This is a genomic window from Bacillus sp. SB49 (assembly GCF_000469135.2).
Lineage (GTDB): Bacteria > Bacillota > Bacilli > Bacillales > Halobacillaceae > Halobacillus.
Map to the genome: position 1 here is coordinate 425,001 of NZ_CP048117.1, position 57,671 is coordinate 482,671.

Annotated in this window: 51 protein-coding genes, 2 tRNA genes and 2 rRNA genes (2 of these 55 cut by a window edge); 42 read left to right on the top strand and 13 right to left on the bottom strand. The window is 49.0% G+C overall.

Annotated elements, in window-relative coordinates:
- From M662_RS02300 to tsaD, 9 genes are all read left to right on the top strand, one after another.
- Positions 1 to 1,595: ribosomal RNA gene (locus tag M662_RS02300) — 23S ribosomal RNA — on the top strand (it extends 1,324 nt beyond the left edge of the window).
- Positions 1,596 to 1,681: 86 nt separating this feature from the next.
- A 5S ribosomal RNA gene (rrf, locus tag M662_RS02305) occupies positions 1,682 to 1,795 on the top strand.
- A 41-nt stretch (positions 1,796 to 1,836) separates the two neighbouring features.
- Positions 1,837 to 1,913, top strand: a tRNA-Met gene (locus M662_RS02310).
- A gap of 47 nt (positions 1,914 to 1,960) precedes the next feature.
- Positions 1,961 to 2,037, top strand: a tRNA-Asp gene (locus M662_RS02315).
- A 126-nt stretch (positions 2,038 to 2,163) separates the two neighbouring features.
- Complete coding sequence (gene thiL, locus M662_RS02320) at positions 2,164 to 3,144, top strand: thiamine-phosphate kinase (RefSeq protein WP_026578840.1); 981 nt, start codon at positions 2,164 to 2,166, stop codon at positions 3,142 to 3,144.
- 4 nt (positions 3,145 to 3,148) lie between these two features.
- On the top strand, positions 3,149 to 3,604 hold the full coding sequence (gene tsaE / locus M662_RS02325) for a tRNA (adenosine(37)-N6)-threonylcarbamoyltransferase complex ATPase subunit type 1 TsaE (protein ID WP_026578839.1): 456 nt from the start codon (positions 3,149 to 3,151) through the stop codon (positions 3,602 to 3,604).
- Positions 3,601 to 4,287 (top strand): tRNA (adenosine(37)-N6)-threonylcarbamoyltransferase complex dimerization subunit type 1 TsaB, encoded by a 687-nt coding sequence (tsaB, locus tag M662_RS02330; RefSeq protein WP_026578838.1) that lies wholly within the window; start codon positions 3,601 to 3,603, stop codon positions 4,285 to 4,287. Before tsaE ends, tsaB begins: the two co-directional genes overlap by 4 nt.
- Before the next feature lies 1 nt (position 4,288).
- Positions 4,289 to 4,732 carry a ribosomal protein S18-alanine N-acetyltransferase gene (gene rimI / locus M662_RS02335; RefSeq protein WP_008637819.1) on the top strand — a complete coding sequence of 148 codons (444 nt, stop codon included), beginning with the start codon at positions 4,289 to 4,291 and terminating at the stop codon, positions 4,730 to 4,732.
- Positions 4,729 to 5,760: a tRNA (adenosine(37)-N6)-threonylcarbamoyltransferase complex transferase subunit TsaD gene (gene tsaD / locus M662_RS02340; protein WP_008637818.1), complete on the top strand. Its 1,032-nt coding sequence runs from the start codon at positions 4,729 to 4,731 to the stop codon at positions 5,758 to 5,760. Before rimI ends, tsaD begins: the two co-directional genes overlap by 4 nt.
- Before the next feature lie 270 nt (positions 5,761 to 6,030).
- Here the strand turns inward: tsaD and M662_RS02345 are convergent, their stop codons facing one another.
- The gene (locus M662_RS02345; protein ID WP_026578836.1) at positions 6,031 to 7,968 is read right to left on the bottom strand and encodes an ABC-F family ATP-binding cassette domain-containing protein; all 1,938 of its coding nucleotides are present in this window, start codon (positions 7,966 to 7,968) and stop codon (positions 6,031 to 6,033) included.
- A gap of 167 nt (positions 7,969 to 8,135) precedes the next feature.
- Here M662_RS02345 and moaC point away from each other — a divergent pair, with 167 nt between their 5' ends.
- Together moaC and M662_RS02355 are read left to right on the top strand one after the other, a co-directional pair.
- On the top strand, positions 8,136 to 8,621 hold the full coding sequence (gene moaC, locus M662_RS02350) for a cyclic pyranopterin monophosphate synthase MoaC (RefSeq protein ID WP_026578835.1): 486 nt from the start codon (positions 8,136 to 8,138) through the stop codon (positions 8,619 to 8,621).
- Between the two features lie 18 nt (positions 8,622 to 8,639).
- The gene (locus M662_RS02355; protein ID WP_008637814.1) at positions 8,640 to 9,290 is read left to right on the top strand and encodes a redox-sensing transcriptional repressor Rex; all 651 of its coding nucleotides are present in this window, start codon (positions 8,640 to 8,642) and stop codon (positions 9,288 to 9,290) included.
- Positions 9,291 to 9,329: 39 nt separating this feature from the next.
- Here M662_RS02355 and M662_RS02360 read toward each other — a convergent pair whose 3' ends face one another.
- Positions 9,330 to 10,151 (bottom strand): SDR family oxidoreductase, encoded by an 822-nt coding sequence (locus M662_RS02360; RefSeq protein ID WP_008637812.1) that lies wholly within the window; start codon positions 10,149 to 10,151, stop codon positions 9,330 to 9,332.
- 184 nt (positions 10,152 to 10,335) lie between these two features.
- Between M662_RS02360 and M662_RS02365 the strand changes: the two genes are divergently transcribed.
- The gene (locus M662_RS02365; RefSeq protein ID WP_026578834.1) at positions 10,336 to 11,739 is read left to right on the top strand and encodes an MDR family MFS transporter; all 1,404 of its coding nucleotides are present in this window, start codon (positions 10,336 to 10,338) and stop codon (positions 11,737 to 11,739) included.
- A 303-nt stretch (positions 11,740 to 12,042) separates the two neighbouring features.
- Here the strand turns inward: M662_RS02365 and M662_RS02370 are convergent, their stop codons facing one another.
- Positions 12,043 to 12,249 carry a YdiK family protein gene (locus M662_RS02370; protein WP_026578833.1) on the bottom strand — a complete coding sequence of 69 codons (207 nt, stop codon included), beginning with the start codon at positions 12,247 to 12,249 and terminating at the stop codon, positions 12,043 to 12,045.
- A 2-nt stretch (positions 12,250 to 12,251) separates the two neighbouring features.
- Positions 12,252 to 12,962: a CPBP family intramembrane glutamic endopeptidase gene (locus M662_RS02375; protein ID WP_008637807.1), complete on the bottom strand. Its 711-nt coding sequence runs from the start codon at positions 12,960 to 12,962 to the stop codon at positions 12,252 to 12,254.
- Positions 12,963 to 13,247: 285 nt separating this feature from the next.
- Between M662_RS02375 and groES the strand changes: the two genes are divergently transcribed.
- The 6 genes from groES (at position 13,248) to M662_RS02405 (ending at position 18,212) form a co-directional block, all read left to right on the top strand.
- Entirely contained in the window at positions 13,248 to 13,532 is a 285-nt protein-coding gene (gene groES / locus M662_RS02380; RefSeq protein WP_008637806.1) for a co-chaperone GroES, read from the top strand.
- 57 nt (positions 13,533 to 13,589) lie between these two features.
- A complete protein-coding gene (gene groL / locus M662_RS02385) occupies positions 13,590 to 15,221 on the top strand; it encodes a chaperonin GroEL (RefSeq protein WP_026578832.1) in 1,632 nt (543 codons plus the stop codon).
- Positions 15,222 to 15,432: 211 nt separating this feature from the next.
- Positions 15,433 to 16,137, top strand: coding sequence for an Ltp family lipoprotein (locus M662_RS02390; protein ID WP_026578831.1), 705 nt, complete (start codon positions 15,433 to 15,435; stop codon positions 16,135 to 16,137).
- A 547-nt stretch (positions 16,138 to 16,684) separates the two neighbouring features.
- Positions 16,685 to 17,356 (top strand): regulator of G-protein signaling domain-containing protein, encoded by a 672-nt coding sequence (locus M662_RS02395; protein WP_008638468.1) that lies wholly within the window; start codon positions 16,685 to 16,687, stop codon positions 17,354 to 17,356.
- Between the two features lie 21 nt (positions 17,357 to 17,377).
- Positions 17,378 to 17,668 carry a hypothetical protein gene (locus tag M662_RS02400; RefSeq protein ID WP_008638466.1) on the top strand — a complete coding sequence of 97 codons (291 nt, stop codon included), beginning with the start codon at positions 17,378 to 17,380 and terminating at the stop codon, positions 17,666 to 17,668.
- 247 nt (positions 17,669 to 17,915) lie between these two features.
- A complete protein-coding gene (locus M662_RS02405) occupies positions 17,916 to 18,212 on the top strand; it encodes a hypothetical protein (RefSeq protein ID WP_008638464.1) in 297 nt (98 codons plus the stop codon).
- 245 nt (positions 18,213 to 18,457) lie between these two features.
- Here M662_RS02405 and M662_RS02410 read toward each other — a convergent pair whose 3' ends face one another.
- The 3 genes from M662_RS02410 to M662_RS02420 are packed head-to-tail and all read right to left on the bottom strand — an operon-like array spanning position 18,458 to position 22,197.
- The gene (locus tag M662_RS02410) at positions 18,458 to 19,732 is read right to left on the bottom strand and encodes a metal-dependent hydrolase family protein (RefSeq protein ID WP_051348998.1); all 1,275 of its coding nucleotides are present in this window, start codon (positions 19,730 to 19,732) and stop codon (positions 18,458 to 18,460) included.
- A gap of 16 nt (positions 19,733 to 19,748) precedes the next feature.
- Positions 19,749 to 20,948: a hypothetical protein gene (locus M662_RS02415; protein WP_026578830.1), complete on the bottom strand. Its 1,200-nt coding sequence runs from the start codon at positions 20,946 to 20,948 to the stop codon at positions 19,749 to 19,751.
- Positions 20,949 to 20,988: 40 nt separating this feature from the next.
- Positions 20,989 to 22,197 (bottom strand): M20 metallopeptidase family protein, encoded by a 1,209-nt coding sequence (locus M662_RS02420; RefSeq protein WP_026578829.1) that lies wholly within the window; start codon positions 22,195 to 22,197, stop codon positions 20,989 to 20,991.
- A gap of 258 nt (positions 22,198 to 22,455) precedes the next feature.
- Between M662_RS02420 and M662_RS02425 the strand changes: the two genes are divergently transcribed.
- The 3 genes from M662_RS02425 to M662_RS02435 all read left to right on the top strand — a co-directional run bounded on the left by M662_RS02425 (position 22,456) and on the right by M662_RS02435 (position 25,280).
- Positions 22,456 to 23,403 (top strand): LysR family transcriptional regulator, encoded by a 948-nt coding sequence (locus tag M662_RS02425; RefSeq protein WP_026578828.1) that lies wholly within the window; start codon positions 22,456 to 22,458, stop codon positions 23,401 to 23,403.
- A 194-nt stretch (positions 23,404 to 23,597) separates the two neighbouring features.
- Positions 23,598 to 24,425, top strand: coding sequence for a phytanoyl-CoA dioxygenase family protein (locus M662_RS02430; protein ID WP_026578827.1), 828 nt, complete (start codon positions 23,598 to 23,600; stop codon positions 24,423 to 24,425).
- Between the two features lie 69 nt (positions 24,426 to 24,494).
- Entirely contained in the window at positions 24,495 to 25,280 is a 786-nt protein-coding gene (locus M662_RS02435) for a sugar phosphate isomerase/epimerase family protein (RefSeq protein ID WP_026578826.1), read from the top strand.
- A gap of 1 nt (position 25,281) precedes the next feature.
- Here the strand turns inward: M662_RS02435 and M662_RS02440 are convergent, their stop codons facing one another.
- The 3 genes from M662_RS02440 to cudC form a co-directional block, all read right to left on the bottom strand.
- A complete protein-coding gene (locus M662_RS02440; RefSeq protein WP_026578825.1) occupies positions 25,282 to 26,313 on the bottom strand; it encodes an AraC family transcriptional regulator in 1,032 nt (343 codons plus the stop codon).
- A 24-nt stretch (positions 26,314 to 26,337) separates the two neighbouring features.
- Entirely contained in the window at positions 26,338 to 27,666 is a 1,329-nt protein-coding gene (locus M662_RS02445; protein WP_026578824.1) for an Nramp family divalent metal transporter, read from the bottom strand.
- Between the two features lie 257 nt (positions 27,667 to 27,923).
- On the bottom strand, positions 27,924 to 28,475 hold the full coding sequence (gene cudC, locus M662_RS02450) for a choline uptake/conversion transcriptional regulator CudC (RefSeq protein ID WP_008639647.1): 552 nt from the start codon (positions 28,473 to 28,475) through the stop codon (positions 27,924 to 27,926).
- 286 nt (positions 28,476 to 28,761) lie between these two features.
- Between cudC and betB the strand changes: the two genes are divergently transcribed.
- The 3 genes from betB (at position 28,762) to M662_RS02465 (ending at position 32,977) form a co-directional block, all read left to right on the top strand.
- Positions 28,762 to 30,240 carry a betaine-aldehyde dehydrogenase gene (betB, locus tag M662_RS02455; RefSeq protein WP_026578823.1) on the top strand — a complete coding sequence of 493 codons (1,479 nt, stop codon included), beginning with the start codon at positions 28,762 to 28,764 and terminating at the stop codon, positions 30,238 to 30,240.
- Positions 30,241 to 30,360: 120 nt separating this feature from the next.
- Entirely contained in the window at positions 30,361 to 32,040 is a 1,680-nt protein-coding gene (gene betA / locus M662_RS02460) for a choline dehydrogenase (RefSeq protein WP_008638953.1), read from the top strand.
- 136 nt (positions 32,041 to 32,176) lie between these two features.
- Positions 32,177 to 32,977 carry a metallophosphoesterase family protein gene (locus M662_RS02465; RefSeq protein WP_051348997.1) on the top strand — a complete coding sequence of 267 codons (801 nt, stop codon included), beginning with the start codon at positions 32,177 to 32,179 and terminating at the stop codon, positions 32,975 to 32,977.
- Positions 32,978 to 33,026: 49 nt separating this feature from the next.
- Here M662_RS02465 and M662_RS02470 read toward each other — a convergent pair whose 3' ends face one another.
- Positions 33,027 to 35,561 carry a BMQ_0737 family morphogenetic spore coat protein gene (locus M662_RS02470; protein WP_051348996.1) on the bottom strand — a complete coding sequence of 845 codons (2,535 nt, stop codon included), beginning with the start codon at positions 35,559 to 35,561 and terminating at the stop codon, positions 33,027 to 33,029.
- A 239-nt stretch (positions 35,562 to 35,800) separates the two neighbouring features.
- Between M662_RS02470 and M662_RS02475 the strand changes: the two genes are divergently transcribed.
- The 5 genes from M662_RS02475 (at position 35,801) to M662_RS02495 (ending at position 42,414) form a co-directional block, all read left to right on the top strand.
- Positions 35,801 to 37,846 carry a BglG family transcription antiterminator gene (locus M662_RS02475; RefSeq protein WP_026578822.1) on the top strand — a complete coding sequence of 682 codons (2,046 nt, stop codon included), beginning with the start codon at positions 35,801 to 35,803 and terminating at the stop codon, positions 37,844 to 37,846.
- A complete protein-coding gene (locus tag M662_RS02480; RefSeq protein WP_008634373.1) occupies positions 37,846 to 38,127 on the top strand; it encodes a PTS sugar transporter subunit IIB in 282 nt (93 codons plus the stop codon). Before M662_RS02475 ends, M662_RS02480 begins: the two co-directional genes overlap by 1 nt.
- Before the next feature lie 35 nt (positions 38,128 to 38,162).
- Positions 38,163 to 39,506 carry a PTS ascorbate transporter subunit IIC gene (locus M662_RS02485; RefSeq protein WP_008634374.1) on the top strand — a complete coding sequence of 448 codons (1,344 nt, stop codon included), beginning with the start codon at positions 38,163 to 38,165 and terminating at the stop codon, positions 39,504 to 39,506.
- A gap of 33 nt (positions 39,507 to 39,539) precedes the next feature.
- Positions 39,540 to 41,543, top strand: a complete 2,004-nt coding sequence (tkt, locus tag M662_RS02490; RefSeq protein ID WP_026578821.1) for a transketolase — start codon at positions 39,540 to 39,542, stop codon at positions 41,541 to 41,543.
- A 76-nt stretch (positions 41,544 to 41,619) separates the two neighbouring features.
- On the top strand, positions 41,620 to 42,414 hold the full coding sequence (locus tag M662_RS02495) for a histidinol-phosphatase HisJ family protein (RefSeq protein ID WP_026578820.1): 795 nt from the start codon (positions 41,620 to 41,622) through the stop codon (positions 42,412 to 42,414).
- 440 nt (positions 42,415 to 42,854) lie between these two features.
- Here the strand turns inward: M662_RS02495 and M662_RS02500 are convergent, their stop codons facing one another.
- Complete coding sequence (locus tag M662_RS02500) at positions 42,855 to 43,010, bottom strand: DUF1540 domain-containing protein (RefSeq protein ID WP_008634378.1); 156 nt, start codon at positions 43,008 to 43,010, stop codon at positions 42,855 to 42,857.
- Positions 43,011 to 43,220: 210 nt separating this feature from the next.
- Between M662_RS02500 and nhaC (M662_RS02505) the strand changes: the two genes are divergently transcribed.
- The 4 genes from nhaC (M662_RS02505) to aspA all read left to right on the top strand — a co-directional run bounded on the left by nhaC (M662_RS02505) (position 43,221) and on the right by aspA (position 48,767).
- Complete coding sequence (nhaC, locus tag M662_RS02505) at positions 43,221 to 44,636, top strand: Na+/H+ antiporter NhaC (RefSeq protein WP_008634379.1); 1,416 nt, start codon at positions 43,221 to 43,223, stop codon at positions 44,634 to 44,636.
- Between the two features lie 199 nt (positions 44,637 to 44,835).
- On the top strand, positions 44,836 to 46,269 hold the full coding sequence (gene nhaC / locus M662_RS02510; protein ID WP_008634380.1) for a Na+/H+ antiporter NhaC: 1,434 nt from the start codon (positions 44,836 to 44,838) through the stop codon (positions 46,267 to 46,269).
- Positions 46,270 to 46,307: 38 nt separating this feature from the next.
- Complete coding sequence (locus tag M662_RS02515; protein ID WP_026578819.1) at positions 46,308 to 47,324, top strand: asparaginase; 1,017 nt, start codon at positions 46,308 to 46,310, stop codon at positions 47,322 to 47,324.
- 30 nt (positions 47,325 to 47,354) lie between these two features.
- Positions 47,355 to 48,767: an aspartate ammonia-lyase gene (gene aspA / locus M662_RS02520; RefSeq protein ID WP_026578818.1), complete on the top strand. Its 1,413-nt coding sequence runs from the start codon at positions 47,355 to 47,357 to the stop codon at positions 48,765 to 48,767.
- Here aspA and M662_RS02525 read toward each other — a convergent pair whose 3' ends face one another.
- The gene (locus tag M662_RS02525) at positions 48,768 to 49,118 is read right to left on the bottom strand and encodes a helix-turn-helix domain-containing protein (RefSeq protein WP_026578817.1); all 351 of its coding nucleotides are present in this window, start codon (positions 49,116 to 49,118) and stop codon (positions 48,768 to 48,770) included.
- A gap of 111 nt (positions 49,119 to 49,229) precedes the next feature.
- Between M662_RS02525 and M662_RS02530 the strand changes: the two genes are divergently transcribed.
- From M662_RS02530 to M662_RS02570, 9 genes are all read left to right on the top strand, one after another.
- On the top strand, positions 49,230 to 50,207 hold the full coding sequence (locus M662_RS02530; RefSeq protein ID WP_026578816.1) for an asparaginase: 978 nt from the start codon (positions 49,230 to 49,232) through the stop codon (positions 50,205 to 50,207).
- A gap of 170 nt (positions 50,208 to 50,377) precedes the next feature.
- Positions 50,378 to 51,013, top strand: a complete 636-nt coding sequence (locus tag M662_RS02535; protein ID WP_008634390.1) for a 2OG-Fe(II) oxygenase — start codon at positions 50,378 to 50,380, stop codon at positions 51,011 to 51,013.
- A gap of 206 nt (positions 51,014 to 51,219) precedes the next feature.
- On the top strand, positions 51,220 to 52,200 hold the full coding sequence (locus M662_RS02540) for a YncE family protein (RefSeq protein WP_026578815.1): 981 nt from the start codon (positions 51,220 to 51,222) through the stop codon (positions 52,198 to 52,200).
- Entirely contained in the window at positions 52,197 to 52,862 is a 666-nt protein-coding gene (locus M662_RS02545; RefSeq protein WP_026578814.1) for a response regulator transcription factor, read from the top strand. The genes M662_RS02540 and M662_RS02545 overlap by 4 nt, the downstream gene beginning before the upstream one ends.
- Positions 52,840 to 54,276, top strand: a complete 1,437-nt coding sequence (locus tag M662_RS02550) for a sensor histidine kinase (RefSeq protein ID WP_236096533.1) — start codon at positions 52,840 to 52,842, stop codon at positions 54,274 to 54,276. Before M662_RS02545 ends, M662_RS02550 begins: the two co-directional genes overlap by 23 nt.
- Positions 54,277 to 54,293: 17 nt before the next feature.
- Positions 54,294 to 54,857 carry an SCO family protein gene (locus tag M662_RS02555; RefSeq protein WP_026578812.1) on the top strand — a complete coding sequence of 188 codons (564 nt, stop codon included), beginning with the start codon at positions 54,294 to 54,296 and terminating at the stop codon, positions 54,855 to 54,857.
- 19 nt (positions 54,858 to 54,876) lie between these two features.
- Positions 54,877 to 55,614: a FixH family protein gene (locus tag M662_RS02560; protein ID WP_051348995.1), complete on the top strand. Its 738-nt coding sequence runs from the start codon at positions 54,877 to 54,879 to the stop codon at positions 55,612 to 55,614.
- A 176-nt stretch (positions 55,615 to 55,790) separates the two neighbouring features.
- Positions 55,791 to 56,177 (top strand): YbaN family protein, encoded by a 387-nt coding sequence (locus tag M662_RS02565; protein ID WP_008634393.1) that lies wholly within the window; start codon positions 55,791 to 55,793, stop codon positions 56,175 to 56,177.
- A 117-nt stretch (positions 56,178 to 56,294) separates the two neighbouring features.
- Positions 56,295 to 57,671, top strand: partial view of an acyl-CoA carboxylase subunit beta gene (locus tag M662_RS02570; RefSeq protein WP_051348994.1) — the 5' portion only. Its footprint extends 99 nt past the window's final position; the window shows 1,377 of its 1,476 coding nt (coding positions 1-1,377); it begins with the start codon at positions 56,295 to 56,297; the stop codon falls past the right edge of the window.

Here is a 57,671-nt window from a genome sequence, read left to right on the forward strand (position 1 = left end):
AATCTCTTTCACCGAATGCCTAAGGTTTCCTGAGGAAGGCTCGTCCTCTCAGGGTTAGTCGGGACCTAAGCCGAGGCCGAAAGGCGTAGGCGATGGACAACAGGTTGATATTCCTGTACCACCTCCTTTCCGTTTGAACGACGGGGGGACGCAGGAGGATAAGGAGAGCGTGCCATTGGATGTGCACGTCCAAGCAGTGAGACGGTCGGATAGGCAAATCCGTCCGGCATAACGTCAAGCTGTGATGGGGAGGGAACTATAGTACCGAAGCTCCTGAGTTCACACTGCCAAGAAAATCCTCTAGTGAGGAAAGAGGTGCCCGTACCGCAAACCGACACAGGTAGGCGAGGAGAGGATCCTAAGGTGAGCGGGAGAACTCTCGTTAAGGAACTCGGCAAAATGACCCCGTAACTTCGGGAGAAGGGGTGCTCCTCTGCCGAGGAGCCGCAGTGAAAAGGCCCAAGCGACTGTTTACCAAAAACACAGGTCTCTGCGAAGCCGTAAGGCGAAGTATAGGGGCTGACACCTGCCCGGTGCTGGAAGGTTAAGGGGATGCGTTAGCGTAAGCGAAGCGTTGAACCGAAGCCCCAGTAAACGGCGGCCGTAACTATAACGGTCCTAAGGTAGCGAAATTCCTTGTCGGGTAAGTTCCGACCCGCACGAAAGGTGCAACGACTTGGGCACTGTCTCAACGAGAGACCCGGTGAAATTATACTATGTGTGAAGATGCACATTACCCGCGACAGGACGGAAAGACCCCGTGGAGCTTTACTGTAGCCTGATATTGAATGTTGGTACAGCTTGTACAGGATAGGTAGGAGCCTTAGAAGCCGGAGCGCTAGCTTCGGTGGAGGCGCTGGTGGGATACTACCCTGGCTGTACGGACATTCTAACCCAGGACCGTGATCCGGTCCGGAGACAGTGTCAGGTGGGCAGTTTGACTGGGGCGGTCGCCTCCCAAAGAGTAACGGAGGCGCCCAAAGGTTCCCTCAGAATGGTTGGAAATCATTCGCAGAGTGTAAAGGCACAAGGGAGCTTGACTGCGAGACCTACAAGTCGAGCAGGGACGAAAGTCGGGCTTAGTGATCCGGCGGTACCGCATGGAAGGGCCGTCGCTCAACGGATAAAAGCTACCCCGGGGATAACAGGCTTATCTCCCCCAAGAGTCCACATCGACGGGGAGGTTTGGCACCTCGATGTCGGCTCATCGCATCCTGGGGCTGTAGTCGGTCCCAAGGGTTGGGCTGTTCGCCCATTAAAGCGGTACGCGAGCTGGGTTCAGAACGTCGTGAGACAGTTCGGTCCCTATCCGTCGTGGGCGTTGGAAATTTGAAAGGAGCTGTCCTTAGTACGAGAGGACCGGGATGGACACACCGCTGGTGTACCAGTTGTTCCGCCAGGAGCATAGCTGGGTAGCTACGTGTGGTCGGGATAAGTGCTGAAAGCATCTAAGCATGAAGCCCCCCTTGAGATGAGATTTCCCTTTGCCTTCGAGCAAATAAGATCCCTCAGAGACGATGAGGTTGATAGGTCCGAGGTGGAAGCGTGGTGACACGTGGAGCTGACGGATACTAATGGATCGATGACTTATCTATCTGATCATAGATCGCGTGAAAAACGTTTCTTTCGATAAAGATGTTTCCTTATCCAGTTTTGAGGGTTCACCTCAAATGTATATTGATGTGGTGATGAAGGCGAAGAGGTCACACCTGTTCCCATGCCGAACACAGCAGTTAAGCTCTTCAGCGCCGATGGTAGTCGGGTAGATCCCCGTGAGAGTAGGACGTCGCCACATTGATTACAACCATTATAATGGGATATATATTCCCACAATATCGCGGGGTAGAGCAGTCTGGTAGCTCGTCGGGCTCATAACCCGGAGGCCGCAGGTTCAAATCCTGCCCCCGCAACCAATTTAAATCGATCACTGTGTCGATTTTACTTTAGTCTTTAAATGTTTGGTCCGGTAGTTCAGTTGGTTAGAATGCCTGCCTGTCACGCAGGAGGTCGCGGGTTCGAGTCCCGTCCGGACCGCCACTATTTAAAATTAAACTTCCAGCCTTAGGATGCTTTCCTAAGGCTTTTATTATGGAATTTTTTATATTAAGCGTCCTGTTGGTATAATAGAAGAAGAAAGACTTTTTTATTGAAAGGGACGTATGTATGGATGAGTTTTCGTTTATTCAATCAATTCAACCGAAGTTTTATCGGCAGTCTTCTCTGATTAAAGGAATTCAGGATGATGCGGCTGTTTTTCGCGCTCCCGCAAGTGATATCGTCACAGCGGTGGATACGATGGTGGAGGGGGTCCATTTCACGAAAGATACAATGGCTCCTTATCATGTCGGTCACCGGGTGTTGGCAGCCAATATAAGTGATTTGGCTGCGATGGGGAGTACGCCTGCTTATTATCTCGTTTCCATCACGATCCCTTCCCATTGGGAAGAGCAGGAGCTTCATGACCTGTATGCAGGCATGGATGCTCTTGCTGCTGGTTATCATATGGATTTGATCGGCGGGGACACCGTTTCCGGACAGGAGCTTTCTGTGACGGTTACGGTGATCGGGATGGTCGATAAAAATAAAGCAAGGTATCGTTCTGTGGCTCAGCCTGCTGATGTTGTCTTCGTCACAGGTACGCTCGGAGATTCGCGCGGAGGACTCGAATGGCTCCTTAAAGAAGGGGAGAACCCGGACAAGGAGACGGCTTTTCTTGTGGAAAGACACCGGATGCCGTTACCCAGGGTTTCTTTCGCAGCAGGACTCTCCAATTTGGAACGAGTGGCGTTGAACGATATCAGTGACGGTATTGCCAACGAAGCAAATGAAATAGCAGAAGCAAGTGATGTCGATTTGATTATTGATGCGGACTATCTCCCGTATTCGGATGCATTGATGCATGTATATCCGGATCGATATAAAGAGTGGATGCTTTCCGGCGGGGAAGATTTTGAGCTGCTCGGAACCGTCCCGGAAACGGATTGGGAACGCGTTCAGCAGATTGCGGAGCAGCTGAAACTTCGTATTACCCGGGTTGGAAGTGTTACTTCCAAACGTCAGGAGGAAGCTTCTGTCTATTTACAGGAACATGGACAAAGAAAACGGCTGGAAAAGTCCGGTTACACGCATTTGAGGAGTGAATGAACCTATGGCTATATATGAATGCATCAGCTCTTCTGCAGAAGAGACGCAGCGCCTTGCAGAGCGGCTTGGAGAACGACTTGTACCTGGAGATCTGCTGACGCTGGAAGGAGATCTCGGCGCTGGAAAAACGACGTTTACGAAGGGACTGGGAAAAGGTCTCGGTGTAACGAGGAATATAAACAGCCCGACGTTCACGATCATGAAGGAGTACCAGGGACGGATGCCTTTCTATCATATGGACGTTTATCGTTTGGAGGACAGCGAGGAAGACCTCGGCTTTGAAGAGTACTTTGAAGGCGAAGGCGTCACGGTCGTCGAATGGGCGCAGTTCATCTGGGAGTACCTGCCGGAGGAGCGTCTCGACATCACGATCCACTACAAAGACGAATCGACCCGTTCCATTAAACTCGATGCGAAATCGGAACATTTCGATGCGATATGTAAGGAGATTTTATTATGAATATACTTGCGATCGACACGTCCAATTATGTGATGGGGGTGGCCGTTCTGAAAGACGGCACCGTCGCTGGTGAATATGTTACGAATATGAAAAAAAACCATTCGATCCGCCTCATGCCTGCGATCGACCAGTTGATGGAGGAAACGGGTACGAAACCGGAAGAGCTGGACAGAATTGCTGTCGCACACGGACCCGGTTCTTACACAGGCGTGCGTATCGGTCTTACGACGGCGAAAACGATGGCATGGGCACTCGGCATTCCTGTAGTCGGCATTTCCAGTCTGGAGGCTGTTGCCCGTCAAGGCGCATTCTTTGATGGATTTGTATGTCCTTTCTTTGATGCGCGCCGTGGTCTTGTGTACACAGGGCTTTACGATTCATCCATGACGGTCGTGATGGAGGAGACGAACATACTTATGGAAGACTGGCTGAACCAATTGAAAGAATTGGACCGTCCTGTTCTGTTCCTTAGTCAGGATATCGCCGTCCATCAGGAGAAGATTGAAGAAGTCCTCGGGGAAAAAGCGGTCATCCCGGCTGCGCCCTACCAATTTGCTCGTCCATCCATCCTTGCAGACGTCGCAGTGGACCGGGAACCTGGGGCGCTGCATGATCTGGTACCGAATTATCTGCGTCTGCCGGAGGCCGAAGTCAAATGGCTGGAACAGCAGGAGAAGCAGTGACATGGCAGCAATCAGACAGATGACGCCTGCGGATGTGGAAGGGGTCATGGAAGTAGAGAAGATTTCCTTCCCTGTCCCGTGGTCGGAGGAAACCTTTCAAAAGGAGATGGATGATAATCCGTACGCCCACTATTATGTCGTCGAAGAAGAGGGCAGGATTATCGGATATTGCGGTTTGTGGCTCATCATCGACGAGGCACACGTCACCAATATCGCCATCCATCCGGACTACCGGGGACAAAAGCACGGGGAGAACCTCTTCCGCCATACGTGCGAACAAGCGATTGAACATGGAGCGATTCAACTCTCCCTTGAAGTGAGGGTATCAAATACAGCCGCGCAGCATATGTACCGGAAGTTCGGACTGGTACCGGGTGGAATCCGCAAACGGTATTACTCCGACAACGGAGAAGATGCGTTAGTAATGTGGGTGGGATTAAAATGACGAAGGATCAATATATACTGGCAATTGAGACAAGCTGTGACGAAACAGCTGTCGCCATCGTAAAAAATGAAAGAGAACTGGTAGCAAACGTCGTGGCTTCTCAAATCGAGAGCCATAAGCGGTTCGGCGGGGTCGTTCCGGAAATTGCTTCAAGACACCATATCGAACAGATGACGATTACACTGGAAGAAGCGTTGGACGAGGCGGAGATGACGATCGATGACATGGATGCGATCGCCGTTACCGAAGGACCGGGATTGGTAGGAGCCCTTTTAGTAGGGGTGAATGCAGCAAAAGCCGTCGCCTTTGCGAAGCAGAAACCGCTCGTCGGCGTCCACCATATCGCCGGCCATATCTACGCCAACCGTTTGGAGAAAGAATTCGAGTTCCCGCTGCTCGCCCTGGTCGTTTCCGGAGGGCACACCGAGCTTGTCCTGATGAGAGAGCACGGCTCCTATGAAATCATCGGAGAAACGAGGGATGATGCCGCAGGGGAAGCCTATGATAAAGTGGCACGTACGTTGAAGCTGCCATACCCAGGCGGCCCTCAAATCGACCGGCTGGCACAAGAAGGAGAAGAGACGATTGACTTCCCACGTGCCTGGCTGGAAGAAGGCTCGTACGACTTCAGTTTCAGCGGTTTGAAATCTGCCGTCATCAACCGGCTTCATAAAGCGAAGCAGCGGGGAGAAGTGCTGAAGGATGCCGATGTAGCGGCAAGCTTCCAGGCGAGCGTCGTCGATGTCTTATCGACGAAGGCGGCCCGCGCGGCTGAGGAATACGGCGTCAAGCAAATGATCGTCGCCGGAGGCGTGGCTGCAAACAGAGGGCTGCGTCAGGCGCTTCAGGAGAAGTTTGTGGATATCGATACAGAACTGCTCATTCCTCCACTGTCGCTGTGTACAGATAATGCAGCAATGATTGCAGCAGCAGGGGCAGTTGCTTTCAACCAAGGACATCGGTCCGAGTGGGATCTCAATGCGAACCCCGGGCTCGATTTAGAACAGTTCGGCGCAAGGAAAAAGTAAGAGGTGACAAAAGCTCTCCTTCATGGAGGGTTTTTGTTTTCTTATCCACATGTGTATAAGTATGCGCTTGGTTTCCAGGTTGTGGATATGTGCGATCTTAAAAGAAAGCGATACCATTTTTGTGGATAACGCCGGGTTTTATTGTGGATAATGTGCATAACCCTGTTGAAAACCGATAAATCAAATACACATCTGTTAGTAACTTTGTTGATAATCTGTAGAGAAATAAGGACGAAAAAAGAGCACCCACCATCTGTGGATGCTCTCTTCTTATTCATCGTGCAGCGTTTCCCATTCTTCCATCAACTGCTCGAGAGCGGATTGCTTTTCGGCATTGTCCTGCGTGAGCTGAAGTGACTTCTCGTGGTCCTGGTAGACTTCCGGATCACAGAGTAAGGCTTCATTCTCTTCCAGCTGCTGCTCGATCTGTTCAATCTCCGCTTCTATTTCAGCGATACGGCGGTTTCTCTTCCGCTCTTCCCGCTTCGCAGCTTTATCTTCCTGGAAGCTGTTCTTGGCCTGTGGCTCGTGCTTGGCGGGCTCTTTCAGGCGCCGCTCTTCGGCTTCCAGCTGCTCGAGTTCATATTCTTCCTGTTTCTTCTCCACATAGTAGTCGTAATCTCCGAGGAACAGTCTCGTTTCCTCCGAATTCATCTCGACGACCTGTGTCGCGATTTTGTTAATGAAGTATCTGTCGTGGGAGACGAACAGTAACGTTCCTGGATAGTCGACGAGTGCGGCTTCCAGCACCTCTTTACTGTCGAGGTCCAAGTGGTTGGTCGGCTCATCCAGAATCAAGAAGTTCGCTTCCTGCATCATCAGCTTGGCGAGGGAGAGACGTGCCTTCTCTCCACCGCTCAAGGCAGAGACCGGCTTCAGGACATCTTCGCCTGAGAAAAGGAAGTTTCCGAGAATGGTCCGGATATCCCTCTCATTTTTCATCGGGTAATCGTCCCATAGCTCATTCAGAACGGTTTTCGTGGAATTCAACTTATTCTGTTCCTGATCGTAGTAACCGATCTGGACGTTCGTGCCGATCAGCTTGTCTCCTTTGACGGCTTCCAAATCGCCGATGATCGTCTTAAGGAGGGTGGTCTTTCCGACCCCGTTCGGACCGACGAGGGCCACCGAATCGCCTCGGTTCAGATCAAGGGAAACCTTGTCGAACAGGTTCGTATCACTGTCCGGATAACGGAACGCATAGTCTCTCAGTTTCAGCACATCGTTTCCGCTGCGCTTCGCCACTTGGAAGCTGAACTTCGCGGATTGGTTATCGTCTTTCGGTTTTTCCAGCCGGTCCATTTTCTCCAGCTGTTTACGCCGGCTCTGGGCGCGCTTCGTCGTCGTCGCACGGACGATGTTCTTCTGGATGAAGTCCTCCATCCGTTTGATCTCTTCCTGCTGCTTCTCGAATCGCTTCATTTCCTGCTCGAAGTCGGCTTCTTTCTGTTTCAGGTAGTTACTGTAGTTGCCGTGATACTTCTTAGAGGATTGGAAGGCAATCTCGTAGACCGTGTTGACGATCTTATCGAGGAAGTAGCGGTCGTGGGAAACGATGACGACCGCACCTTGGTAGCCCTGCAGGTACCCTTCGAGCCAGGAGATCGTATCGATGTCCAGGTGGTTGGTCGGTTCATCGAGAATAAGCACGTCGGGCTTCTTCAACAGCAGCTTCCCGAGTGCCAGCCTCGTCTTCTGGCCGCCGCTTAAGGACGTGATCGGTGTATCCCAGTTGAAATGCTGGAAATTCAGCCCGTTCAGTACCGAGCGGATATCCGCTTCGTATTGGTATCCGCCTGCGTTCTTGAAGTATTCCTGCTTGCGGTCATAATCGGTCAATAACTGCTGGTAGCGCTCCTGATCCGAGATCAGGTCAGGGTCTGCCATGTTCGCTTCCATCGCGCGAAGCTCTTTCTCTAAGTCCTTCAGATGGAGGAAGACTTTCTCCATTTCATTCCAGATCGTTTCGTCGGACTGCAGGCCTGTGTTTTGAGCGAGATATCCGAGCGTCGTTTCCTTCGGCATGAAGATGTTTCCTTCATCATAGCTCATCTCGCCGGCCATCATCTTCAGCAGGGTCGACTTTCCTGCACCGTTTCTGCCGACAATGGCGATTCGGTCGTTCTTTTGTACTTCCAGTTTAATATTAGATAAAATCAATTCAGCGCCGAAACGCTTTTCCAATTGATTCAACTGCATGAGAATCATGTCGTTTCACCTCGATAAATCAAGTGTATATCATCGGTGAGCCTGCTAGCAACAGAAGCCCTCGCGAGATTGTGAAAACTTTAACGACTTCCCTGTGATTTTTTGTTAAAATGAAACTAGTGTTGCCGCCTGCGGCATGACCAATCACATAAAAGGGGTAGTTGGAGATGGCGGAATTCAGTCATTTTAATGAGCAGGGCCGGGCACGGATGGTCGATATATCAGAGAAAAACGATACGGTCCGGACGGCTGTTGCGAGAACGAGTGTGGAAGTGAAGGAAGAAATATACGAGAAGATTACCAACCAGACAATGGCCAAAGGGGACGTGCTCGCGGTCGCCCAAGTCGCCGGAATCATGGCAGCGAAGAAAACGTCGGATTGGATTCCGATGTGTCATCCGCTTTCCTTGAAGGGAATCGATGTATTCTTCGATTGGGAAACAGGGGAAACGAAAAAGCTGCTGATCGAGGTTTCCGTGAAGACGAAGGGAAGCACCGGGGTAGAAATGGAAGCGCTAACGGCCGCTTCTGCCACAGCATTGACGGTTTATGATATGTGTAAAGCAGTAGATAAAGGCATGGTCATCGGTCCGACTTACCTTGCAGAGAAAACCGGAGGGAAGAACGGAGATTACCGAAGAAATGACGAGTAAAGGAGCAGAGAGACGACAATGGATATAGAACAAGCGAAAATCCCTCAGGCGACAGCGAAGCGGCTTCCGTTATATTACCGTTTCCTGAACAACCTGCACAGCCAGGGGAAACTGCGGGTGTCATCGAAAGAATTGAGTGAGGCAGTCAAAGTCGATTCCGCAACCATCCGCCGTGATTTCTCCTATTTCGGAGCCCTCGGGAAGAAAGGTTATGGTTACAATGTCGAGTACCTGCTTTCCTTCTTTCGGAAGACGCTGGATCAGGACGAGACGACACGTGTCGCGCTGATTGGTGTCGGGAACCTGGGAACGGCTTTCCTTAATTACAATTTCACGAAGAACAATAATACAAAGATCGAGATTGCCTTCGATGCGAGTGAGAATCGGATCGGGAGTGAAGTCGGCGGGGTGGAGGTCCATCACATCGATGATCTGGAGAAGAAGATCGGCGATTTGAAGGTCGCGATTCTGACGGTTCCTGCCTCAGAGGCGCAGGCGATCACCGACCGTCTCGTCGAGGGCGGAATATCGGGTATCCTGAACTTCACGCCGGCTCGAATCAACGTGCCGTCTGATGTGAGGGTGCATCATATCGATCTTGCGATTGAGCTTCAAGCGCTCGTATACTTTTTGAAGCATTATCCGTTGGATGGAAAAATAGAGGATTGAAAAAAAAGATGCCGGCTCCGGCATCTTTTTTTGTTATTCTTATTCGGTTTCTTCTTTCCATTTCTTATCGATCAGCATTTTACCCGGCCACGTGTAGGCCATGATGCCGCCATCGACGGTGATGTCCTCTCCGGTTACATAGGAGCTGTCGTCACTGGCGAGGAACAGGGCGACGGATGCGATTTCGTCCGGGCTTCCGAGTCGGCCGAGTGGAGTGATCCACTTGTTGGCATCGCGGAATTCCTGTCCTTCCTTATCTTCCTTCGAACCGGCAAGGCCGTCTACAAGCGGTGTCTCAATCGTACCGGGAGCGATGGAGTTGACGCGGATGCCGTCACGGGCGTAGTCGATCGCCATCGCACGGGTGAAGTTCGTGATTCCGCCTTTCGCCGCGTTATAGCCGGAGCGGTCGAGGTCGGCAGCTCTTCCGGACATGGAAGATGTGTTGATGATCGATCCGCCGTTATCCATCATTAATGGAAGCAGGTATTTGCTCGTCAGGAACGTTCCGCGCAGATCGACGGCGATGATCCGGTCGAAGAGATCGACCGGATATTCGTGCACTTTGCCGCCTTCTTCGTCGATCCCTGCGTTGTTGAACAGGACATCGATGTTGCCATATGTCTTCTTCAGGTAATCAGCAAATGCCGAAACGCTGTCCTCTTTCGATACGTCGAGCGTGTACGTCTCCGCCTCGCCGCCTTCGTTATGAATTTCATCCACTGTCTTCTTCACGGCATCGACATTGATGTCGGCACAGACCACCGTCGCGCCTTCCTTTGCGAATAATTTCACGGTTGCCGCTCCGATTCCTGTCGCAGAACCGGTCACGACAGCTACTTTGTTATCTAAACGTCCCATAAATGGTTCGCCTCCTTGTGTGATTCTTCTTTGTTATACCCACCTTGAAAAACGTTATAAACATAGGCGGGAGAAGGGAAGCGATTACAAAAAAAAAAGATTCCGCTCTCGTAAATCGGTCGAGCGGCGATTAGAGTTGCAGGATGGTGGTATAGTAACTAGGTAATTAAGGAGGTAAGGTACGATGAAACGATTACCTAATAAGTGGCTCGTCGTCGTGTCTGTCCTGTTCGGAACCTTCACCGTCATTCTGAACAACAGCATGCTGAATCCGATTCTGCCACGTTTTATAGAAATATTCGATTCCAATGCCGTCTCTGTCGGGTGGATTTTGACGATCTTCATGGTCGCGATGGGGATGACGATGCCGTTGACCGGCTACTTCGGCGACCGGTTCGGGAAGAAAAAGGTGTACCTGTCCGGGCTCTGTCTCTTCCTTGTCGGCTCACTGTGCGGCTTCTTCTCCTCGACGCTCTCGATGGTGATCGTCTCCCGGGCCATCCAGGGCATAGCCGGTGGTCTGATGCTGCCGATCGCCATGGCGCTCATCTTCCAGTCCTTTCCCCGGCACGAACGGGGCCTTGCTGTCGGCGTGTACGGCATCGCCGCTATGGTCGCCCCCGCAATCGGACCGACGATCGGCGGGTTTCTCATCCAATACGTCGACTGGCCGTGGCTCTTCGCCTTGAACATTCCGTTCGGCCTGACGGGACTCGTCCTCTCTTCGAAATACCTGGAGCGGACGGAAACCCATCCCGAAAAGAAATTCGACCTTGTCGGATTTCTTATTGTATCGCTCGGCATCGGCGGTCTGCTGTTTGCACTCGGAAGAGGGAGGACGCTGGATCACCTGCTGGACCCGATCAACATCGTCCTTATCGTCGTCGGACTCGCAGCCGTCGTGCTGTTCGTTTTCTACGAGAACCGACAGGACGATCCGCTGTTGAACCTGTCGGTGTTCCGGGTCCCGACTTATGCGGCATCGATTGTCGTTACATCCGCCGCCTCGATCGGGCTCTTCTCCGGGATCTTCCTGCTGCCGCTGTTGATCCAGAACGTCTACGGCTGGAGTGAAGTGATGACGGGGCTCTTATTCCTGCCGGCAGCGGCTGCGAGCGGTGTATTCATGTCGCTCGGAGGAAGAATCCTTGATAAAAAGGGGCCGCGCTATGTCGTCCCGCCGGGGCTTGCCATCATGGCGGCAGCGACGTTCGCCCTCGGCTTCCTTCACCTGTCGACACCCTACTGGCTGATCCTGTTGTTGAATACAGTCCGCGGCGTCGGGATGGGGATGGGCAATATGCCGGCGACGACGTCCGGCATGAACAGCATCCCGGATCATCTCGTCGCGCAAGGGTCCGCGATGAACAACATCATCCGCCAGATGTCGTCCTCGATAGGCATCGTCTTTTTCTCTGTCTATTATGAAGTGCGGAGGGCGCAGATCCAGGCGGCTTCCGACATCGACCTCCAGGCCGCCACGCTGCAGACGCTGAATGAAGCCTTCCTCGTCTCCGGCGTCGTCCTCGTCCTTGCCATTCCTTTCTCCTTTATACTAAAAGGAGCACAGGACGACTCGAAGGAATAGGTGGTTTGATAGGTCTGGGAGGGACGGGCTCCGATCCTGCATATCTTCCTCTGAGGAAATGAAGATAAAGATAGCGGAGGGCAGGAACTGGTATTGTGGTGCTGTGTTTGACATACAGGGCGGAGGGAAAGGAGGGACTCCGATGGGATTAGCGGAACAGGTGAGACCCCGGAAGAGCAGCGCGATGAGGCGGCTCACCGGCCGCCCCACGGAAAGCCTTTCCTTTCCCAGAGCCCGCTTCTCACGTCTGATGCCCACTAAACAAGACATAAAAAAGCAGGAGCTGCTCAGCTCCTGCTTTTGTTATTCTTTCTTATTTTTTGCCTGCTGTATTTTCCTGTGAAGATTAAACAGCCGGATGGCGACGGCGATGTTGACGGTCGCGACCGACGCCAGGATGATGGTCATCGCATTCCACACGGTCTCACCGGCCGACTGGGCCGCAATATACGTGAAGGCGACGCCCATGGAAAGGTAGAGCATGGCCATGAACATTGGTGATGTTCTCATAATTATAAAAAGCCTCCAATAAAGATGGTCTCCAATTGTTCCTGCATCCTTCTGATGTCTTCCTCCGTGAGGAAGTACTGCGTGATGACAACGAACGAGTTCATCGCCATATGTGCCACGATTGGTGTAATAATTCGTTTTGTTTTGACATACAGGAAGGCGAATACGACTCCCATGGAGAAGTAGACTAGCATGTGGGTGAAATCAAAGTGAAAAGCACCGAAGATCAAGGACGATACGAGAACGGCTAAGAAAAAGTTCGTTCGTTTATAGATCGACCCGAAAATGATTTTACGGAAGAGGATTTCCTCCGTAATCGGTGCAAACACGACCGGAAGCAGGATGAACAGCGGTGACTGACGCGCAATCTCCATCAACCCCATCGTATTCTCGGACCCTGCCGGCACATCGAACAGCTGCGATTCGATCGTAGCTGCAATCGCCTGGGCGAACAACGCCAGGAATACACCCGCAATCGACCAAAGCACGACAGACCCGGCCGAGGAACGATCGCTTCTCGTCATTTCTTCCCGAAGATCAGGCTTCAGCAGAATCAAGATGATGATCGTCGCGATCGTGAAGCTGGCGACGGACCAGACGGCGACGGCATCATACCTTCCCATACCGAGAGCCACCAGAAGCGGTGCACCGGCAAGGGCGGATAACTGTGTAATAACATAAGTCAGAATGATATACCAATAACGGTTTGGCATAAATTCACGGCTCCTTTTATATAACAGTAAACGGGTCAAGACAACGTCCGCCCGTGAACCTCAATATCCATACTTTATGTATTTTATCACAGTTTCAAAACCTCACGTAAGAAATAAGGGTTATCGTACGAATATTGTCGAAAAAGAAGCAAAAAAATTGTGTAGTTCCTACTTGAAAAACGAAGGGAGATTTATTATTATAATAACTGTGTTAGCACTCACCAACATCGAGTGCTAATAAACGACAAAAAATTTGAAACAACCATATCAAGGAGGGTGTCCTAATTGTTAAAGCCACTTGGTGATCGTATTGTTATTGAACTAGTTGAGGAAGAACAAACTACTGCAAGCGGAATCGTACTTCCGGATTCAGCGAAAGAAAAGCCGCTCGAAGGTAAAGTCGTCGCTGTCGGTTCCGGCCGTGTGACAGAAAACGGAGAAAAAGTAGCGCTTGAAGTTGCAGAAGGCGACCGCGTCATCTACTCCAAGTTCGCAGGTACAGAAGTGAAATACGAAGGCAGCGAATTCTTGATTCTGCGCGAATCAGATGTACTGGCTGTCATCCAGTAGTCACTTTCTTTCTATAAATACTTAGAAATACGATTTTAATGAGGAGGGCATTTTTAAATGGCTAAAGAAATCAAATTTAGTGAAGACGCACGACGCTCCATGCTTCGTGGTGTTGATACATTAGCAGATGCTGTAAAAGTAACACTCGGACCAAAAGGACGTAACGTCGTTTTGGATAAAAAATACGGTTCTCCACTGATCACGAACGATGGTGTGACCATCGCGAAAGAAATCGAATTGGAAGACCAGTTCGAAAACATGGGAGCACAGCTCGTTTCTGAAGTAGCTTCCAAAACAAACGATGTAGCCGGGGACGGTACGACTACAGCGACGGTTCTTGCACAAGCAATGATCCGTGAAGGACTGAAGAACGTCACTTCCGGTGCGAATCCAGTAGGAATCCGCCGCGGAATTGAACAAGCAACAGCTGTTGCTACAGAAGAACTTCGCAAAATCTCCAAGCCGATCGAAGGCCGCGAGTCTATCGCGCAGGTAGCGAGCATCTCTGCTGCCGACAACGAAGTAGGCCAGCTGATCGCTGAAGCGATGGAACGCGTTGGTAACGACGGTGTCATCACGATCGAAGAATCTAAAGGATTCAACACGGAGCTTGAAGTGGTGGAGGGTATGCAGTTCGACCGCGGATACGCTTCTCCATACATGGTCACAGACCAAGACAAGATGGAAGCGGTTCTTGAAGACCCGTACATCTTGATTACAGATAAGAAAATCAACAACATCCAGGAAGTTCTTCCTGTCCTTGAGCAGGTCGTCCAGCAGTCCAAGCCGCTTCTATTGATCTCTGAAGACGTAGAAGGCGAAGCACTTGCGACGATCGTCGTCAACAAACTACGCGGTACATTCAACGCTGTAGCTGTCAAAGCTCCAGGATTCGGTGACCGTCGTAAAGCGATGCTTGAAGATATCGCGACACTTACAGGCGGCCAAGTGATCACAGAAGACCTTGGACTTGATCTGAAGAATACAACGATCGACCAGCTTGGACGCGCGTCCAAAGCCGTCATCACAAAAGAAAACACTACTATCGTCGAAGGTGCCGGCAACCCAGAGCAGATCTCTGCCCGCGTTGCACAAATCCGTGCCCAGTCAGAAGAAACAACTTCTGAATTCGACAAAGAAAAACTGCAAGAGCGCCTTGCTAAACTTTCCGGCGGCGTAGCTGTCATCAAAGTAGGAGCAGCGACAGAAACAGAATTGAAAGAGCGTAAACTACGCATCGAAGACGCCCTTAACTCTACACGAGCAGCTGTAGAAGAAGGTATCGTTGCCGGTGGTGGTACAGCTCTAGTCAACATCATCAACTCTGTCAAAGGCCTTGAGCTTTCCGACGACGAAGCGACTGGTGCAAGCATCGTCCTTCGCGCCTTGGAAGAGCCGGTCCGCCAAATCGCTCACAACGCCGGTCTGGAAGGATCCATCATCGTTGAACGTCTGAAAGGCGAAGACGTAGGCGTAGGATTCAACGCAGCAACAGGCGAATGGGTGAACATGGTCGAACAAGGTATCGTCGACCCAACGAAAGTAACGCGTTCTGCGCTTCAAAACGCAGCTTCCGTAGCCGCTATGTTCTTGACAACAGAAGCGGTAGTCGCAGACATTCCTGAAGAGAATGCTGGCGGCGGCATGCCTGATATGGGTGGCATGGGCGGAATGGGCGGCATGATGTAACCTTTCCTCCAACCCTTGGTTGAAAAGATGTTATTCATCAAAAAAAGATATAACCTTCCTATGCCCCAGTAAAATAAAACACAAGAATTATAACCAGTCCCCAGAAGTTCCTTGAACTTCTGGGGACTTTTCCTTTAATTTTCTCCGTGACGTAAGCATATATATCCATAGTTGTGCTTGTGTTTCATTTCTAATGGGGGGAGATGGATCAGTGGATACGTTTTTAGTACTTTTATTGTTAGCTGCTTTGGCCGGTGTGGTATTCTTTGTTGTCTTGGCATTGGCAGGCAAGGGGAACAGACGCGGTAACTTCGCCAAATCGGGCGGCTGCCTTTTAGCAGTATTAGTCCTGGTGTTTGTTATTGGATCCATGGAGGAAGATTCTCCTGTTTCTGAAGATGCAGCAGTGGATGCTTCTGAAGAGGATACGGAGGCGGAAGATAAGGCGGAGCAGGAAGAACTAGAGGCTGAGGAAGCTGAAGAACAAAAGCAGGAGGCCAGGGAAGCAGAGGAGCAGGCAAAGAAAGAACAGGAAGCGAAGGAGGCAGAAGAGCAAGCCAGGAAAGAAGAGGAGGAACGAAAGGCTGAAGAGGAGCGTAAAGCTGCAGAAGCGGAAGAAAACAGCTTAACTCTTTCTCAGGAACAGGCGATTTCAATGGCGGAAGACTACCTTAATTACACGGCCTTTTCCAAGTCTGGATTGATGGAACAGTTAGTGTTTGAGGGGTTCAGCCAGGAGGAAGCTGCTTTTGCTGTGGAGAATATTACGGTGGATTGGCAGGAGCAGGCGGTTATGATGGCGCAGGATTATCTTGACTACACCTCTTTTTCAAGACAGGGGTTGATCGATCAATTAACGTTTGAAGGATTCAGCGCAGAGCATGCCACATATGCTGTAAGCCAAGTTGGTTTTTAGGGTATGAAACTTCTTTAATGAAATCCTTATCACACATAGTTTGCGGATCAATAAATTATATTAAAAAAAGCCTGATATGAGTCTGCTTATCTCATATCAGGCTTTTTTAGATAAGTAGTTGTAAACGCTAAGCTAGAAAATAGAACGTCCTTGACACTGAGAAAGCGATCAATGGTACAAATTTAAATAAGGGAGGAGGCTGAGAAGTTATTAAAAGTGCTCATTTATAGTCTGACGAAGGTAATACATTGAAGGGAAAAGATATGATGTGCGTGGTATTTGGGCAGTTGATCGTTATGGTGCTGCTTAGAAACCGGTCAGTATCAATTATCGAATCTGAACCGTAAAAGATAATGAATTTAGAACCATTGCTAAATGAAAAAACAACATCTAGAACTAGTTAACTATCAAGTATGGGGTTGTTTGCTTTTGAATAACATCACATTACTCTCCAGGGAGATTTGGTTGTTATATTTCGTTAAACTATATTTTACAAAATAACCTATTAATGGTAGATTGGGGGCGTAGTTTTAAAGGAGGAATACATATGTTGAAAAAAACCACTTTGTTCATCACATCTTTGGTCATGCTTCTTAGTTTCACAGTTCCGACTGCTGCATCTGCGAATGAATATGAGGGGCAAGTCGATTTAGAAGCTATTGAGAATTACAAGTTGACTCCAGAGGAACAAAAACGTGCAGATGAATTATGGGAGCAATACATAGCCATTGATGGTATTTTAGAGAACTTAGAAGAAGAAGATAAACAAACATTTCTAAACGGTTTGTTTGATCCGAACTTTGATAAAGAAGAATTTAAAGAGGATATTATACTGGCCAAGGACAAGGAAGAAATTGCAGAATTGAATAAGATGTTTGAAGTTCTTGGGTCTTCTGTACAATTTTCATCAGACGTTGAATCAGTTAAAGTGGAAAAACAGGGGGAGCTTGTTGCCTCTAAATCAACAGGAACTTCTGAAGTTGTTTCGCTTGGATTCTGGGGCGGCGTTTGGGATGCAACTAAATGCACAGCGTCTATTGCCGTTGTATTTGTTCCAGGTGCAAAGGCATATCGAGCTATTAAAGCGCTTGGAGGCGTCAAGAACACTGTGAAATTATTGGCTGGAGCATCCAATGTGGATGATTGGTTAACTATCGGTGGAGGAGCAGCAGCTGAAATTCTTGGCATTGCAGGTGTTAAAAGATACTGCTTTGGCTAACAAAGGTAGGTGATATCTCGCATGGCTACTAATTCTTTTCGAAGAGAAAACGGCATTTTAAATCCTATTAGTAATGGGTTTATGTCAGTCATAGTCTATGGGATGATTTTCGTTTCGTTAATGATTGCATTTAACGGTCCCATTACATTTGAAACACTTTTTATTCCGGCTTTCTTTATTTACACTGTGGTGAGAGTATGCGAATATTTAATTGTGAAGAAAAAGAATAGCACACCAAGCTGGCTTTCCATGGGAGCGTTCGGTTTAGCGGTATTAACAGCTTCTGGTATGACGATGTTTTTACTAAATTAATTTTAAAAATGATATTTTAGTTCTCAAACTCTTACTCTTTCGTCCTATTAGTGGCGCATAGTGTAGGAGTTTCTTTATTGTCTAAGCAAATAATGGTTAGTCTTGTGGAGATAGGTAGTGTCAGAAAAGACCATGGAAGGTAGCCTTAGCTTTACTGTGCAGGCTGCTGGGTGCACTCGGGTATGATGCAGCTTGTAGGTGCTGCAAGTATCATTTATTGTTAATTACTAATTTGAGGGTGATGTAAGTGAGTGAAAGAAAAGTTTCGATAAAGTACACTGGTAAGCTGGTAGGACTAATCCTGCTAAGTGTGATGATTGGTCGTATAGGAACAGCGTATTTAGTTGGTGAAAGTCCAAATCTATCCATGTTTTTCACTTTTGTAGGAACGGCTGTAGTATCTTATCTTTTAGCTTTTTTCCTATTCTCACCGAAATTCAAAGATATTCCACTTAAAAACTTTGTTGCAGGAGTTCTCCCGGTAGCCGTACTTTTTATTTTTGCTATTGGAGGGATACTGCACCAAACCACTAAGCTCATATAAATAAGTGCTTTGAGATTGAAGGATCGTGCATAATAATATAACTCTTTAAAAAGGAACATCCATTTCGGAAGTTCCTTTTTGCTATTGGTTCCTCTTGCGCTTATCTTGCAGCGGTTGAAAGAATGGTAGAATTGAATTCCCAAAACGAAGTCGTCAAGAAATTTTCAAGGCGGTATTAACGGAAAGAAAAAGCCTGTCACGAGTCTGTTGAACTCATGCCAGGCTTTTTTTCTCTATCAATTATGTCATAAAGAACTGTACGTCAAGCTCTCCGTACCCACAGACAACAAATTCTTCTCGATCACCCCGTCCTTCATTACCGTGACAATCGCATCCGGATCTTCAAGCGATCTGATATCCTCCAGCGGGTTGTGCTTCGTAATGATCAGGTCTGCGAGTTTCCCTGTTTCTATCGTTCCAAGCTTGTCGTCCCATCCCATACACTCGGCTGCGACTTTCGTGGAGGCGGTAATGGCTTCCATTGGCGTCATGCCGATGTCGCACATCAAGCCGAGTTCTCTCAGGTTGGTGCCGTGGGCCATGACGCCGGCGTCGGTGCCCATCGCTATTTTCACGCCTGCTTGATAGGCTTTGGCGATGCTTTCTTTATGGATGTCGATGACTTCTTTGGCTTTCTGAACGGCGAAATCGGGCATGTCATCGTTCTGTTCACTGGCTTCCAGGACGGAAACGGGAGCTAACAGGGTCGGGACGAGGTAGGTGCCGTTCTCAAGCATCAGTTCGATGGCTTCGTCATCAAGGAAGATGCCGTGTTCGATCGAGTGGATGCCGGCTTTGACGGCGTTTTTGATTCCTTCTGCCCCTTGGGCGTGGGCCATGACTTTCACGCCTTTGCGGTAGGTGGCTTCCTGGACGATGATCGCCAGTTCTTCTTCGGAGAACTGGGTGAATTCGGGATGGTCGGTGGGACTCATCACTCCTCCGGTGGCGTGGACTTTAATGACGTCGGCGCCTGCCCGCAGCATTTCTCTCACCTTTTTCCGGACTTGTTCGGGACCGTCGCAGATGCCGCTCGGGAGACCCGGGTAGCTCTTCGGTGTGGCGTCGATGCCGGAGTGTCTCCAGGAGTCGCCGTGGCCGCCGGTGATGGTGAGGGGATTGATGCTGACCTGCATTCTTGGACCTGCGACGAGGCCTTGTTCGACGGCTGTTTTCACTCCGACGTCGGTGAATCCGGCATCGCGGATCGTTGTTACTCCGGCGTCGAGCGTTCGTTTCATGTAGTGGATCGCTTGGTAGAATTTCAAGGTGAACGGTTCATTGAGGCTTTCTCCGATGTCCTTCAACTCCATGACCATATGCACGTGTGTATCAATCAGGCCGGGGAGGATATAGCCTTGATCGGCATCAATGACCTCGACCTCAATATCTTCCGGCAGGTGGATGTCGCTGCCGACGGCTTCGATTTTCGTCCCGTTGATGAGAACCACTGCATCGGGGATGGGCTCGGCACCCGTACCGTCAAGGAGGGTGCCGTTTTTGATTAGTTTGTAGCTCACATGTATCTCTCCTTCATCAGATGGTTTGGACAAGAATGCTGGCGATAATGACGGACCCGATCGTTACGGAGGTGAACCCGCCGATCAGCATCGGGGGCAGGATCTCGTTGAGGATGGCTTCTTCTTCTTCCTTCGTCCTGCCGATGCTCCGGCTGACCTCTTCACATATGAGGTAATCACCCGGGAAGCCGTACATAGCAGTCAAGGTGACGGATATGCCTTTGGCAGGGTCCCATTTGAAAATTTTCGACCCGATGGTTCCGCCGACGATCAGACCGAGGGTTCCGACGACAATGATGGTGGCGACAGCCGGAAGGACGGCTGTGATATCAGCGATCGTGATGCCGACCAAGGAACCGGTCACGATGAAGATCAAGCCGAGCATCGCGATACTGAATCCGTTGGCTTTTTCCAATACTTTGGCAGGGTAGATGCCGAGGTAGGCGCCTGTGATCCCGATCACTAATCCGAACAAGCTGTAGCTGATGCCGGTCAGGCTCTCCAATCCTACTGCGATGGCTCCTCCGACGAAGACTAAGAACAGAAGGATGAAGCTTGATTGCTGGTAGCGTTCAGGGATGAGCTGTCTTTTCGGTTTTTCTTCCGATTGTTCCTCGTCCAATAGATTGGCAGGAGGGAGCGCTTCCGCTGCTGTAGCTGCAGCCGTCATCGTGCGGCCTTCCATGGCCTTGCGGATTTTTAAGCCGTGCTTTCTTAAGAGGATGGACGTCAGCGGCATCCCGACCAACCCTTGAAGCGTCAGTACGATGATAGGAATCGCTAATAAGGAGACCAAGCCTGCTTTTTGCAGCGCTTCGGCCGTGACCAGGTAGGCAATCAGCCCGCCTGTCAATGGACCGGCTCCGGCGACGCCTGTGCTGTAGCCGAAGATCGGCGGGACGATCAACAGGATGAAGGCGACGGAGAATACTAAGCCGATCAGCGTGATGAGTACGGCTTTATACTGGCTTTTCATCACTTTCATAGGGATCAACGTTCCCATGTGAACGAGCAGGGCCGGCTGTAGAACAGCGCCGACAATAGCGAAGGTGGACGCTTCGATAATATTGGTTGGAAGGACGCCTGTCTGAATTAAGACGAAAAACCCGATCATCACGACTAATAACGTCGGAATTTTTGCTCTGGAACGGATGGAAACGACTTCGCCGACTGTAATGATAGCCAGAATGATTAAGGTTGCTGTTACCGGACTCATAGAATACCCCTCTCTAGGTTAAGGTGCTTAGGATTTTGGATCAGGCTTTGGTCAGTAACGTCTTTTGGCTGTCCTTGGTGAGTATTTTCTTCGAGAGGCTTATTAATAAGCGAAGCCCGTCTTCCAGTGCATCTTCATCTACAGAAAATTTAGGGTGGTGATGGGGGTAGACGATGTCTTTCTCTACGTTACCTGCGCCGACGGGGATGAAGCATCCGGGGGCCTCGGTCAAATATGCTGAGAAATCTTCTCCACCCATGATGGATCCCGTCTTCTGCAGCCAGTTTTCTCCGAACTGTTCCACGATGGTTTCTTCGACGGTCTTCGTTAAGGATTCGTCGTTGATGACCGAAGAATATCCATAATGGTAATCCAATTCATAGTCGCCTCCATGAGCGCCTGTGATGCCGCGGGCAATCCGTTCAATGAGTTGGACCGCATTCTCCCGGACTTCTTTGTCGAACGATCGAACGGATCCACCGATTTCCACATGTCCGGGAATGACGTTTTTGGCGATTCCCGCTTTTAATGTGGTGGTGGATACGACGAGCTTCTCTGACGGGGAAGTGTTTCTCGAAACGATGTGCTGAAGGTTGTTGATGACTTGTGCTCCCATCACGATAGGATCGATGGAATTCTCAGGCTGGGACGAATGGCCGCCTTTGCCGATGATTTTCAAATCGAAGGTGTCGGAGTTGGATGTAACGGGACCATAACCGATGCCGAATTTCCCGCGTGGAAGTGTAGAGGCAAGGTGCAGGCCGACGATAAGATCGACATCATCCATCACACCGGCACGGACAAGTTCCTGTGCACCACCGGGCGGCAGCTCTTCGGCATGCTGGAAGATGAACTTGATGTCTCCGCTGAGTTCGTCTTTCTGGCCGCTTAGTATTTTCGCTGCACCGAGAAGCATGGCGGTATGGCCGTCATGTCCGCAGGCATGCATGACGCCGTCCACGGTGGAACGGAAATCGGCATCGTTCTCTTCCTGGATCGGCAAAGCATCCATATCTGCCCGGAGTCCCAGCGTACGGCCGGGGTATTTGCCTTTCAATCTGGCAACGACGCTCGTTTTTGTCGGTCTGCTGACCTCCAGTCCCCCGAAGGATTGCAGTGTATCGTAGACAAATTGCGAGGTGCTTACTTCCTCGAACGATAATTCCGGATACTCATGGAAGTGCCTTCTCCAAGTAATGACCTGTTCTTTCATCTCACCGATCAACTTCTCGTCGTGTGGATTCGTCAATGTAATTCCTCCTTCTATTTAATGAAGCGAATGTATGCAGGCCAGCGTCTCTATCGACATCTTTCTCTATAAAAAAATCGTAGCACGCCGGGGGTGGGAGGAAGTAATAGATAATTTTTATACCTTGCGTCTTGTGCACAGGGAAAAGGCGGAGCAGGGATATAGATTTTTTTAATATCTTGGTGGGAGAGCTTGTGCAGGATAGGAACTTAGGCTATTATATATAGAATATTCTGAAATATTTAAGGGGGATATTGAATGGATTTTGAGGGATTAGAGTCGTTTTTGTCCGTGGCCAAAACAAAGAGCATTTCCAAAGCAGCGAATCTATTACATATTACCCAGCCTACGTTAAGTACGAGAATCCGCAAATTAGAAGAAGAGCTCGGCTTCGTTCTGCTTACTAGAAGCTGGGAGGGAGTCACCTTGTCCAAGGAAGGGTACCATTTCCTGCCGAATGCTGTGCAGCTGCTTCAGGAACTGAGTAACGCTTCTTTCCGTTTGACCGGTGCCGATGCGACCCGGCATAACTATTCCTTCAAAACGATATCCAACGATCCGAAGGTCTTTCGAATCGGAATGAACATATGGCTGGCGCCGATTTTCACCGAGCAGATCATTACAGAGATGGCGCTGAGTTTTCCTGACATCGAATACCGGTTCGTGACGCGGCCGACGAATATATTGAAGGATCTGATGGAGTATGAATGCACGCACGTGAATATCTTCTATCAGAACGAGAAGGAGACACCGTTTACGAGTACGCCTATCTATGAAGATGAAATGGTTCTCGTTTGTTCGAAGAAGGATTATGCAGCGATCAAGGGGGACCCGAAGAATGTAGGGATCCTGAATAAACCGTATTTGGTTTTTGATAATCCCGTTCTTGCCAATAATATACGTTTTATAACCAGCGCGATCAGCCACTTGGACGTTCATCGATTTCAGGAAGTAGATGACTTGAATATCCTTGCTTCCTGCATATCCAAAGGCATCGGCTACTCTATTCTCCCTGCATCGATCTTCCAGCATTATTTTTCGCAGAGTTATGCAGCTTCCACCCAAATGGTCCCGTTCTCCGGCAGTCTATGGACGCTTCCTATTCATCTGGAATACAATTCCGATCCCGATGCTCTCTTCAAAGGTCCTATCCAATCGATTCAAAACAATCTGCTCCAGTTCTTTAATAAAGTGAACGTCAGTTAAGCCATCGTTTCATGTTTTCTTCTATCTCGTAATCTTTCAGTCCCGGCGGAAGGGATAAGACGACTTCCGCCGACTTTTTTTGTTGATTAATAAAACATCAAGAATGAGCACTTTTTAGCTTAATTATCTTAAACAATGCTCCGGGTATTCTTCTTAAAATAAGGGTGTAGCAAATATAAAGGAGGAAACAGAAAATGAATGGTGGAATATCTTCGTTACCTGATTTGGAGAATGAGTTCCCGTTGTCCGCGCAGCTGGTGGAAGAGTACCAGGAGAAGGGGCATGTGTGTATTCGAAACCTGGCCGCACAGGAGGAGATCCGGACGTACAGGAACGTAATCAAAGATGCGGTACAGGATTATGCCAAGCAGGCCGCCCCGTTAGAAGAAAGGGATACTTTCGGTAAGGCCTTCCTGCAGGTCATGAATCTATGGGAAAAGTCGAAGGAAGTGGAGAAATTCGTGCTGGCGGAGCGGTTCGGTAAGGTTGCGGCCGACCTGTTAGGGGTAGAAGGAGTTCGGATCTATCATGATCAGGCCCTTTATAAAGAACCGGGCGGCGGTCACACTCCGTGGCACCAGGACCAGACGTTCTGGCCTTTGGATACAAACCACACCATCACCATGTGGATGCCTCTGGTGGATATAAGCGAAGAGATGGGATCGTTATCCTTCGCTTCCAAGTCCCAGTTGGAGGGATATATTAGTAAACTGGGAATCTCGGATGACTCCCATGCCACTTTAGGCCGGCGTATTGAGGAGAAAGCCTATGACATTGTGACGCATGGGGCAATGAAGGCGGGGGACGCGACCTTCCATAACGGGTGGACGCTCCACAGTGCGCCGGGGAACCCGACCGATCAAACACGGGAAGTGATGACGGTCATCTACGTAGCCGACGGGGCGCGGGTCTCCGCCATCGATACCGAGGCAAGGAAAAAAGATCAGCAGCAGTGGCTGCCGGGACTTGGCGAAGGGGACTTGGTAGAAAGTAGGTTAAACCCGATTGTTTATCAGAAATAAGTATAGGTAGAAAAAGGGAAGCGGCTCGATGGGGTCGTTTCTTTTTTTGAAGAAAAAGGAGTGTCCAGGATGAAAGTGAGATCGATTAAATCGTTGTGGGGGATGACGGGCTCTCTGGAGGAACAAGTGCGGAAAATTGCCGAGAGTGGCTACCAGGGAATAGAGGCCCCCTTGCCGTCCAAGGAGGATGCGGCCTTATTCAAAGAGCTGCTGCATTCTTATGAGCTGGATTACGTGGCTCAAATCTTCGCAGAAACAAAAGAATCGTTCCAAGCGCAGGCCGCGGCCTGTGTGGAATTCGCTCCCTTACTCGTCAATGCGCAGAGCGGGCGCGACGATATGGATGAACGGGAACAGTTCGATTTTTTCACGGAAGCGGTTCGAGTAGAGAAGGGACTCGGCCTTATTGTCGGGCACGAAACGCATCGCAGCAGGCCGCTGTTTACACCTTGGACGACCGAAAAGCTGTTGAACACTATAGAGGATTTGAAGATCACGGCTGATTTCAGTCACTGGGTGTGTGTGACAGAGTCCTTGTTGGGGAGATATGAGAAGGCTATCCAAACGGCATGTGAACGAACGATCCATGTGCATTCGCGCGTAGGGTATGCGCAGGGCCCGCAGGTACCGGACCCCCGGGACAGTCATTATCAAAAGGAACTCCACTCTCATTTGGGGTGGTGGAAGCGCGTGGCGGAGGAGAGGAAGAAGGAAGGCCATCCGTTTACTACCTTTACACCGGAATACGGGCCTTCGCCTTATATGCAAACGCTGCCTTATACTCAAGCGCCTGCTGCAGATCTCTGGGATGTCTGCCTATGGATGAAATCCTTCGTAGAGAAGGAGCTCGGATAAGTTAAGGCTGTTTGTCGGAATGGTCTGTCCGGTATTTTCTTGGTGTCGTGCCGATCCCTTTTCGGAACAGCGTATGGAAATAAGACAGGCTCTTAAATCCGCATATGTCGGCAATATAAGAAATGGAGTAGTCCGTTGTTTTTAATAATTCCTTCGCCTTTATCAAACGTTTCAAGTTTATATACTGAGGAAGGGTGAATCCAGTCGTTTTTTTGAACGTGCGGCTGAAATGTTCCGGTGTGACGAGTGCTTCTTTGGCCAGCTTCTCCAGGGTGAGCTGCTCTTTCCACATCGTTTCGTCGATAAACAAAAGGACTTCGTTCATCCATGATTCCCTTCTCGAAGAAGTTGTGGAAGCCTCGGGTGGAAGCAGCTCCTTCGATTCACGGTTCAGGATCAGTAAAATCCAGTGCAGATAGAGCTGAAGGGCGTGTTTCGAGCCCTTGCCTTTCCATTCTTTCTTTTCCTCATCCATCTGTTCAAGAAAGGATTCTATTTCTTTGAAACCTGCCTGGGGAAGGCGGCTGGTAAACCCATTCTTAAGAAATGGATCGAAATAGGAAAAGGATTCATTCAGTTCTTTCGAGTGGATCAGGGTCGGTTTAAATAGAAGCACAGAACAAAGGAAGGGCTCCTTTTGATCAGGGATCGCTTTATGTATAATTTCCCCGGAAATATGAAAAATTTGTCCTTTTTCCATTGGATAGACGTGCTTATCAATGAAAAAGTGTCCACGGCCCTCGTGAACGACGACAAGCTCATACCAATCGTGAAAATGAAAAGAAACGAGAGGATCCTCTGTATTGCCTGCGATCCTGTACATATAGACGAAAGGGAACAGGGGGTCATAAGCATGCTTTTCTAAAACAGCTTCCAATGTATAATACCTCCGTTTAAAAAGATCGACCACGGTTGTGCGGATGGAACGGTTCTTATACTTCAGTATATCATTATCGGAGCCGGAGTTTTGGTGCAGTCGCTCCAAGTACGTATCCAGAGAAAATGCCCTGCCGTCTTCGCTTCGGCAGGGCATTTCTTTATAGGGCTAATCCTCCATTTAAATCAATTCGGTAACACTTAAGAGCACTCGCAGCGTAAGGAAGCAGACGATCAGCATGACGATCCCGTACATAATGTTCTGTCCCCGCGTATTGAGGTGGCTGCCTAAAACGCCCGGCTTGTTGCAGATATACCAGATCGAACCGACAATCATAGGCAGAAGCAGACCGTTCAATGCCTGTGCTCCCATAATCAATTGGATCGGCATTTGACCGAAAGCCATGACAACCACAATCGGTGTGATGCCCGCAATCAGCATAAGCGCGCGGTTCGTAGATGTTCTTGTGTCTTCCGATTTTCCGAATGCCTGTCCGAATAAGGCGGGTTGGACGGAGATGTTGAAAAGTCCGGAAGAAAACCCGGCGGCCCATAACCCTAAGGAGAATAGTACGCCTGCGTATTGACCGAGAAGGGGGGTCAATTGATAAGCCATGTCTGCAGCGCTCGTGATCTCGGTGCCTGTGCCGTAAATCGCTGTCCCTGCACAGATCAGGATGGAGATCGAGATGATGGCTGCGATGCTGAGGTTCGTCCGTAAGTCAAAGTGGGCGAGCTTCAGCTGTGCTGCTTTGGAAAGGGTCTGCTCCTCTTTATATTTGTTCTTAATAAATGCGGACAGCCCGAGAGCGGTATTGGGTGGCAGGGTCGTTGCGATCAGCGCCAGCACGAGCCAGTAATTCTGATCCGGAACCTGGAAGGAGAATCCGGTGGTGACCAATGCTCCGAGGTCGGGACCGGAAAGGAACACGGTCAGAACAAAGGAAAGGACCATAAGTCCGATGAAGACACGGTTGATATTTTCGAGTAACCGGTAAATGCCGATCCAGGATACGACGATGGCGGAGACGGCAAGAATGGCGACCCATGTCAGGATGGAGATGGAGGGGAGGAAGAAGTTCAGTGCCAGTGCCGCTCCGGTGAAGTTACCTGCCTGGAAAGCGATTGCTCCGAGCAGCAGGGCGAAATAAATCGTGCCGGACCACCATTTCCCCATATAAAGGCGGATCCCGTCCATAGCGGACATTTTCGTTTTGATGGTGAACTTAACGACCGGTTTCTGAAAGTAGTAGGCCGTCAAGCAGGCGATGATAAGAATCCACATCGCTTGGAAGCCGTAGCTTGCTCCGGCGATGGAGACGGTCGTAACCGTTCCGGGGCCGACGATGCACGCAGCGACGATGAGGGCAGGACCGAGCGATTTGATTCTTTCCCTCCAACCAACAGGGGGTTCTTGGAGTTGTTTGGATTGCGTCTGTCTTTTATGTATTTCTGCTTCGTTTGGAATGGCTATTCCTCCTATGTATGCAATGTAACCATAGTTAACCATAAATGTTCTGAAAATTCAGTTTTGTTGTCAGGTTATCTTACGTATTATTTTTACCGGGGCTTCCATAGGCCGGGAAACAGCAGTTTATAATAAGAAGGAATCAAATAAAGCCTGGAGCACATTGAGATGTGCTCCAGGCTTTATTTGTAAAAATAATACTGTTTAGATGCCATAGTTGATGGGTATAAATTTTACGTACAAAAGGAACATTAATACAGCCAAAGAGCCTGTATGAAGCGTTTCTGTCCGGTCTATACTTACTCTCTATGCTCTTTCGGTAAGAAATCGAAGATCTTACCGCTCCTGATCCTCTCGACCAAGTCATCCAGCCAGTGGTAATAGGTTTTTGATTCTTCCAATTGATCGTAGTATTTCTTTGCTTTCGCCACATCGTCCTGCGTGCTTTTGGCGTCTTTCATGACATCGATGAAATCTTCTTGTGCTTCTGCTATTGCAGCCAGGTTCGTTTTCACTTCCCGTTCCCACATTTGACAGTAAAACGCCATAAAGGAACGGAAAAAATTCTTTTCTGCTATATAGGTGTGTTTTCTGGATCCGCGTGTAAATGTTTTTTTGACCATTTCGATTTCCTGGAGTTTGCGGACGCTGGTACTCATGCTCGGTTTGCTCATGCCCAGTTCTGTACGCATTTCATCAAGCGTCATTTGATCTTCAAAGTACATGGTCGCATAAAGGTTCGCGGCAGCCGGGGTCACCCCGTACGTATCCATCGTCTCTGCAATGGCGCCTATGACTTTATCTTTGGCTTCTTCTATTTTGTCATTTGGGTTTACTTTAGATTCACTCATAGGGTCGCTCCTTCAGATGAAAAGTAAATCGTGTTAAATTTTTTTCAAATCTTCTTAACGAACTTCATAATAACTCGTTTGGAGAGAATGTCAAATATAATTGTAACTTTCAGGAAGTTGACCTGTCCACTTTTTCGCATAAGAGAAGGATTCCAGGAGTTATCTTCGAAGAAAGCACATTTGATGCCGAAATACGTTTGACATGATTTTTTTCTCGTGTTAGTGTTAAAAACGTTAAATAAATTCTTAACAAAGTTAATCTACTTCAAAGGTGGAGTTGATAAAAATGGATCTTAAATTACAAATGCAGCATTATATTAACGGGAAATGGGTAGGCGCGGATTCCGAGAAGACGCGTGACATCATTAACCCATATAACCAGGAAGTAATCGCGACCGTACCGGAAGGCGATGAAACCGAAGCGAAAGAAGCGATCGCAGCAGCGAGAGCAGCGTTCGATCAAGGGGACTGGGCGACTACTCCTTCTACAGAGCGTGGAGCAATCGTACGTAAGATTGCGGAACTTATTGAAAGAGATAAGGAAGAACTTGCTTACCTTGAGTCTCTGGACACAGGTAAAACAGTAGAAGAAAGCCGCGGAGATATGGACGACATCGCAGGCGTGTTCCGTTATTATGCAGAGATTGCAGATAAGGACGGCGGCGAAATCATCCCTTCTCCAATTCCGAACTCTGTCAGCAGAGTCGTACATGAACCAGTCGGTGTTTGTGGTCAAATCACTCCTTGGAACTATCCTCTGTTACAAGCTTCATGGAAACTTGCTCCGGCACTAGTTACCGGAAACACGCTTGTTATGAAGCCGAGTGAGATCACACCACTTACAACGATCAAGACGTTCCAATTGATGGAGGAAGCGGGAGTGCCGGCCGGTGTTGTCAACCTTGTCCTTGGTGCAGGAGACACCATCGGGGCGGAGCTTTCCAGCAGCGAAGACGTTGATCTTATTTCCTTCACAGGCGGAATCGTGACAGGTAAGAAGATCATGCAGGCGGCAAGCTCCAACGTGAAGAAGCTGGCACTTGAGCTTGGCGGTAAGAACCCGAACATCATCTTCGCCGACGCTGATTTCGAATTGGCTGTCGATCAGGCGTTGAACGGCGTATTCTTCCACGCAGGCCAGATCTGCTCTGCAGGTACACGTTTGATCGTGGAAGAAAGCATTCATGATGACTTCGTTCAGGCACTGGTTGACCGTGTGAACAACTTCAAACTCGGCAGCGGATTTGATGAAGATACACAAATGGGGCCGCTGATTTCTGCGGAGCACCTTGCGAAAGTAGAGAAGTATGTAGAAGCAGGAATCAAAGAAGGTGCGACTCTTGCTGCCGGTGGTAAACGTCCGGAAGATCCGGAACTGCAGAAAGGATTCTTCTATCTGCCTACGATCTTCACAGATTGTACGACAGACATGACCGTGGTACAGGACGAAGCATTCGGACCTGTCATCACTGTTGAGAAATTCAGCACAGAAGAAGAAGCTGTGAAACTTTCCAATGATTCTATTTATGGTCTTGCCGGCGGTGTGTTCACGAATGACATCGTAAAAGCCGAGCGCTGTGCTGCTAAGATGCGCATGGGTACGGTTTGGATCAATGAATTCAACCTTTACTTCCCACACGCACCATGGGGTGGATTCAAGCAGTCCGGTATCGGTCGTGAACTTGGTAAACTTGGGCTTGAAGAATACACGGAAACAAAACACATTTTCCAAAACCTTAAACCGGAACAAATCAACTGGTTTTAATTCCGAGCAGCTATCCGGTTAAGGAAGACACTCTTGTAAATTATTTTTTTAAATAGAAGGAGGAGGGAGCAGGATGGACCTGCATCCCTTCATCCTAATCATCACCAAGGAGGAACAGATATGACAGAAGCATATGATATTGTAATTGTTGGTGGCGGTAGTGCGGGTTCCGTACTGGGTAACCGTCTAAGTGCAGATGGAACTAAAAATGTACTCGTTCTTGAGGCTGGACGCAGTGACTATAACTGGGACCTGTTGATCCAAATGCCAGCTGCCCTGCCGTTCCCTGCAGGTAAGAGCCTTTATGACTGGAAATATGAATCAGATCCTGAACCACACATGAACGGTCGTCGCATCAAGCACGCCCGCGGTAAAGTACTGGGTGGATCCAGCTCCATCAACGGTATGATCTACCAACGTGGTAACCCGATGGACTACGAGCGCTGGGGCGCTGATGAAGGTATGGAGAACTGGGATTGGAAACACTGCCTGCCATACTTCAAACGTCTGGAAAATGCTCTAGGATCACCGGATGATGAACTTCGCGGCCACGACGGTCCAATTAAATTGGAGCGCGGACCAGCTAAAAACCCTCTATTCCAAGCCTTCTTTAACTCAGCTGTAGAAGCTGGTTATAACAAAACTCCAGATGTAAACGGCTTCCGTCAAGAAGGATTCGGACCGTTCGATAAGCACGTGTACAAAGGACAGCGTCTATCTGCTTCCCGCGCTTATCTACACCCTGTAATGGACCGCGAGAACCTTACAGTTAAGACTCGCGCATTCGTTACAAGCATCGACTTCGATGGTACGAAGGCGAAAGGATTGACGTATAAGCGCAACGGTAAGATGCATACGGTCAAAGCAGGAGAAATCGTGCTTGCCGGTGGTGCGATCAATACACCACAACTGCTTCAACTTTCCGGTGTCGGTGATGCGGAACACCTGAAGTCTCTTGGCATTAAGCCGGTCGTAGACCTTCCTGGTGTCGGTGAAAACCTTCAGGACCACTTGGAAGTGTACGTACAGCACGCTTGCCCGGTTCCTGTTTCTGAACAGCCGAACCTTGATATCAAGAAGTTCCCATGGATCGGTCTTCAGTGGATGCTTGGACGCACAGGTCCAGCTGCGACGAACCACTTCGAAGGTGGCGGATTCGTACGTTCCAACGACGAAGTCGACTATCCGAACTTGATGTTCCACTTCCTGCCGGTTGCCGTACGTTACGACGGACAAAAAGCACCGACAGATCACGGTTTCCAAGTCCACATCGGACCAATGTACTCCGATGCACGTGGTTCCTTGAAGATCCGTTCCAAAGATCCGAAAGAACACCCAAGCATGGTGTACAACTACCTTTCTACAGAACAAGATAAGCGTGAGTGGATCGAAGCGATCCGCATCACTCGTGAAATCATGCAGCAACCTGCTATGAAGAAATACAATGCCGGAGAAATCTCTCCAGGACCAACTGTCACATCTGATGAAGAAATCCTGGATTGGGTACGTGAAGATGCGGAAACGGCCCTTCACCCGTCTTGTACGGCGAAAATGGGACCAGCTTCCGATCCGATGGCTGTTGTTGACCCGAACACAATGAAAGTTCACGGTCTTGATAACGTACGCGTTGTCGATGCATCTGCTATGCCTTACGTAACCAACGGTAACATCCACGCTCCAGTATTGATGCTGGCTGAAAAAGCTGCGGACCTTATCCTTGGCCGTAAGCCGCTTGATCCAATCGATGCTGACTTCTATCGTCACGGTGTACACCCTGCCGATGCTGGTACAGTAGAATAAATACTTTATGAAAGAAGGTCTCTTCGGAGGCCTTCTTTTTTATGGGGAAAAAGTGTTCAGATCATTGTGTTTACATAATCTTACTTCCCGGCAAATATAATGGAGGTAGGTCCTATACGGAAAATGGAGGTTGTCCATGAGGAAAACAATCGCTGTGCTTGCAGATATTCACGGGAATTTGGAGGCGCTGGAGGCTGTATTTGCAGACATGGAGCAGCACGCGTACGTTACGGAAATCTTCTGCCTGGGCGATTTGATCGGCATTGGTCCACATCCGAATGAAGTGCTGGCCTGTATCTGTGCAAGAGAGAACGTCCAGGTCGTAAGTGGAAATCATGAAGAAGCGGTGCTGGCTCTGATCCATGGAGAGGCGTATCCGAAGCGGAGTGAGACCATCAGGGCTCATCACGAATGGGTGGCAGCATCCCTGGATGACGCCTACATCCCTTGGCTGACCGCCCTACCAAGGCAGCTCACGCTGGAACGGGAAGGGGTCAACATCCTTCTTCAGCATTATCATATGAAGGAAACGAGACGGGAATTCCCTATATGGCGGAATCCTTTTGAACCGGTGGACTATCATCCGACCGCCCGGAAGCTGGACGATTTTTATGAGGAGGTGGAAGGCAGCTGGGATATTGTCTGTTTCGGGCATCATCATCCGGTGCATCTTTTTCAAACGGAGAAGCGGGTGTATTTGAATCCGGGGGCTCTTGGTTGTTACCATAAGCCGCTGGCGCGTTACGCACTGATTCATTTGGGGGAAGGGCAGGCGTCGGTCGAGCTAAGAGAAATACCATATGATAAAGGGAAAGTTGTGGAGGCGCTCTACCGTTTAGAAGTGCCGAAGCGGGATTTCATTGTCCAGACGTTTCTAAGCAGCAAGCCGCCTGCGGCCTATGTATCTTCTTATGGTGGGAATATAGAAAAAGGATGAACGTATTTAATGTTCATCCTTTTTTTCATCATATAACAGTTCCCTTTTCTTAAATAGGAATAATGGTATTATCAACTAAATCAAAGGCTGTGAGCGACATTCCGAATGGGATGCCGATGGTAGTGAAACCAACAGGCGCATCGGGAGAAACGGTATCGAAGGCTCTTCCCCACGGCAAGGCGACTGCCAACGTATTACGTACCACTTGAATCTGTCCTGCGGTAGGAGCAGTGGTACCTCCATCCCTATAGTCGACATACACGGCTAAACGTTGGGTGTTCGGATTAGTAATGTTATTTTCTTCAATAAGAATCGTATCAATACCCGGGAAGTTGAATGGATAGAAAATGATGGAGCTTCCCGCGCGGTCCAGGTGGTTAATCGTATTTCTGCGGACAAAGATAGAAACGTTGGTAAAAGCCGAGTTTTCAAAGAAGACGAACTGGCTGTGCCGCTCCATGGTGTTATCATCCACTAAAAAGGTTCCGCTGAACTCATCCGTCGGAGTATTCGGCTGGAAGCGGATAGCGGCAAGACTCGTCGCTCCACCGATGAAGGAGTTCCCTGAGATTGTCGTAGTACCCAACGCTCCACGTATTTCCAGGGACTGCTCATCACCTGTGTGGGTGATGGTATTGTTCTCCAACGTGAAATCATCGACGTTTACGATCAGCGTCCGTTCCCCGCCGGTCAAGTTGGAATCCCGGATGACAATGCCGCTGTAATAGTCGCCAACGCCTTGCGCAGGAATTCGGATTAACGTTTCATCAGGAGCCACATCGCTGAACGTTCGAGTGAAGCTGAGGTTCTCCAGTGTAATCGCATCTGCCTGCAGGAAAACGGCTGTTTCAGCGGTAAAGGGTGCTGGGAAGTCTACGAGCGTACTGCCTGCGGAAAAGCCGCGGATGGTCAACGGTTTATCAATGGTAAGCGCAGCCGTCTGGGTGTAGGTTCCAGGTGTAACGATCAACGTATCTCCGTCGTTCGCATCTGCAACGGCGACGGCGATCAAGTCATAGAACGTCTGTTGATTCACATTGTAAATGCGGCCTGCTTGAATGCTGCAGGTAATTCCTGCAGGGAGAGGCACAGCGTCCACCGGGCAAGGTACACATTCTTCGGATGTCCTATTCAATGTGAGGCTGCACGTTTGGCTTCCGCAAATCAGTGTTTCTGCACAAGGTTCCTCACAAGGGAAGCAAATTAAATCGCCTTCTTCCAGACCTCCGCAATCCCCTTCGATAAGTCCGACCGCATACACGCAGGAAGGTACGCCGCAGAAGAAGCCTTCGGGTAGGGTCACTGCATTAGGAGGGCAGAATACACATGTTTCCTCCGTTCTATTCAGTACAAGCGTGCAAACGCCGTTGGTACACTGCAATACTTCCTCACACGGCTCCTCACAAGGGAAACAAAGTACGTCTCCGACCACGATTTCTGCGCAGTCTCCTTCGACCTCTGTCACTTCATAGACGCAGGAAAGGACAGGTACTTCACATGCGAACCCTGCAGGAAGCGGGACGGCATCCAGTGGGCAGACGGTACATGTTTCGTCTGTTAAGGATAAGGTCAGTGTGCAATCCCCGTTCGAGCATTGCAGGATATCCTCGCAGGCTGCCTCGCATGGCAGGCAGATCAAATCCCCGACAACAAGGTCTCCGCAATCGCCGTCCGCTTCTGTCACTACATAAATACACGAAAGGCCGGGTACTTCACAAGCGAATCCTGCCGGGAGGGTTACAGCTTCCGGTGGACAAGTCACACATCCGTCATCGGTCAGTTCAAGCAGCAGGGAGCAAACACCGTTCGAGCATTGCAGCGTTTGGGGACAAGGGGTTTCACATGGATAACAGATGGTGTCCCCGACGACGATTCCTCCACAATCCCCTTCCGTATCTGTCACGGTATAAAGGCAGAACACCGGCGGGAAGAGGACGGTGAATTCCGCGTCCACTCTGCTTCTGATCCAATCATAAACGCTGTTCGTGCGGATGCAGAGGTTCTCCTCCTGTTGAGGTTGTATTTCCACGCAGCTCGACTGAAGGGTCGGAAACGTTTCTGGTTCCGGATCCGTCTCTTCTTCGCCGAAGACGGCAGGGCACTGCCTTGGACGGACAGGGGGGAGGCACGTGCGCTCCACTTCCTGCTGTCTCGGATTGCAGAAACCTGCCTCTAAGTCTACAACGACAGAAGCGACGGACTGCACATCCTGGCAGAGATCGATGGTGATGGTCACCTCTGTTCCTTCCTCGCTTGTCGAAACCGTACAAATCCGGCAGCCTGCTTCTGCGGCCCGGACTTCAATGTCGGTTCCTGTAGGCGCACACAAGTAGTAGCTTTCACAAATCGTAAAGTCGGTAGAATCCGTCGTTCCCGTTTCCAAAAGGACGGTCACGGTCCCTGTGATGCGTATGTTTACGCGTTGAAGGACCAGCTGGGTGCCATCCGGGAGTGTGAACACTCTTTCTTCTCTTCCGCCGGGCTGGGGGATTTCTACATAATTCAAATCAGTCACCATACAGGAAGGTCCTTCCTCCGCTTGCTGCCGCAGGGACGCCCTGTATCGGCTTACTCTTCGTACCATGTCGTTCCTCCTTTTATCATCTATATAGATATCGATATAGTATCCATATGCGGAGTTGGATAGGGTGGGGAGGGCGTCTGGTAAAATGGGTGAAAGGAATGAGAATAGGCAGATAGAGGGGATGACTATGTGGAAGAGTCCAATCTGTGTGGAGTCTTCCTACAAAGGTTGGGCTCGAATAGCGTTGTTATCATAATGTAAGCGTTTTATAATTTAAATTAGAAACGGAGGTACTTGCTTTGCTTGATCAAAAAACCTATCAGTTTCTTGAGAGAATCATGAAGTACAAGCAAATTACGAAGCCTGAAATGATGTTGGAACTGGATTTGACAGAAAGAAGATTCGACTACCTTTTAGAAAAAGTGAATAACAGTCTGGCCTTCGTGGATCTGCCGCCTCTACAAATGGAAAATCAGTGGATCGTCGCGGATGAGCGGGTGAAGGAATTCGTAGCTTCCGGGGGTCCGTTGGATATTAATGGGAACGATCTCATAATTTCAGAGGAGAATCGTCCGCTGATGATCTATCTTTATACGTTCATCAAACAGGAACCGATATCCGGCTACCATTTTCAACTGTTGTTGAATGTAAGTAAAAACACGGCATTAGCCGACGTGAAGAAGGCTCGGGAATGGTGCCTGGAATGGAATGTGGAGTTCGTTTACAAGCGGATGGAGGGGTATCATCTCCAAGGGGCCGAGATGGACAAGCGGCGCTTCGCCCTCTACTGTCTGGATTATTTACTTTCTCAGCCGCTCGGTAGAGAAATCATCGACCGGACTCTGGGTGCCTGGCATAAGGAGGAGATGGTCGAAGAAACGACTTCAATCATGGAAGCGTTTTTAGACCGGTGGCAGACAATCCGGCTTGTGAGGAGCAGGAAGGTGGAGATGGTGTATCATCTCGTGTTCATGCGGGCTCGAAGCAGGAAAGACGACCTTCTCTATACGTCCGAAGAAAAAAAGGTGCTGGAAGAGGAGCATATTTACCCGGCCGCGGAAGAGTTAGCCTTTGAGCTGTTTCCGGAAGGTCCAGGGGAGGATGTTTATTTTACAGCTGTTCAGCTGTTGACCTCACAAGGAGAAGTGAACAGTGATGCGCATCCGCTGCTCATGGAGATGGGAGAGAAAATCGTTGCAGCATTTGAGAAGAATACGCTTCTTCCCATCGAGAATAAAGAGAGCCTGATTCAAAGCCTGTTCAACCACCTTGTCCCGACCTATTACCGCCTTATGTTCGATATTCCGCTGATCAACCCGATGAAAGAAGTGATCAAGGGGGAGTATGGAGAGCTGTTCCAGTTTGTGAGAAGGTCGCTGAAGCCTCTGGCGGAATGGACCGGTAAACAAATCAGCGAAGCGGAAATCGGATATTTCACTCTCCATTTCGGAGGCTATCTGGAGAGGGACAGACGAGAGAAGCCGGAGGATGTCAAGGCGTTAGTCATCTGCTCCAACGGGGTTAGTTCCTCGATCATGCTGCGGGCGCAGCTGAAGGAGATGTTTCCGGCTGTTCAATTCTCCCGGGCTCATACAGCCGACACCATTGGGAGCGTTCCGCCATCCAGTTATGATTTGATTTTCTCCACGGTGGCGTTGACCTCCATCAAGCCTGTGTTCCTCGTCAAGCCGCTGTTGTCATCGGTGGAGAAGACTCATTTGATCCAGTCGGTAAGGGAAGAGTTTCCTTCGCTGCACGAGAACAGCGTGCCTTTGGAAAAGGTGATGGAAGTCATCCGAAGGAATACGGATATCAAGAATGAGAAGAAATTGGTCTCCGAATTAATAGAAATTATGTACTTCAAAAATACCGAGAAAAGGTGGGAGAAGCCATTGCTTTCTGATCTATTAACGAAAGAAACGATCCATTTTACAAATGAAAAACTGGATTGGCGTTCAGCCATCTCCAAGGCGGCAGAGCCGCTGCTTGATACAGAGAAGATTGAACAGCGATACATCGACGCCATGATTCAGAATGTCGAAGAGATAGGGACTTATATTCACATCGGAAAGGGAATTGCGATTCCCCATGCGAGACCCGATGCGGGAGTGAAAGAAGTGGGTATGTCCTTCCTCCGAACGAGGGAGCCTGTGCTTTTGTTGGATAAGCCGGAGCATTCGATCGATCTGTTCATCTGTCTGGCTGCGATCGATAATGAAGCACACTTGAAGGCGCTGGCGCATTTAACGAAGCTGCTTGGTGATAATACGAAGCTTGCGGCCATCAAGGATGCAGCAAGTGAAGAAGAAATCATGGAGATTATAAAAGAAGGAGAGGAATTATAATGAAATTTTTAGCGGTATGTGGATCAGGTCTGGGAACGAGTTTTATGGTGGAAATGAATATTAATCAAATTTTGAGTGAGCTTGGGGTTACTGGTGTAGAAGTGTCACACTCGGATTTGAGCTCGGCAGCACCCGGAGATGCGGATGTCTTCTTCCTGGCTAAAGATATAGCAGAAGGCGGACAGCATCTTGGAGAAGTTGTCGTTCTGGAGAACATCGTTGATATGGATGAACTGCGTGACAAAGTGAAGCAGATCGTCGAAGAGAAGAACCTGGCATAAACACAGTTGAAACATGCGGAAGGGGAGGATAGAAAATGAACAGCTTTCTGACGGTGTTGGTGGATATATTAAGTCAACCGGCGATTCTTGTTGCTATGATTGCCTTGATCGGGTTAGTCGCCCAGAAGAAAAACGTGTCAGACACGATGAAGGGAACGACGAAGACATTCGTCGGTTTCCTCGTCATCTCAGCGGGAGCCGGTATTTTGGAAACGTCCTTGGTACCGTTCGGCTCCATGTTCCAGGAGGCGTTCAACGTCTCCGGGGTAGTACCGAATAATGAAGCGATTGTAGCACTTGCCTTAAATGAGTATGGTTCCAATACAGCACTTATCATGTTCTTCGGAATGATTGTAAATATTCTGATCGCCCGTTTCACCCGGTTTAAATACATTTTCCTGACGGGGCATCACACGTTATATATGGCTTGTATGCTCGCCGTCATCATGGCCGTGGCCGGCTTCAACACGATTCCGCAAATCGCCGCCGGAGCGGTTGCGTTGGGTATCATCATGACCTTATCCCCTGCGATTCTTCAGCCGTTCATGCGGGAGCTGACAGGGAACGATAACGTCGCATTAGGTCACTTCAGTGCGGTCGGTTATGCAATCAGCGGCTTAGTCGGGAAAGCCTTGAAATCAGAGAAGTCCACATCGACAGAGAAAATCAACTTTCCGAAAGGTCTTGGTTTCTTACGGGACAGTACGGTAAGTATTGCACTTACAATGGTTGTCATGTATTTGATTGTCGCTTTGGCAGCAGGTCCGTCTTTCATTGAAGCGGAACTCAGCGACGGTACGAATTTCCTTGTCTTCTCTTTCATTCAGGCAGGTAATTTTGCTGCTGGTGTATTCATCATTTTGTCCGGAGTACGTCTCGTTCTTGCGGAAATCGTCCCGGCTTTCAAAGGGATTTCTACGAAGCTTGTTCCTAATGCGAAGCCTGCCTTGGACGTTCCGATTGTCTATACGTACGCGCCGAATGCCGTATTGATCGGCTTCTTCTCCAGTTTCATCGGAGGTCTCTTCAGTATGGTCGTCATGGCACTTGTCGGAAGTACCATCATTCTTCCAGGCGTCGTTCCACACTTCTTCACAGGAGCAGCTGCCGGCGTGTTCGGTAATGCTACGGGCGGGGTAAGAGGAGCCGTTGGGGGATCTTTTGTAAACGGTATCATAATTTCGTTTCTGCCGATCTTCCTGCTGCCGGTCCTGGGAGAGCTTGGATTCGCCAACACGACGTTCTCGGATGCCGATTTCGGTGTGAGTGGAATTTTCTTCGGAACACTTGCCAACTACGCCGGGCCGCTGGCTATTGTCATCAGTCTTGTCGTCATTCTGGCGCTTATGGTCATCCCGTTCAAGAAGAAAACCAGTTGATCTTGTGGAAATACAAATAACGGAGGCGATAGCATGTCCATTTCGACAGATAAGGTATCCGAGTTGTCCGTCAATACAATCCGTACGTTGAATATCGATAGTGTAGAAAAAGCCGACCACGGTCACCCGGGGATGCCGATGGGGGCTGCACCTATGGCCTATGCCTTGTGGAAGAACTTCCTCAACGTAAACCCGGACAACCCCAATTGGTTCAATAGAGACCGGTTCGTCCTCTCGGCAGGGCATGGCTCGACACTGCTTTACAGCCTGCTTCACCTTTCCGGATATGAGGTATCGATCGATGATCTGAAAAATTTCCGGCAGCTTGGCAGTAAAACGCCCGGCCACCCGGAATACGGCATCACTCCGGGAGTAGAGGTAACGACAGGGCCGCTCGGTCAGGGAATACCGGCAAGTGTCGGTTTGGCCTTGGCGGAGAGGCACCTGGCGGAAACCGACAACCGTGATGGATATCCGGTTGTCGACCATTATACGTACACGATCTGCGGGGACGGCGACTTGATGGAAGGCGTATCCTATGAAGCTGCGTCTCTCGCAGGTCACTTAGGGCTTGGGCGCCTGATCGTCCTCTATGATTCCAATGATGTCAGCTTGGATGGTGGTCTCGACCTTTCTTTCTCGGAAGATGTGGAAAGCAGGTTCACCTCCTGTCATTGGCATTATCTTAAAGTAGAAGACGGCAACAATATTTCGGCAGTGGAGCGTGCCATCGAGGAAGCGAAGGCGGAGACGGAGAAGCCGACGATTATCGAGATCAAAACGATCATCGGTTACGGAGCATCCAGTATTCAAGGAACGAGCGATGCGCACAGCGATCCGCTTGGGAAAGAAGAAGTGGAGCGGACGAAACGATTCTATAAGTGGGAGTATGAAGAGGAGTTCTTCGTTCCGGAAGAAGTCTACCAGGATTTTCGGATGATCAAAGAAAGAGGGAAAGCGAAGGAGCAGGAATGGGAAGCGACCTTCGGTGAATATAAAAAAGCCTTCCCGGAGCAGGCTGTGGAATTAGAAAGGCTCCTGGCGGGCAGGCTCCCGGAGGACTGGTCACGGGTGCTTCCTTCCTATGAAGAGGGGGAGACGCTTGCTACCAGAGCGGCTTCTGGAGAACTGCTGAATGCACTTGCTGATGTAATGCCTGAATTTGTCGGCGGGTCTGCTGATTTAGATTCCTCAACGAAGACGCGATTGAAAAAGTACCCGGACTTCACTCCTTCCGATTACGCGGGTAGAAACATCCGCTTCGGAGTCAGGGAATTCGCTATGGGAGCAATCGCCAATGGTCTCGCTCTGCACCATTTAAGGCCATTTGTCAGTACGTTCTTCGTTTTCTCGGATTACCTGCGCCCCGCTGTCCGGCTTGCCTCACTCATGGGAATACCGGTCACGTACGTATTTACCCATGACAGTGTAGCGGTAGGACAGGATGGACCTACGCATGAACCGGTCGAACAGCTGGCCTCGTTCCGGGCAATGCCGGGATTGTGTGTCCTCCGTCCGGCGGATGCAAATGAAACGAAGGAAGCTTGGAAGATTGCCGTAGAGCAGCAAGATCAGCCGACGATGCTGGTGTTGGGAAGGCAGGGCGTACCAACGCTTAAACATACGGATTCGCATGCAGCAGACGGCGTGAGAAGAGGTGCCTACATCCTCTCTGAAGCAGCTGGAGAACCGTCGGGGATTGTGATAGCGGCTGGATCAGAAGTGCCTTTGGCTTTGGAAGCGCAGGAACAATTGGCAGCGGAGGGGCTGTATGTCCGGGTCGTCAGCATGCCGTCATGGGATCTGTTTGAAAAACAAGCGCCGGAGTACAAAGAGCACGTGCTTCCGAAGGACATCAAAAAGCGGCTGGTCGTCGAGATGGGATCGAAGCTTGGCTGGAGAGAGTATGCAGGAGACGAAGGCTTGGTAATAAGTGTCGATACTTTCGGCACCTCAGGACCTGGAGATGAAGTGATCGCCGCGTTCGGTTTCACCGTAGAGAACGTCGTTCATAACTTCAAGTCTCTGTTGAAGTAAGTTCCTGTATGAGGTAACCTTTTTCTGGGTTACCTTATTTCTTTTTTTTACTAGAAGAAGGCAAGGAGGAAGCATTATGTACGCAGCGGATTATCATCATCATACGAACCATTCGTTTGATTCAAAGGCAGAGATGGAGGACGTTTGTGCGAGTGCAGTGAATAAAGGGTTTAACGAGATTTGCTTTACCGAACACTTCTCTGTCAATCCGAATGTGCCGACATATGGACACATGGACTTCGAGAGGTACTTTTCTGAGATAGAGAGATGCCGCGAGGAGTTTGAGGGCAGGCTGACCATCAAGGCAGGGATCGAATTATGCGAACCGCACTTGATGAAAGCGGAATACGAGGAGGTCTTACGGGATAAAGACCTCGATTTCATCCTCGGTTCCGTTCACAACATAGAAGAAACGAAGCTTAGGAAAGTCCTGCAGGAGAAGGAGCGGGAAGCGGCTTACCGCGCCTACTTCGAGGAAATGTACGCGCTTGTCGAAGGTGCCGATATAGACGTGCTCGCTCACCTGGATTTGATGAAACGCTACGACGGGACGGCAGGAGAGAAATACGCATTCCGCGACTACGAAGCATTGTTAAGGAAAATTCTGCGGAAGGCGGTCGATCGCGGCATCGGGATCGAAATCAATACGTCCGGCTTATCCAACCAGAAAGTCGGAGAGGCTTTTCCTACGATGGATATTTTGAAGCTTTATAAAGAGGTGGGCGGCGAGATCCTGACAATCGGGTCGGACTCGCACAAGCCGGAGACAACGGGAGATTACTGGGAGAGCGCGGTCAGCATGGCGAAACAGGCAGGATTTAAGCGCCTCTATACTTTTACGAAAAGGGATCCCCAGCCGTACGATATATAAGAAAACAGAGCGGACATCTTTTGACATGGATGTCTGCTTTTTTCTTCTGTCTTTAGACACCATTAAGGTACCGTTAGTCGATTATACATATACAAGCCTGCGTCGAAATAGCCGAAAAAAAAATGAGGGGAGACGGTTTGCGATAATGGCCTAGGGCCGGACTAATCCCCGGAAATGGCCGGAGAAGCGGTCCTTGGGACGGCCGCGTAAACGGCCCCTTTATATAAACAAAATAAAACAAGAATAAACAAATAATCATGAGGCGGCCGATTTGTGAGGAAAGGGAAGTAGTCTTTCCGATATCCATAGAGCTGGAGGGGGAGGTTGTTTTACAAAATTTTGTTTGTAAGCACAACATGATAACGATAATCTTTATCAGTCTTAACTAAAAAAAGTAGCCCTCATCGGCTACCAGGAATACCTTCTATTCGGTTATGTGTCTAGTGCTTCGCTTCAAATGTCTTGCAGTCTGTTTCGTTTTGAGACGAGGCGGTTTTTCCTGATTCACTGATGATGAAGATTGTTTCTGCTCCACACTTCTGACCGTCTTCATTATGCACACAGTTCTTCACGTCACACAGAACATCCATTGCCATGCTGCGTCACCTCCTGAAGAAGCATTTGTTTATTCATATACCCGCAATGGGTGGATTCTACACCTCAGCCTCTCGGATAGGTGTTCATTCCGAACAATTTTTCTTGTCCAATGTCAGCAAATATGACAAATCGTATTCAAAAAAGCTCTCTATGTTGGTATGATGAGAAAATACTTAAATTATATGAAAAGGATATAGGGAGAGATTGAAGTGAAGGAAGGAAGATTACCGTCTTTATTGGAAGTATTTCTCGTATTAGCTGCATTTCTAGTTGTCGTATTTTCATTTACGGCACTGTTTGAACTGCCGATCCAGCTTGCACTGTTCGTCGGGTGGTTCATTGTCATTTTACTAGGTTTGCGTTTAGGATTTACGTATGATTCTCTACAGAACTCCATGATCAAAGGGATTTCCAACGGGTTGGAAGCAGTCATCATCCTGATGGCGGTCGGTGCTTTGATTGGTACCTGGATTGCAGGTGGGATCGTTCCCACAATCATTTATTACGGCTTGGACTTTATCCACCCTTCTATTTTTCTATTAGCTACATTAATTATATGTGCACTGACCTCCTTATCCACAGGAACATCCTGGGGAACGGTCGGTACAGCGGGGATTGCAATGATGGGGATCGGGGAAGGACTCGGACTGCCGCTTCCCCTTGTAGCGGGTGCTGTGTTATCCGGGGCCTACTTTGGTGATAAATTATCACCGCTTTCAGACAGCACCGTCCTTGCGGCATCGATGTCGAAGGTTAACGTGATTTCGCACGTGAAGTCGATGCTGTATCTGGATGTGCCCGCATTCATCATTACATCGATTCTGTTTACGGCTGCCGGTTTTTATTACGGGACGGGAGATGTAGATTTGGACAGAGTCCAGTCGATTATGACGTCCTTGAATGAGACGTTCACCATCAATCCTGTCATGTTCGTGCCGGCATTGATCGTCATCGGCTTGCTGATCTTGAAGAAGCCGTCTATTCCTACGATATCCTTCGGGGCGCTGGTAGGAGTCATTTGGGCGGTGGTCTTCCAGGGAGCGGATGTGGTTTCTTCGATCGATGCGGCCTACAATGGCTTTCAAATTGAATCCGGATCCGAATTCATCGATGAACTGCTGAACAGGGGTGGTATTGGCGGCATGCTTGGATCTATCGCGGTAATTATCCTGGGCCTTGGTATCGGCGGCATGCTGGAGAAGGTCGGCGTCCTTACAGTCATCATGAATACGTTCGTAGATAAAATCAGAAGTGCGGGCAGCTTGTCTGTATCGACGGTTTTTGCCGGATTGTTTACGAATATATTCGGTTGTGCGATGTACGTCTCCTTAATTCTGACACCGAAGCTGATGGAGAAAAGTTATGACAGGCTCCGAATCGACCGGAGAGTCTTATCTAGGAACACGGAGGTCGGCGGGACGATGACCTCCGGAATGGTACCGTGGTCGGATAACGGCATTTTTATGGCCGGTATTCTTGGCGTGTCGACGTTATCCTATCTACCATTCATGTGGATGAGTTTCGTATCGATCGCGCTTGTCATCCTATATGGATACACAGGTACATTCATCTGGTATACCAATCAAGAGGAAGCGGAAGAAGATTTGTCCGATTCCGTTCACTGATAGAGATATGACAAAAAGGCTCTTCCTGCCGCTGCGGCAGGAGGGCTTTTTTTTATTGTAGAATATCCCAGAATCTTTATTATTCTCAAAATGCGTAAAAACGCATTCAAAAAAGTAGATTCCTATGTTATTATGAGGAAAATTGTTCTCGTATTGCGTACTTGGCTTGTTTTTAAAAAGAAAATAGGAGGAGATTGCAATGAAGGAAGCAAGGTTACCGTCTCTATTGGAAGTCTGTTGTGTGCTGGCTGCGTTTCTGGCTGTGGTGTTTTCGTTTACCGCGCTGTTGGAACTGCCGATTCAGCTGGCGCTGTTTGTCGGTTGGTTTATCGTCATGTTACTGGGGTTGAGATTGGGTTTTACGTATGATTCCTTGCAGGGTTCGATCATCAAAGGAATATCGAACGGGTTGGAAGCAGTCATCATCTTGATGGCGGTTGGTGCTTTAATCGGTACGTGGATTGCCGGTGGGGTCGTTCCAACGATCATTTATTATGGTCTTGACTTCATTCATCCTTCTATCTTTTTATTAGCTACTTTAATTATATGTGCGTTGACATCTCTTTCCACAGGAACGTCCTGGGGAACTGTCGGCACCGCCGGGATTGCAATGATGGGAATCGGTGAGGGGCTTGGGCTTCCGCTTCCGTTAGTAGCAGGTGCAGTCTTGTCCGGTGCTTATTTCGGAGATAAATTGTCACCGCTTTCAGACAGTACGGTGCTGGCTGCATCGATGTCGAAAGTCAACGTCATTTCCCACGTGAAATCGATGTTGTACCTTGATGTACCAGCGTTTATCATTACGGCTATTCTCTTTACAGGAGCAGGGTTCTACCATGGCAGCGGCAATATCGATCTGGACAGGGTCCAATCGATCATGACGTCCTTGAATGATACCTTCAACATCAGTCCGCTTATGCTTGCACCCGCGGTTATTGTCATTGGATTGTTGATCATGAAGAAGCCGTCCATCCCGACGATTTCCTTCGGTGCATTGGTCGGGATCATATGGGCCGTATTGTTTCAGAATGCGGATGTCGTGTCATCCATTGAGACAGCTTACAATGGATTCCAGATCAGCTCCGGCTCTGAATTCATCGATGAATTACTGAACAGGGGAGGCATAAGCGGAATGCTCGGCTCCATTGCGGTCATCATTCTCGGTCTTGGTATCGGAGGTATGCTGGAGAAGGTGGGCGTATTGACCGTCATCATGAACACGTTCGTGGACAAGATCAAGAATGCCGGGAGCCTTTCTGTATCAACAATTTTTACTGGGTTGTTCACCAATATTTTCGGCTGTGCGATGTATGTGTCGCTGATTTTGACACCGAAGCTGATGGAAAGCAGTTATGACAGACTACATATCGACCGCAGGGTTCTATCAAGGAATACGGAGGTCGGCGGGACGATGACATCCGGAATGGTGCCGTGGTCGGATAACGGGATTTTCATGGCGGGAATCCTCGGTGTGTCGACGTTGTCTTATCTGCCGTTCATGTGGATGAGCTTCGTATCGATTGCGCTTGTCATCATCTACGGGTACACAGGCAAATTCATCTGGTATACGGATGGAGCAGAAACGGAAATAGAAACGGATATGGAAGAGGATGTATCTGATATAGCAAAATGACAGAGAAGAAAAAGGAAGCAGGGAAAGGGTGTTCATCAATGAAAAAAATTCTTCTTATCGGTACGGGCGGAACCATTGCCTCGGTCGAAAGCGAGCAGGGACTCACGCCGGGGCTGAGTCCGGAGGAAATGGTCGGGAGGCTCGAATTTCGCTTTCAGTGTGATGTAGATTGTATTGTGTCCTTGAACTTGGACAGTACGAATATTTACCCGAATCATTGGGTCAAGCTTGCGACAATGATCCATGACCATTACGACCACTATGACGGGTTCGTCATCACCCACGGCACGGATACAATGGCCTATACGGCAGCAGCGCTCGATTCGATGCTGATGCATTTGGATAAGCCGGTCGTCCTGACAGGTTCACAAATACCAATGACACTGGTCGATTCCGATGGAGAACAGAACTTGATGGATGCCGTTCATTATGCAGCGGATGGTCTGGCCGGGGTGTATATCGTCTTCAACAGTCGTGTCATCAAGGGGACGAGGGCGATGAAAATGAGGACGAAAAGTAAGCACGCGTTCGAGAGCGTCAATTATCCTTACGTCGCTTATGTTGATAATACACGCATCACTTACCATTCAAAGCCGTTGGACGCGGAACGCGGACGTCGGTTGGAGCTGGAGACGAGGTTGTGTACGGATGTCTTCGTCCTGAAGCTCTATCCGGGTATCAACCGAGAGATTTTCCGCTTCATTTCTACTAGCTACAAGGGTGTCATCATCGAATGTTTCGGCAGCGGGGGGATTCCATTCTACGAAGTCGACCTGGCAGAAGAAGTGAAGGCCTTGATCGACGCCGGAGTCGTCGTTGTGCTGACGACGCAATGCTTGGAGGAAGGAATCGACATCGACTTGTATGAAGTGGGAAGGAAGATTGATCGAAACCAGGTCGTCATTTCCCAAGACATGAATACGGAAGCTCTGCTTGCAAAATTGATGATCTATCTTGGAAAATACGTTAATATGCAGGAAGTCATCGATAACATCCATTTGGATATTGAGAAAGAAAGCGACGATTCGCTGTTCAGCTGCGACATCTCGCTGTGAATTTCAAAAAACAATGAAGGAGGTTTCATCATGTATAAAGTACAGACAACTCGAGTAGAAAAAGACTTCTTAGGAGAAAGAGAGATTCCGGCAGACGCTTATTACGGGATTCAGACACTGCGGGCATCCGAGAATTTCCCGATTACAGGTTACAGAATCCATGAATCTCTCATCACCTCCGTATCCATGGTGAAGAAGGCCGCGGCGGAAGCGAATGTTTTCACGGGGCGCTTGTCCGCCCATTTGGGAGACGCCATCATTGAGGCGGCTTCAGAGGTTATTGAAGGGAAGCATCACGATCACTTCATCGTCGATCCGATTCAGGGTGGAGCAGGTACGTCCATTAACATGAATGCAAACGAAGTAATCAGCAACCGGGCCTTGGAAATCCTGGGCCGTGAAAAAGGCGACTATAAATTTTTAAGTCCGAATACGCACGTGAACATGTCTCAGTCCACCAACGATGCGTTTCCAACAACGATTCACCTGGCCGTGCTTTCACAGCTGGATCTGCTTCTTGATACGATGCGCCGTATGCAGGTGGTATTTATGGAGAAGGCGGAAGAGTTTGATACCGTCATCAAGATGGGACGGACGCATTTACAAGATGCTGTTCCGATTCGTCTCGGACAGGAATTTGCCAGCTACGGCAGAATGATCGGGCGGGACATCGAAAGAATTTCCGGTTCGTTGGAGAAATTATACGAAATTAATATAGGGGCGACAGCGGTCGGTACCGGGTTGAACGCCGACCCTGCCTATGTCAGCAAAGTCGTGGACCGCCTGCGGGACATCAGCGGCTATCCGGTTGTTTCCGCGGAGAACCTTGTGGACGCTACAGCCAACACGGATTTATATACGGAGATTTCCGGCTACTTGAAGACGTGCATGTTGAACATGTCCAAGCTTGCGAACGATCTTCGATTAATGGCTTCCGGTCCACGTGCCGGTTTGAATGAAATCGATCTTCCGGCGCGCCAGCCTGGTTCCTCCATCATGCCTGGGAAGGTGAACCCTGTCATGGCAGAGGTGATCAATCAGATCGCTTTCCAGGTGATCGGCAATGATCAGACGATCAGCCTCTCCTCAGAAGCAGGGCAGCTGCAGCTGAACGTCATGGAGCCGGTGCTCGTGTTCAATTTGTTGGAGTCCATCAAAATCATGAAGAACGGTTTCGGAGTATTCACCGATTATTGTGTGAAAGATATTAAGGCGAATGATATGGTGATGAAAAACAATGTAGAGAACAGTATCGGTATTATTACCGCACTGAATCCTTATATCGGATATGAGAAAGCGTCGGAAATTGCTCGAAAGGCCCTGCGTACAGGACAGACAATCAGGAATATCTGTTTAGAAGAAGGGGTGCTGACAGAATTGGAACTGAACCGTATTCTTGATACGCATAAGATGACAAGCCCCGGCATCGTCAGTATGGATTGATTACTGTCTGAGCTGACGTTTTGTCCTTACGAATGCCAGGAAATCGTGAAGCTCATCTTCCGTAGCGGCGGCACCGTCAATGCGGATTTCCCAATCCGGCGGCTGGTTGGAATCGTCCAACAGAACCATTTTTTGATCATCGGGAGAGCGGGGATCGTCGGTGCGGTTCAATAGATAATCGATCGAGGTATTCATGATATCGGCCAGTTTGATCAGAGAATCCAGCGAAGGCTGGCGGTATCCGGATTCATAACCGGCATATGTACTTTTGGCGATGCCGAGCTGGTCGGCCGTTTCCTGCATCGTCCATTTCTTTTGTTTGCGAAGTTCAGTGAGTCTGGTTAATTTCATTTGGTAATCCTCCCATGACTTAGTATAGCTTAATTGGAGTGCATACCAAAATCATTCCTGTCTGTTATAGTAGATAGAGCTTTAGGATTTTATAAAAAAGGTGTGGAGATAATGAAACGAATTCTTCTCTTGTCGACAGGTGGAACGATCGGATGTATCCAAACGGAGGAGGGGCTGATCCCGGGCATTCCCATCCAGGATCTGGTCGGTTATCTGCCATTGAAGGAAGAGGACGTACAGATTGATACGGATACGGTTCTCAACATCGATAGTACGAACATGCAGCCGGAGCATTGGGAAGAGATAGCAAAGGCTGTCTATGCGCATTATCCGGACTACGATGGGTTCGTCATCACTCATGGAACGGATACGCTGTCCTATACATCCGCAGCCTTGTCCTACATGCTGCCGAATCTGCAGAAGCCGGTGGTATTGACCGGCTCCATCCAGCCGATCGATGCACAGAAGACGGACGGAGTGCGGAATTTGACGGATGCTGTTACCTATGCAAAACAAGGAGAACCCGGTGTGTTCGTCGTCTTCGGCGGACGGGTCATTGAAGGAACGCATGCGGTCAAAATGAGGACCGAAAGCTATGATGCGTTTGAAAGTATCAACTATCCATATATTGCTTATATCGAGGGCGACCGTATTGAGCCTAATATGGATGTGCCGGATCGTGTGGAAGGTGATTTCCGCCTGGAAACAGGGCTGTGCACGGATGTTCATTTGTTCAAGCTGTATCCGGGAGTCAAACCGGAAATGTTAAATCTCATCAAAGATCATTTTCAGGCCGTCATTATTGAAACATTCGGAAGCGGCGGACTGCCGTTTCTCGAGCGCGATCTCACCAAAACCGTAGAAGACCTGATCGGGGAAGGGAAGATCGTCGTCATCACGACACAATGCCTGGAAGAAGGAGCGGACTTATCGCTCTATAAGGTCGGCAGGGTGATCGATCAGGAGAAGGTCATCCTTTCGAACGATATGAATACCGAGGCGCTGCTGCCGAAGCTGATGTGGGCGATGGGGCGGACCTCAAACTTCTCCGAATTGAAGCAGCTCGTTGAAGGCTCTTCCAGTCCATGAGGCAGGAAGAGCTTTTTTTGGATGTCCGATTTCATATGTGAACAATTTTGTAAATTTTATGAAAACCAGCAGAAAAAAGGAGAGAAAAATGATAGAATAGCTTTTATATCCATAAAGATATGCCTTTGTTTTGTAAGCGTTTTATCAAATGAGAAAAGGTTGATGAATAAGTGGCAACACATGTAAATGAAGCATCTATTTTCGATCATACGGGAAGCAGGATTGTGACAGAGGATCGTGACGTGACGATTCTTGCGAAGATGGAAGAACCGAAGATCGCTATATTGGGAAATGTCGTCAGTGAGGAAGAGTGTGAAGCGTTGATCCGTCTGTCGAAGGATAAGGTGAACCGTTCCAAAATCGGTTCCGATCATGATGTGAGTGATATCCGTACGAGCAGCAGTGCGTTTCTGCCGGACGATGAGTTGACGGGCAGGATCGAGAAGCGCCTCGCTCAGATTATGAATGTGCCGGTGGAGCATGGAGAAGGGATTCATATCCTTCATTATAAACCGGGGCAGGAATATAAAGCGCACCATGACTATTTCCGTTCTACTTCCAGAGCCGCGAAAAACCCGAGGATCAGCACCCTCGTCCTCTACTTGAATGATGTCGAAGAAGGCGGGGAAACATATTTCCCGGAAATGAACCTTACCGTCTCCCCTCACAAAGGAATGGCGGTCTATTTCGAGTATTTCTATAACGATCCTGCGATCAATGAGCGTACGCTTCATGGAGGTTCGCCGGTCACTGCCGGAGAGAAGTGGGCGGCAACGATGTGGGTACGGAGGCAGCAGTATCGATAAAGTCTCTTCCAAAGCGCAGAAAACTTGCTTAACAAATAAAAGAGGAAAACACCTCCATAGAGAGGTGTTTTTTCCTATGAAAATGCGTTTCTCCTTTCTTTCCATGATTTTGAAATAATTGCCTGGAATTTCGCAAAGATTTCATAATTATCTTTTATACTTATTAGTAACTGGACAGGATGATTGGATAAGGTTGGGAGGACGGTATGAATAAGTGTTGGATGTTTTTGTTGTTGGTCCTTTTACTTCTATTGTCCGGCTGCCGGGAGGACAAGGTTGTGATTCCGCAGGGGGCGGCAGATTCGATTGTTATTTCCCACTTGAAAGACAATCGGATGTCGTTTCTGGATCCGGAGGGTAATTTGTTGAAGGATACAAAGGTTGGGACCGTTATTGCTGATATGGAAAGGATCGATGATCTACATATAGCTTTCACGACGAAAAAAGAGGATTTCCTGGTCCTGTTGAATTTGGAAACAGGGAAAACAAAGAATTGGGCGGATGTCGGACCGGATGTCAATAAGCTACTTTATGTAGCAGACAGCCACCAGTTGTATCTGGCAGACAGTAAAAACAATCAGGTACAGGTGTTTGATACAGAAAAAGAGGAGATTACGGGGATGATACCAGTCGGTTCTTTTCCCCTTTCCATGGTGACGGATGATCATGGAGAAATGCTGTATGTGTTGAATCAGCAGGATGACTCGGTCTCCGTCATTGATACGAAGACTTTTGAAGTGGTTAGGGAAATTGCAGTTCCCCATCTGCCGGAGGGGCTGTGGTATAACGATTCTAAACTGTATATCGGCGGCCATGGACCGGTACATGGTGAATTAAACCGCCACGTCTATGTGTTTGATGTCGACAAAGGGGAGCAGATGGATCGGATAGCTGTCGGCTTGATGCCGGTCAATCTGTACAGCCCGGAAGGAAGTTCGAATTTGTATGTAGTCTGTCACGGGTCTCATGAAGTAGTGAAGGTCCCGTTCGATGATTATGAAAACAAAGAGACGGTTAAAGTGGGAGCGAATCCTTTTGACGTCATCTCCCAACATGGCAACCTCTATGTATCAAGCATCGACAGTGATAAAGTAACCGTCATGGACATCGAATCGTTCGAAGTCACAAGGGAAATTGCTGTAGATGGAGGGCCTGTAACGATGATAGCTGGAGGGAAAGAGGAATGAACATATTAGTTGTGGATGATGAGAAGGAAATGATCCGCCTGATTACTTCGTATTTAGAGGCGCACAGCTATCAGGTGTGTACGGCCCAGGACGGAGAAGAAGCAGTTCGATTGCTGAAGACAAAAGAAATCGACCTTGTCCTGTTGGATGTCATGATGCCAAAGATGGACGGAATGGAGGCCTGCAGGGAAATCCGGCGTTTTTCTGATGTTCCTGTTCTGATGCTGACGGCGAAGAGCCATGAAGACGACCGGGTGTATGGTTTGAAGGTAGGAGCGGATGATTACATTGTCAAGCCGTTCAGCCCGAAGGAACTGGTAGCTAGAATCGAAGCTTCTCTCCGTCGTACGAAAGGCTTCCAGATAGAAGGAGAAGGATACTTCAGGTATAAAGAGATAGAAGTGGACTTGAAAGGACATGTCGTGCGGGTCGAACAAAAGAAAGTAAATTTGACGAGAAAGGAATTTCAACTGCTCGCTCATTTAATCCAGAATCAAGGCCAGGTGTTCACACGTGATCAACTGCTTGACCGTGTGTGGGGATTTGGAAGCGAAGGGACGATGAGAACCGTAGATACCCATATCAAGACGTTGAGATTGAAGCTGAAGTCAGCAGGAGTTTACGTGCAGACGGTTTGGGGTGTCGGCTATAAATTCAATTAGAGAATGGCTGAAAGCGATTGGATTGAAACAGAAGATATGGGTGACGATGGCTGTAGTTTCCATCGGAGCTGTACTGATCGTCATCGGACTTACCTACTTTCTTTATGAAAGATTTTATGTAGACAATCAGAAAGACACGCTTCTTCTACAAGGAAACAATCTGAAGGATGTGTATATGGAAGATGGGGAGGGAGGTACCTTCCAGGAGCGTCTGCGGTGGATGAATGAAAATATGGAAGCGGAAATCATCTTTACTCAGAATCCAATGGAGCTGAGCGGTGCGCTGCCTTATGAGGAACCGCTGCAGGAATCATTGATCACTTTTGAAGAGAGGCAGAAGCTGCTTGATGGTGAAACCGTTACCATGGTCCGGCAGCATCCGCTCTTTGAGCAGGATATTCTGGCTGTGGCCATTCCTTTGCTGGAGGGAGATGCTCTCTCAGGTGCCGTATTTTTGTATATGCCCCTGGACGATGTCTATGCGCCCTTTCATTCCATTTCTCTTATTTTAATCGGGGCGATTCTCATTCTCTTATCGTTGTTAGTGTGGGCGGGGAGGAAAATAGCTGCCCAGCTTGTGCAGCCGTTGGAGAATATGAGGATGATCTCTGAAGAAATGGCCGGTGGGGATTTTACCAAGCGGATGGAGGTTGTTTCATCGGATGAAGTCGGTGCTCTTGCCCACTCTTTCAATCGATTATCTCAATCGCTGGAGGAAGTTGAGAACAACCGGAGAGAGTTCCTTCAGAACGTTTCCCATGAATTACGTACCCCTCTAAGCTATATGAGAGGATATACAGAGGCGATTATAGAAGGAGTCATGGGAAAGGAAGAGGAAAAGAAATATATCCGAATCACTCATCAGGAGACAATCCGGCTCTCCCGGCTGGTTCATGATCTGCTCGACCTGGCTCAGCTGGAAGGGGAGTCGTATCCGATGCAGCTGGATATTCTTCCTTTCTCACAGCTTGTCCTGGAGGTGGTGGAAAAGTTCCGACTGCCTTTGCAACAGAAGGGGATGGATTGTAAGGTTGAGCTTGATGAAGAGCTGATCATTAAAGGGGACGCAGATCGTCTCGAGCAAGTCTTAAGCAATCTCCTGGATAATGCCATCCGCTATAGTCAAGAAGGAGATGGAGTGACGATTAATGTGCGACAGGAAGAAGACCGTGCCCTGCTTGAAATTCACGATACAGGGGCAGGAATACCTGAGAAGGATTTGGCGAAGATCATGGATCGATTCTATCGTGTGCATAAGTCGAGATCGAGAAAAGAAGGAGGATCTGGTCTCGGACTTGCCATCGTCAAGCAAATTATCGTCAAACACGAGGCGGACATAAATATCCAATCTAAAGAAAACGAGTGGACGAAAATTACTCTTTCCTTTCCTTTATTGGATCTGGAAGATGAATAATGAAAGGTGTTGTTTTCATGAAGCGATACGTAATGGTTCTGTTGGGAGTATTGCTGCTGGCAGGTTGCGGCGGGGAAATTGAGTCGAACATGTCAGGCTCTGTCCAGTCTTTCTCCTTCACGACGCAGGATAACGGTAAATTAAGTAACGAAGATTTAGAGGGAGATTGGTGGGTGGCTGATACGATTTTCACAAATTGCGAGACGGTCTGTCCTCCGATGACGAATAATATGGCTGTGCTGCAGCAGAAAATGGAGGAAGAAGATATCGATGCCCAGCTTGTCTCTTTCAGCATCGATCCGGAAAATGATACACCGGAAGCGTTGAAAGAATTCGGCGACAAATTCGGAGCGGACTACGACAACTGGTCCTTCTTGACAGGGTATGAATTCCAGACGATTAAGGAATTATCCATCAAGTCGTTCAGCAACCTGGTCGACGAGATCCCGGATTCTGATCAGTACATGCACGGGACAAGCTTCTTCCTCGTCAATCCGGAAGGGAAGGTCATCAAGAAGTATGATGGAACGAAGCGGAGCGAAATGGACAAGATTGTGGAAGATCTGAAGAAAGTCCAATAATGAAAGGGAGTGCTTCGGAATGGGCAGGAAGTCAATAATCGGAACTTTTCTTATGGTTGGTATACTGCTGATGCTCACGGCATGCGGAGGGGAAGACAACGCGGAACAGCAGGCGGCGGATAGTGATCTGGTACCTCTCGACGTCCGTTTCTCAACGACTCCGGAAGAACAGCTGGAACCTGGTGACACTTTCACCTTACAGGCCCATGTAACGAAAGGGGAAGAAGCTGTAAATGATGCCGACGAGGTCCAATTCGAGATGTGGCAGGACGGTCAGGATGAGGAAGACCACAAAATGCTCGAAGGCGAATCAACGGGGGACGGCATGTATGAGGTCGAAACCTCTGTAGAGGAAGCGGGTCTGTACTATGTCGTTTCCCACGTCCAGGCAAGAGGATCTCACAACATGCCGAAGGACGAGCTTGTCATCGGAGATGTCGATTCTGCACAGAAAGAGCCTTCGGAAGAGGAAGGTGGGATGGTCCATATCATGATGGAGGAGCCTGTTGAAAAAGGGGAAGAGACGACCTTGACCGCGCATGTGATGGAAGCAGAAGCGCCGGTGGAAGGTGCGGACGTCCGTTTCGAAGTGTGGAAAGAAGGGGAAGAGTCCCATGATTTCGTCGATGCGGAGGAAGCGGGAGAGACGTATACGGCTGACTATGTGTTCCCGGAATCCGGAACCTATCAAGTGAAGCTGCATGTGGAAAAAGGGGACTGGCATACCCATAAAGAGAAAGCCATTACCGTGAACTAGAGGAATCTGAAGTTTCTTTCATACATAAAGGAAAGAAGGTATTAATAGGTCGCACCTTTGGCGTAGGGCGGCCTTTTTTTGTATGGAAACAATTACTGACGGTTACGAATGGAAATTATGAAGGGAATCAGGTTAACATAAGAAGAGATACGACGAATGTAGTAAGGGGTTAATCGATGAAACAGTTTGTAAAGGTACTGTTGATCGTCATTGGCAGTATATCACTCGGTCTTGGCGTGTTGGGAATCGTTCTCCCTCTGGTTCCGACGACACCGTTCCTGCTGTTGACAGCAGCTTGTTATGTGCGCAGTTCCGACCGTCTGTACAATTGGCTGATGACGAATAAATGGTTCGGTTCCTATATCCAAAATTATAAATCGGGCAGAGGAATTCCTGTCAAAGCGAAGGTATCTGTCCTGATCATGATATGGTTTTCCTTTCTTTTCTCCGCGTTTTTCATTGCTCCGAACGTATGGCTGAAGCTCGGTTTTATTTTCGGAGGATGTTTCTTTACCGTCGTGATCTATCTCACGAAAACGTATCGTCCGGAAGAAGATAAGTAGGCGCTCCTTTGGAAGAGAGGAGCGTCTTTATTTGACTTGGAATATAATTGAATTTTCAGAACGGTAAACGTATAATCGAAACATACCGACTGGTTAGTATGTGAGGGGGATACGATAGTGGAGGGAAAACAGGAAAGCTTAGTGAAACAGCGGAAATTAAGTGCAAGGGAACGAATCGATCTGCTTGCGGATGCCGGGTCGTTCTGGGAACTAGGGGCGGCCGCACATTCTCCGGTACCTGGTATGGAAGAGCGGACACCGGCAGACGGACTGATCGGCGGCATGATCCGCGTGGAAGGGAGAGAGGCGGTCGTTCAGGCGATGGACGTCCGCGTGCTGTCCGGAACAGAGGGGGAAGTACACCTGCGAAAGAGTGAGTTCTTCTATTCTTATGCGAAGAAACGGAAGCTGCCGCTGTTCAACTTATGTGAAGGCGGAGGACTGCGGATGCCGGACGGGATGGGTTCCGACGGCATTAGTGACAAACTATTCCCTCACTGCATGCTCGATCATGGGAGGGAAACACCGGTCCTGACTGCCATACTTGGAGAATGCTACGGCGGTCCGACATGGATGGCCGTCACCTCCGATTTTGTCACTCAGGTGAAGGGAACGGGGATGGCCGTAGCTGGACCAAGGATGCTCGAAATGGCAAGCGGGGAGCGGCTGACAGCGGACGATCTTGGCGGAACCGGCGTCCATGCCGTCCACACGGGTCACATCGATCACATAGCGGAAACCGAGGAAGATGCCATCGAGATGCTGCGCACATTTTTCCGTTACCTACCTTCCAATGCAGAAGACACTCCGCCGGTCGTTCACAGCGGGGATGGCGATCGGAGGATTGATGTAATGGACATCGTACCTGCCAATTTGCGGCGCCCTTATGATGTGAGGGAGGTTATCGAAACTCTGTTTGATCTGCAGACGTTCATGGAATACCGATCGTTTTACGGAAAAGCACTGATCACCGGTTTTGCCCGTCTGGACGGGCAGGTAACCGGGATCGTCGCAAACCAACCGATGCAGATGGCAGGTGCACCGGGACCGGAGGAATGTGATAAAGCGGTGGATTTCATCTGCCTGTGCGATTCCTACCATATTCCCCTCGTCTTTCTTCATGACACGCCTGGTTTCCGGATCAGCAGCCAGGCGGAGAAGCGGAAGATGGCTTCGAAGATTATGAACTGGAACACGGCCCTTGCTAAGTCGACGGTGCCGAAATACTCGGTCGTTCTCCGAAAGAGTATTGGAGCCGCTTATGGAAATATGTGCGGACCCGGAATGGGAGCAGACGTCGTCGCTGCCTGGCCGGAGGCGGAAATCAACTTCACCGGTCCTGAGGTCGGTGTGAATGTGGTGTATGGAAAGCATATTCAACAGGCAGAAGATCCGAAGCAGGAACGAGCCAAATATTTAGAGCAGTGGAATTTCGACAGCTCTCCGATGAAGGCAGCAGGCAAATTTCTGATTGAAGACATTATTGAACCGGAA

Bases quoted from the DNA above. Each gene is read 5' to 3' on its own strand.
- thiL (WP_026578840.1), top strand. From the start codon at position 2,164: ATGGATGAGTTTTCGTTTATTCAATCAATTCAACCGAAGTTTTATCGG.
- tsaE (WP_026578839.1), top strand. From the start codon at position 3,149: ATGGCTATATATGAATGCATCAGCTCTTCTGCAGAAGAGACGCAGCGC.
- tsaB (WP_026578838.1), top strand. From the start codon at position 3,601: ATGAATATACTTGCGATCGACACGTCCAATTATGTGATGGGGGTGGCC.
- rimI (WP_008637819.1), top strand. From the start codon at position 4,289: ATGGCAGCAATCAGACAGATGACGCCTGCGGATGTGGAAGGGGTCATG.
- tsaD (WP_008637818.1), top strand. From the start codon at position 4,729: ATGACGAAGGATCAATATATACTGGCAATTGAGACAAGCTGTGACGAA.
- M662_RS02345 (WP_026578836.1), bottom strand. From the start codon at position 7,968: ATGATTCTCATGCAGTTGAATCAATTGGAAAAGCGTTTCGGCGCTGAA.
- moaC (WP_026578835.1), top strand. From the start codon at position 8,136: ATGGCGGAATTCAGTCATTTTAATGAGCAGGGCCGGGCACGGATGGTC.
- M662_RS02355 (WP_008637814.1), top strand. From the start codon at position 8,640: ATGGATATAGAACAAGCGAAAATCCCTCAGGCGACAGCGAAGCGGCTT.
- M662_RS02360 (WP_008637812.1), bottom strand. From the start codon at position 10,151: ATGGGACGTTTAGATAACAAAGTAGCTGTCGTGACCGGTTCTGCGACA.
- M662_RS02365 (WP_026578834.1), top strand. From the start codon at position 10,336: ATGAAACGATTACCTAATAAGTGGCTCGTCGTCGTGTCTGTCCTGTTC.
- M662_RS02370 (WP_026578833.1), bottom strand. From the start codon at position 12,249: ATGAGAACATCACCAATGTTCATGGCCATGCTCTACCTTTCCATGGGC.
- M662_RS02375 (WP_008637807.1), bottom strand. From the start codon at position 12,962: ATGCCAAACCGTTATTGGTATATCATTCTGACTTATGTTATTACACAG.
- groL (WP_026578832.1), top strand. From the start codon at position 13,590: ATGGCTAAAGAAATCAAATTTAGTGAAGACGCACGACGCTCCATGCTT.
- M662_RS02395 (WP_008638468.1), top strand. From the start codon at position 16,685: ATGTTGAAAAAAACCACTTTGTTCATCACATCTTTGGTCATGCTTCTT.
- M662_RS02400 (WP_008638466.1), top strand. From the start codon at position 17,378: ATGGCTACTAATTCTTTTCGAAGAGAAAACGGCATTTTAAATCCTATT.
- M662_RS02415 (WP_026578830.1), bottom strand. From the start codon at position 20,948: ATGAGTCCGGTAACAGCAACCTTAATCATTCTGGCTATCATTACAGTC.
- M662_RS02425 (WP_026578828.1), top strand. From the start codon at position 22,456: ATGGATTTTGAGGGATTAGAGTCGTTTTTGTCCGTGGCCAAAACAAAG.
- M662_RS02430 (WP_026578827.1), top strand. From the start codon at position 23,598: ATGAATGGTGGAATATCTTCGTTACCTGATTTGGAGAATGAGTTCCCG.
- M662_RS02435 (WP_026578826.1), top strand. From the start codon at position 24,495: ATGAAAGTGAGATCGATTAAATCGTTGTGGGGGATGACGGGCTCTCTG.
- M662_RS02440 (WP_026578825.1), bottom strand. From the start codon at position 26,313: ATGCCCTGCCGAAGCGAAGACGGCAGGGCATTTTCTCTGGATACGTAC.
- M662_RS02445 (WP_026578824.1), bottom strand. From the start codon at position 27,666: ATGGTTAACTATGGTTACATTGCATACATAGGAGGAATAGCCATTCCA.
- cudC (WP_008639647.1), bottom strand. From the start codon at position 28,475: ATGAGTGAATCTAAAGTAAACCCAAATGACAAAATAGAAGAAGCCAAA.
- betB (WP_026578823.1), top strand. From the start codon at position 28,762: ATGGATCTTAAATTACAAATGCAGCATTATATTAACGGGAAATGGGTA.
- betA (WP_008638953.1), top strand. From the start codon at position 30,361: ATGACAGAAGCATATGATATTGTAATTGTTGGTGGCGGTAGTGCGGGT.
- M662_RS02465 (WP_051348997.1), top strand. From the start codon at position 32,177: ATGAGGAAAACAATCGCTGTGCTTGCAGATATTCACGGGAATTTGGAG.
- M662_RS02470 (WP_051348996.1), bottom strand. From the start codon at position 35,561: ATGGTACGAAGAGTAAGCCGATACAGGGCGTCCCTGCGGCAGCAAGCG.
- M662_RS02480 (WP_008634373.1), top strand. From the start codon at position 37,846: ATGAAATTTTTAGCGGTATGTGGATCAGGTCTGGGAACGAGTTTTATG.
- M662_RS02485 (WP_008634374.1), top strand. From the start codon at position 38,163: ATGAACAGCTTTCTGACGGTGTTGGTGGATATATTAAGTCAACCGGCG.
- tkt (WP_026578821.1), top strand. From the start codon at position 39,540: ATGTCCATTTCGACAGATAAGGTATCCGAGTTGTCCGTCAATACAATC.
- M662_RS02495 (WP_026578820.1), top strand. From the start codon at position 41,620: ATGTACGCAGCGGATTATCATCATCATACGAACCATTCGTTTGATTCA.
- M662_RS02500 (WP_008634378.1), bottom strand. From the start codon at position 43,010: ATGGCAATGGATGTTCTGTGTGACGTGAAGAACTGTGTGCATAATGAA.
- nhaC (WP_008634380.1), top strand. From the start codon at position 44,836: ATGAAGGAAGCAAGGTTACCGTCTCTATTGGAAGTCTGTTGTGTGCTG.
- M662_RS02515 (WP_026578819.1), top strand. From the start codon at position 46,308: ATGAAAAAAATTCTTCTTATCGGTACGGGCGGAACCATTGCCTCGGTC.
- aspA (WP_026578818.1), top strand. From the start codon at position 47,355: ATGTATAAAGTACAGACAACTCGAGTAGAAAAAGACTTCTTAGGAGAA.
- M662_RS02525 (WP_026578817.1), bottom strand. From the start codon at position 49,118: ATGAAATTAACCAGACTCACTGAACTTCGCAAACAAAAGAAATGGACG.
- M662_RS02530 (WP_026578816.1), top strand. From the start codon at position 49,230: ATGAAACGAATTCTTCTCTTGTCGACAGGTGGAACGATCGGATGTATC.
- M662_RS02540 (WP_026578815.1), top strand. From the start codon at position 51,220: ATGAATAAGTGTTGGATGTTTTTGTTGTTGGTCCTTTTACTTCTATTG.
- M662_RS02545 (WP_026578814.1), top strand. From the start codon at position 52,197: ATGAACATATTAGTTGTGGATGATGAGAAGGAAATGATCCGCCTGATT.
- M662_RS02555 (WP_026578812.1), top strand. From the start codon at position 54,294: ATGAAGCGATACGTAATGGTTCTGTTGGGAGTATTGCTGCTGGCAGGT.
- M662_RS02560 (WP_051348995.1), top strand. From the start codon at position 54,877: ATGGGCAGGAAGTCAATAATCGGAACTTTTCTTATGGTTGGTATACTG.
- M662_RS02565 (WP_008634393.1), top strand. From the start codon at position 55,791: ATGAAACAGTTTGTAAAGGTACTGTTGATCGTCATTGGCAGTATATCA.